Raw genomic sequence first — 56473 nt, 5'->3', positions numbered from 1 at the left:
CTTCTGCACGTTGGCCCACCAGGCTTCGACGTCGTCGACCAGCAGGTGCATGACGAAGTTGTCCGCCTGCTCCTTGACGTAGAAGTTCTGCAGCAGAAAGGCGTTGTGCTCGCCGTTGCTGAAGTAACTCATCTCGTCCGATTGCCAGCCGGGTTTGAAGCCCAGTGCGGTGTAGAAGGCCTGGCTGAGCGGGTAGTCCTTGGCCGGGATGAAGGTCTTGAGTTCGACGCTGGTCAGCATGGGGATCCTCCTGATCCGGGGTTATCGGTTTTTGGTTCGCAGCCAGCGGGCGATGCCCTGGCCGGCCACACGGCCACTGGCGAAGCACGCGGTGAGCAGGTAGCCGCCGGTGGGCGCCTCCCAGTCGAGCATTTCGCCCGCGCAGAACGTGCCGGGCAGTACGGTCAGCATCAACCCCTTGTCGAGGGCTTCGAAAGGCACGCCACCGGCGCTGCTGATCGCTTCCTCCAGGGGGCGCGGTTGGCGCAGTTCGATGGGCAGGGCCTTGATCGAGGCGGCCAGGCGCTGGGGATCGGCGTAGTGCTCGGCGGCGGTCAGCTCGCGCAGCAGCGCGGCCTTGACGCCATCCAGCCCGGCCTGACGATGCAGGTGCTTGGCCATGGAGTGCGAGCCACGGGGCTTGCTCAGGGCCTTGCTCAAGGCGTCTTCGCTGCGCTGTGGCAGCAGGTCGAGGTGCACCGTGCAGCTACCGTCGCGGGTGATGCGCTGGCGAATGCCGGCGGACAGGGCGTACACCAGGCTGCCCTCGATACCGGTGGCGGTGAGCACGAACTCACCCTGGCGCTGCGCCTCACCGCTCAGACCCAGGGCGACGTTCTTCAGCGGTGCCCCGGCGAATTTCTCGCGCAACAGCGGGCTCCAGGTGGCCACGTCGAAACCGCAGTTGCTCGGTTGCAGCGGGGCGATGGGCACGCCGGCCCGTTGCAGGTGGGCGACCCAGCTGCCGTCGGAGCCTAGCCGCGGCCAACTGCCGCCGCCCAGGGCCAGCAATACGGCATCGGCGTGGACCGCGCGCTCGCCTTCGGGGGTGCCCACGCGCAGGCTGCCGTCGTCATTCCAGCCCAGCCAGCGGTGCCGGGTGTGCAGGTGCACCCCGGCTTCGCGCAGGCGTTTGAGCCAGGCGCGCAGTAGCGGCGCTGCCTTCATGTCGGTGGGGAACACGCGGCCCGAGGTGCCGACGAAGGTGTCGATACCCAGGCCATGAATCCAGGCGCGCAGGGCATCGGCGTCGAAGCCTTGCAGCAGTTCGTCGACCTGCCCTTGGCGCTCGCCGTAACGGCTGACGAACGCCGGGTAGGCTTCGGAATGGGTGATGTTCATCCCGCCGACGCCGGCCAGGAGGAACTTGCGGCCCACGGAGGGCATGGCGTCGTAGAGGTCGACCCGCACGCCGGTGAGCGCCAGGGTTTCAGCGGCCATCAGGCCGGCGGGGCCGCCGCCGATGATGACGGCGGACAGGGAGTTCTGGGTCATAAGATTTGGCGAAGTTGGGCTGGCGCGCATTCTAACGCAGGCTCCGCCATCGGGCATGGGCGCCGCACAGGTCGGCGCCCGTGTTGCTTGCTACTGCTGACGCAATTGTGGCTCGGCCTGCTGTTGCATGCTGGCCTGGGCGGCTTTGGCCCGCTCAACATATTTCTGGTAGGCGGGGATGGCAATGGCAGAGAGGGTACCGATCATGACCAGTATGGCAAAGACGCCGGCGAGGCCCATCAGCCAGGCACTGCCCTTGGTGCGCCCGTACTTGGCGTTCCATTTCTGGTCACTGGTGCAGAAGAATACGATGGCCTCAATCAGCGAAATCAGGCTGGGAATGCCGGTGCCCCAGAACAGCAGATAGAACAGCCCCCACCACTGGCCCAGATAGAAACGGTGAAAACCGAGACCGCCAAGGAACAGCGCGAGCAGACCCGCGGTGATCTTGCTTCGAGGGTTGAGATTCTGGTTGGCGCTGCAGTGCGAGCAGGTCTGCGCAGTGGCAGTGATGGGCGAGCCGCAATTACGGCAGAACACGCTTTCTACTTCGAGATTGGCGCCGGGCGCCTGGTAGGCATGAGCTTGCATGGAAACATCCTTGTGAGAAAGGCGGCGACTCTAGCAGTGGGCAGAGGCGGGTGATAGCAGTTGGCCGTGATTCTGTGAGCTGGGTGCTTTCCTACGGGGGGCGGAGCTACCCGAGCCCTCGTTGCTGCCATACCCGCGCGGCGCTGTGATGGAGAATGCCATGGCGGCGGGCCAGGGCGTGGCGATCCTTGCTGTAGCCGCCACCGATCACGCCGACCACTGGAATGTCGCGGCCCAGGCAATGATGCAGCACGGCTTCGTCGCGGGCAGCCAGGCCGGCGTCGCTGAGTTGCAGATAGCCGAGGGCATCGTCGCGGTGCACGTCGACGCCGGCGTCATAGAGCACGATATCCGGCTGATAGAGGGGCAGCAGGTAGTCGAGGGTGTCGTCGACGACTTTCAGGTAGTCGCGGTCGCCCAGGCCACGAGGCAGTGGGATGTCCCAGTCGCTGCGGGCCTTGCGTGTCGGGTAGTTCTGCTCGCAGTGCAGCGACACGGTGACGGCGTTGTCCACGTGTTCGAGCAGCCGCGCGGTGCCGTCGCCCTGGTGGACGTCGCAATCGAAGATCAGTACGCGATGCGCCTGGCCGCTTTCCAGCAGGTAGCGGGCGATCACGGCCAGGTCGTTGAAGATGCAGAAGCCTGCCGGGTAATCGTAGTGGGCGTGGTGGGTGCCGCCCGCCAGGTGACAGGCCAGGCCATGTTGCAGCGCCTGCTCGGTTGCCAGTAGCGAGCCACCCACTGCCCGCACGGTGCGACGTGCCAGCGCCGGGCTCCACGGCAGCCCGAGACGGCGCTGATCTTCATGGCTCAGCTCGCCGCTCAGGTAACGCTCGATATAGGCGGGGCAATGGCAGAGGGCGAGGATGTCCGCGGGGCAGATTTGCGGACGCAGCAGGTCGGCATCCCGGGTCAGGCCGCTGTCCACCAGGTGGTCGCGCAGCAGACGGAATTTCTCCATCGGGAAGCGGTGGCCTTCCGGAAAGGGCGGGCTGTAGTCGTCGTGGTAGATCAGCGGCAGGGGCATACAATGGCGGCGTTTGGTGAACCCTGGGCAGTATGCACGAGAAGCGAAATGGATGTGATCGAGCTGCAAACGCCGCGCCTGTACCTGAGCGCCTGGCGTGATGACGACCTCGCCGACCTGGCGACCCTGTGCGCTGACGAGCAGGTGATGCGCCATTTTCCGGCGCCCTTGAGCCTTGAGCAGAGCCAGGCATTGCTGGCGCGCCTGCAGCAGCACTTCAGCCAGCATGGGTTTTGCTTCTGGGCGCTGCGGCATCGCCACGACGGGCGCTTCATTGGCATGACCGGGCTGGCCCATGTCGGCTTCGAGGCCGCCTTCACGCCGGCGGTGGAGATCGGTTGGCGATTGCTGCCGGAGCACTGGGGGCAGGGGTACGCTCAGGAGGCTGCTCGAGCGGCCCTGGACTGCGCCTTCGTGCGCCTTGAGCTGCCGCAAGTGGTGTCCTTCACGGCCGCCGTGAACGTGCCCTCGCAGCGGGTCATGCAGGCGCTCGGCATGCAGCCGGCTGGCGGCTTCGAGCATCCGGCACTGGCGCCCGGTCACCGGCTATACCAGCACCTGCTGTATCGGATCACGCGTGGCGAATGGCCGAAGCGGGGCTGAGCCTGTCGCCTCCGTCGCCATCCCGCGATTCCTGACAGGCGGCAAAGGCATTACCATTCACCGTCCGCGCACCCCGCGCGTGTCGCAGTATTGCCCTGGGTAGGGGCCGTGGAGAACCGTATGAGTCAAGTCCTGCAAGAATTGGTGGCGCTGCTGAGCCTCGAGGCCATCGAGGAAAACCTGTTCCGTGGCGTCAGCCAGGATCTCGGTTTTCGCCAACTCTTCGGCGGTCAGGTACTGGGCCAGTGCGTGTCGGCGGCCACCCAGACGGTCGAGGCCGATCGTCATGTGCACTCGCTGCATGGCTACTTCCTGCGCCCGGGCGATGCCGCATTGCCGGTGGTCTATCAGGTCGACCGCGTGCGTGACGGCGGCAGTTTCAGCACCCGCCGGGTAACGGCGGTGCAGAAGGGCAAGGCGATCTTCACCTGCAGCGCCTCGTTCCAGTACCTCGAAGAAGGGCTCCACCATCAGGCGCAGATGCCTGACGTCCCGGGCCCGGAAGGGCTGCGTTCGGAAACCGAACTGGCCAGCCTGGTAGCCGACTCGTTGCCGCCTCGGGTGCGCGAGCGTGTGCTGTTCGACAAGCCCATCGAGATTCGCCCGGTGACCGTCGATAATCCGTTCGCCCCCAAGGTCAGCGAGCCGGTCAAGTACGTGTGGTTCCGCGCTGACGGTGAGTTGCCGGACACACCTGCCATCCACAAGTACCTGCTTGGCTATGCCTCGGACTTCAATCTGCTGACCACCTCGATGCTGCCCCACGGCGTATCGGTGTGGCAGAAGTTCATGCAGGTGGCCAGCCTCGATCACTCCATCTGGTTCCACGGCAACCTGCGCATGGACGACTGGCTGCTCTACGCCATGGACAGCCCCTGGGCTGGCAATGCCCGCGGTTTTTCTCGCGGCAGCGTGTTCAACCGCCAGGGCCAACTGGTCGCCTCCGTGGCCCAGGAGGGCCTGATCCGACTGCGTGAAGACTGGCGCTGAAACGATAACCCGATGACGCCATCATCTTGACTTGTCAGACAGTTTTCCATGTCCGCTGATAGCGGGTGTCCTTTTGTTCTGTAGGACATCTGCCCCATGTCTGCCCGCTTATCTCCTACGTCAAAAAATATTCTTCATTTCAATCAATCTGTTGCGCATGGCATTGAGGGGTTGGTGAAAACATGCCTGATTCATTGACGCGTGCAATCGCCTGAACGTGGTCGACCCTTGTCCTGTCTCCCTCTCAATACCCGGATGTGACGATCCGGGTTTCTGAGCATGGGAGTTTCTCGAGTCTGCAGGAGACGGTTATGCGGCGTTCAGCGCTACTGGTTTCATCCCTTCTGGCGTTGGCCATTGGCTCAACGGCGAATGCAGCCGGTACCGTTACCGGTCAGCTTGGCATTCAACTGGTCATCACCGATGGCTGCACCGTGGGTAACGGCGGTTCTGCCGGCGGGACCTTCGGCAATATCGATTTCGGCAGCGTTGCCGCCATCACCGCGCCGCTGGAGGCGCAGTCCGTGGGTTCTGGCGGCGGTGGCTCGTTCAGCGTGACGTGCAACAACGGCACCGATTACAGCGTGACCCTCGACAGTGGCGGCAACCCCGCTGGCGGTCAGCGCAACATGAGCAACGGCACCGATCTGATCGCCTACAACCTGTTCCAGGATGCTGGCCGTACCACGCCCTGGGGCGACGGCAGCAATGGCGGCGATACCCTGGATTCGACCGGCAATGGCGAGGTCCAGGAGATCGTCGTGTATGGCCAGGTGCCGCCCCGTGCGGCCGTGCCGTCGGTGGGTACCTATACCGATACCGTACAGGTGACGGTGGCCTGGTAAACGCCAGCAGGCGGTTCGTCCGCTCGCCTGCCAACCCCCCGCTTTCTGTCAGGGAATTGCCATGTACGGCTACCGGCCCGTTCAATTCGTGGCGCTGCTTGCGCTTGCCCCCGGTTTGCTCAGCGCTGCCAGCAAGACCGCGACCATCGGCCTGTTCGCCGAGATACTGCCGGCCTGCAGCGCGGGCAGCACCGCAGCGAACGATCTTGGTCAGTTCGGCACCTTCGACCTCGGCACCCACTCCATTCTGCGCAGCCAGCTCGACGTGGTCGGCCAGCCCGGGAACGGCGCGCTGCGGGTCAATTGCCTGAGCAATACGCCCTATCAGGTGCTGATCAGCGCAGGTGGCAGTGGCAACGTCAATGCCCGGCGCCTGCAGGGGCCGAGTGCGCAGATCGCCTACAACCTCTACACCTCGGCGAGCTACCAGACCGTCTGGGACAACACGGTGGGCATCAGCCGCACCGGTACTGGCCAGGATCAATGGCTGCCGGTGTATGGCCGGGTTCCGGCGCAGCGTTCCCCGGCGGCGGGCATCTACCGCGATACGGTTACCGTCACGGTGAAATGGTGACGTCGCTGCGACGCGCCTGGCCGTTTGCGATGCTGCTCGCTGCACTGGATGCGCGCGCCGATACCGGAACCAACGAGCAACGCGTCGACCGGCAATTTCAGGTCCGCGCGGTGATCACCGCCGGTTGCCTGCTCGGTAGCGGCGGCAGCGATGTGGCCAGCTACGGCAACATCAACTTCGGGCCGCTCGGCAGCCTTGGCAGCCCGGTGAACCGCACCAGCACACCCGGCAGCGGCAGCATCGTGCTGCAGTGCACGCCGGGCATCGCGCTGACCATCGGCATTGGTGCCGGGGCCAACGCCAGCAGCGTGACAGACGGGCGTTTTCTGGCCAAAGGCGGCGAACGTCTGCGTTATCAACTATACAAGGACAGTGCCTTCAGCAATGTCTGGGGGGACGGCAACAATGGTGCCACGGCTCTCAGCGCGACGTTTCCCTCTGCTGGGGGTACTCAGAGTTATCCGGTCTATGCCCGGCTGTTCAGCGTTACGCCGATGCCCAGCGCAGGTGTTTACAGCGACGTGGTGACCGTTACCGTGAGTTATTGAACAGGGAGATCCACATGGCCCGCGCGGCATGGCAGCACCTCGATTTTCTTCATGCCAGGGCAGGGGCCTTAGTTCTACTACTGATGTTCGCGGGCCATGTGGGGGCAGCCAGTTCGGTGTTGATCTGGCCGATCAACCCGGTGATCGAGGCCGAGCAGAAAGCGGTGGCGTTGTGGCTGGAAAACCGCGGCCAGGCACCGGTCAATCTGCAGATACGGGTGATGGACTGGAAACAGTCGGACTTCGAGGATCGCCTCGACGCGCAGCGTGAGGTGGTCGGTAGCCCACCGGTGGTGACCATCGCTCCGGGCAAGCGGCAGATGATCCGCCTGATGGTCATGCAGGCGCCGCAGGTCGGGGTGCAGCGAGCCTACCGGGTGCTGATCGACGAGATGCTCGACAGCAATGCGGCTCCCGATCCGCAGCTGGGTGTGAAGTTTCAGATGCGCTATTCGATTCCCCTGTTCGTATTCGGCAGCGGCGCCGCGCCGGAGGGCGCCACCGAGCAGGCTGGCAAGAGCGTGCAGAGCCTGGCGCCCAAACTCAGGTACCGGATTCAGCAGCAAGGCGGCACACGCTTCCTGCAACTGCGCAACGACGGCACTGCCCATGCGCGATTGTCGGCGGTGAAGTTCGCTAGCGGTGGCAAGCAGCAGGTGGTGGCCGAGGGCCTGCTCGGCTACGTGTTGCCCGGCGCGCAGATGCGCTGGCCGTTGCCACCGGGGGTGGGCGCTGATGGCGCGGTGCTGGAGGCCATGGTCAATGAGCGCAAAGAGCCCCTGTCGATACCCGGGCAGTGAGCATGCGGTTCGGTGGTCGTTGAACGATGCCCTCAGGGATGCGCGCTGCCCTGGCTCATTGGCTCGGCGTCTTGCTGCTGCTGGCGGGGCAGGCGGGGCAGGCACAACAGATGCCCGATGAGTACGTTCTTTATCTGGAGCTGGTGGTCAATGAACTGTCGACCGAGCGGATCGTGCCGGTGACTTATCGCGCCGGCCGTTATCTGGTCGACAGCGACGAATTGCGCGCTGTCGGTGTGCCGTTGGCCGAGGACGCCAGCGGCTTGCAGGATCTGGCCGTTATCCCGGGCCTGCAGAGCGACTACCAGCAGGAATTCCAGCAGTTGAAACTGACCCTGCCCAGCGATTGGCTGCCCGACCAGACGGTGGGGCAGACCCAGGTTTATGAAGGGGTGGCGGCCCAGAGCTCGTTCGGAGCGCTGCTCAACTACGACTTCTATTACAGCGACAGTGACGAGGGCTCGCGCCTGCTCAACGGTTGGCTGGAACAGCGGGTGTTCGGCAGCATGGGGCGGCTCAGCAACAGCGGCGTATACCGGCATGCCTTCGCAGGCAACCGTGCCCAGGGTGATGGCTACATTCGCTACGACACCTTCTGGCGCTACAACGACCAGCAGCGGATGCTCAGCTACGAGGCCGGTGACCTGATCACCGGCGCGCTGACCTGGAATCGCGCGGTGCGCATCGGTGGGGTGCAGCTATCGCGCAACTTCGGTCTGCGCCCGGACCTGATCACCTACCCGTTGCCGAGTTTCAGCGGCGATGCCGCGGTACCGACCTCGGTGGATCTGCTGATCAACAACAGCCGGGTCAGCAGCGAAATGCTCAACCCCGGCCCCTTCACCATCAGCAGCGTGCCCTTCATCAGCGGCGCCGGCACCGCGACCGTGGTGGCCACCGATGCACTGGGGCGCCAGGTGGCCACCGACGTGCCGTTCTACGTGACCAATACCCTGCTGCAAAAGGGGCTCTACGATTACTCGCTGTCCGTCGGCAAGCTGCGCCAGGACTACGGTGTGGAGAACTTCGCCTACGGCAGCCAGGCCGCCAGTGGCACGTTCCGCTATGGCGTGGGCGATGGTTTCACTCTGGAAAGCCATGCTGAAAGCGCTGATGACCTGCGCCTGGGCGGTGTGGGCGGCACCTTCGCGGTAGGCACCTGGGGCACCCTGGGAACCTCGGTTTCCTACAGCGCGCACGATGGCCAGCGCGGCCAGCAACTGAGCTTGGGCTACAGCTATTACTCGCCGTTGTTCGGCCTTGCCATGCAGCGCGTGCAGCGCGACGAAGCCTATGCCGACCTCAGCGTGATCAGCGCGCTGCAGAGCAGCCGTGGGGTTTCGGGGCTGGCGAAGACCACCGACCAGGTGACCCTGTCGCTGAACCCCCGACGCATCGGCAATATCGGCATCGGCTATTTTGCCAGCCAGATGCATGACGGTACCCGCAGCCGCCTGGTCAACCTGTCCTGGTCGCGCGGGCTGCCTGGCAACAGCAACCTGTTCCTGTCGCTCAACCGTGAAATCGGTGAACCCGGCTATTCCGCGCTGCTGCAATGGATGATCCCCTTCGACCTGCGCTCGACCTTCAGCGTAGGCCTGGAGCGTGATCGCGAGGGTGGCTATCGGCAGCGCAGCAACTTCGGTCGCAGTGCACCCAGTGAAGGCGGGGTGGGCTACAACCTGGCCTATGCCGCTGGCAATGGCGACCGCTACGCTCAGGCCGACATGACCTGGCGTGCGCGGCATGCCCAGTACCAGGCAGGCGTCTACGACGATGGCGGGCGGCGCACCTACTGGGGCGATGTCAGCGGCTCGGTGGTGGCGATGAGCGGCGGGGTGTATGCCAGCAACCGCATCGACGACGCCTTCGTGCTGGTCAGCACCGATGGCTATGCCGGGGTGCCGGTGAGTTTCGAGCACCAGCTGCTCGGCGAAACCAATTCCCGGGGGCATCTGCTGGTGCCCTGGGTGCCTTCCTACTACCCGGGCCAGTACGCCATCGATTCACTGGGGCTGCCAGCCAATATCCGCACCCCGGAGGTCGAGCGCAGCATCGCGGTGCACGAGGGCAGTGGTGCGATGCTCGACTTCGAGCTGCGTCGGGTGGTGGCCGCCAGCATCGTGCTGATCGACAGCCGCGGTGAGGTGCTGCCCCGTGGCAGCCAGGTGACCCTGGAGGGGCGTGACCGACAGGCCACCGTTGGCTGGGATGGCCTGGTGTATTTCGAGGGGCTGCAGAAAAGCAATCGCCTGCAGGTGGCGCTGCCCGATGGCGGTCAGTGCGCCGCGGGGTTCGAACTGGCAAGCCTTGATGAGGAAATGTCCCTGGTGGGGCCACTGACATGTCGTTGAGGAACGAGCGATGAGCGCTATTCGTGCACTGCTACTTCTTGCTGCTCTGCTACCTGGGGCCGCCTGGGCGGTCTGCACCACGCCGGGTGCCGCGGTGAGCCTCGGCACGAGCAATTCGCTGAGCCTGATCAGCACGCCGCAGAGCTCGGCAGGTAGCGGCGGTGTGCAATGCACTGGAACGTTGACCCTGCTGGGTACCAACTTCATCCGCGTCACGCTGCTCAACAATCCCGTGCTGGTCAGTGGTTCGCAGCAGATCCCGTTGCAGGTGTTCACCGACATCGGCTACAGCAACAGGCTGCAGACCGGCCAGCAGGTTCAACTGACCAACGCCACGCTTCTGGGGTTGGGCGGCAGCACCGGGACGCTTCCTCTCTACTATCGCACCGCCACCGGTGCCAACGTGGCGGCAGGCACCTACACCGCGACGCTGAACCTGAACTGGCAGTACGCGGTGTGTACGGGCGTTTTCGTGGCGGGCATCTGCTCCAACTGGGCGCTCAGCCCAGGTGCCGCTAGGCCTTCCTGCGGCGTGCTGGCGTGCAACCCGCCAAGCCCCTGGGGCGCAGGTGCCAACGTATCGGTCACCGTGACCCTGGTGGTCACCAAGGCCTGCGTGATCAACAACAGCGAACTGGTGATGGATTTCGGTACCCAGGCGCTGGTCAGCCAGTTCGCGCCGGTGACGCGCAACATCGGTGTCACCTGCACCAATACCGAGGGCTATACCGTGGGTTTCGACAACGGCCAGAACTTTCAGGCTCCCTGGCGGCGCATGGCCAGCGGCAGCAATCGGCTCAACTACAACCTGTATTTCCCCAATACCACCACCGTCTGGACCACCACCCAGACGCAACCCATGGTCGGTAACGGCCTGCAGCAGAGCGTGCCGTTCCTGGGCATCATCGACCCTGCCCAGGCCAACGTACCGGTCGGCACCTACACGGATAACGTGACGGTGATCATCATGTACTGAGCAGGTATGCTGCGGTTTCGATTCTGCAGTTGCCGGAGGGGCGATGAGCCTGCAGCGCTACACCCATTGGGTTTTCGATATGGACGGCACCCTGACCATCGCCGTGCATGATTTCGCCGCCATCCGCGTGGCGCTGGATATCCCGGCCGAGGACGACATCCTGCATCACCTGGCCGCGCTTCCCCCGGATGTTTCGCGGGCCAAGCACGCCTGGCTGCTCGAGCACGAACGCGAGCTGGCCATCGCCGCACGGCCTGCGGCAGGGGCCGTGGCGCTGGTGCGCGGCCTGCACGCACGTGGGCTGCGCCTCGGCATCCTGACGCGCAACGCTCGCGAGCTGGCGCTGCTGACTTTGCAGGCCATCGGCGTGGACGACTGCTTCGCGCCGGCCGACATCCTCGGACGTGACGAGGCGCCGCCGAAACCCGACCCTGGCGGCCTGCTGCACCTGGCCGACCGCTGGCAGGTGGCGCCCCAGGACATGGTCATGGTCGGCGACCATCGCCATGATTTGGCCTGTGGCCGTGCCGCCGGTAGCGCTACCGTGCTGGTCAACCTGTCGACCAACCCCTGGCCGGAGTTGAGCGATCACTTCGTCGCCGATTGCACGGCGCTTCAGCGTCTGGCCTTGGGCAATCCGGCTGCCTGACAACAGCCGTTACCGGCCTGCAGATCATCGAGAATCGGGCAGTCGGGACGGTGGTCGCCCTGGCAGTGGTCGACCAGGGTCTGCAGGGTATCGCGCAGGGCTTCGAGCTCGGCGATCTTGCCGTTGAGCGCATCGATGTGCTCCACGGCCAGGGCTTTGACGTCGGCACTGGCCCGTTCACGGTCGTGCCACAGGGCCAGCAGCTTGCCCGACTCGGCCAACGAGAAGCCCAGGTCACGCGCCCGGCGTATGAAGCGCAGGCGCTGCAGATCCCCGTCGTCGTACTGGCGGTAGCCACTTTCGCTGCGCCCCGCACTGGGCAGCAGGCCGATGGCTTCGTAGTAACGGATCATCTTGGCGCTGAGCCCGGTGTGCTTGGCCGCCTGTCCGATATTCATCGCATTACTCCTCGAGGTGGTTGGGCCGCCAGGTTTTCAGCAGCAGGGCATTGCTCACGACGCTCACGCTCGACAGCGCCATGGCGGCGCCGGCGAGCATCGGGTCGAGCAACCCGAAGGCGGCCAGGGGAATGCCCACCAGGTTGTAGATGAAGGCCCAGAACAGATTCTGGCGGATCTTCGCGTAGGTGCGCCGGGCGATATCCAGGGCGGCGGGTACCAGCCGTGGGTCGCCGCGCATCAGGGTGATGCCGGCCGCCTGCATCGCCACATCGGTGCCGCCGCCCATGGCGATGCCGACATCCGCCGCAGCCAGGGCAGGAGCGTCGTTGATGCCGTCACCGACCATGGCCACGACACCAGCGGCTTTCAGCTCACTGACGATACGCGCCTTGTCCGCAGGCAGAACCTGAGCGTGAACCGAACCGATGCCCAATTGCCTGGCGACAGCCTGTGCACTGCCCTGATTGTCGCCGCTGATCAGGTGGCTGACGATATGCCGGCTGCCCAGCGCAGCGACCGCTTCACGGGCGCCTTCTTTCAAGGTGTCGCCGAAGGCGAACAGCGCCAGCACCCGCGCAGGAGAGCCCGGCTCGATCAGCCACGACAAGGTACGCCCCTCGACTTCCCAGGCCTGAGCCGCTTTGGCCAGATCGTCCGGCTCGCTGGCGCCGCTTTCCTGTAGCAGGCGACGATTGCCCAAGTGCAGCGATCGGCCCTCGACCAGGCCGGCAATGCCGCGACCGGCCAAGGCCTGGCTGGCGGCGACTGGTGCAAGGATGAGGGCAGCCTCCTGGCAGGCCTGCAACACCGCCCTGGCCAGAGGGTGCTCGCTGCCTTGCTGTAGCGCACCGGCCAGGCGCAGTGCCTGGTCGGCATCGATGTCGATGGTTTGCAGGTGGGCGATACGTGGTGCGCCGGAGGTCAGGGTGCCGGTCTTGTCGAACGCCACCACCTTCACGTCGTGGGCTATCTCCAGGGCTTCGGCATCCTTGATCAGGATGCCGTGCCGGGCCGCCACCCCGGTGCCGGCCATGATTGCCGTGGGCGTTGCCAGGCCGAGGGCGCAGGGGCAGGCGATCACCAGCACGGCCACGGCATTGAGCAGCGCGTTTTCCAGGCCTGCACCCAGGCTCAGCCAGACGATCAGGGTCAGCAGCGCGATCAACAGCACCACCGGCACGAAGACCTGGCTGACCCTGTCCACCAGTTTCTGGATCGGTGCCTTGGCGGCCTGGGCGTCCTCGACCAGGCGGATGATCCGCGACAGCACGGTTTCTGCCCCCAGGGCGGTGGTCTCGATCAGCAGACGGCCCTCGCCATTGATCGCGCCAGCGGTCACCGAGTCGCCCGGTGCCTTGGCTTGCGGCAGGCTTTCACCACTGATCAGTGCCTCGTCGGCGTGGCTGTCGCCCTCAAGCACCTTGCCGTCGACCGGAAAGCGCTCGCCCGGCCTGACCAGTACCCGGTCGCCCAGGCTCAGCGCACTGACGGCCACGCGTTGCTCGATGCCGCCCTGCAGGCGCGTGGCCTCATCGGGGCGCAACGCCTGCAGGGCCCGGATGGCGCTGGTGGTCTGACGCTTGGCGCGGCTTTCCAGGTATTTGCCGAGCAGGATCAAGGCGATGATCACCGCGGAGGCTTCGAAATACAGGTGTGGCGTGTGCCCCGCCGGGGTGATCGCCCATTGGTAGAGGCTCAGTCCGTAACCGGCGCTGGTGCCCAAGGCGACCAACTGATCCATATTGCCGGAGCCGCTGCGCAGGGCGCTCCACGCGGCTCGGTAGAAACGCGCGCCGAGGACGAACTGCACCGGTGTGGCCAACAGGAACTGTGCCCAGGCCGGCAGCATCAGGTGTACGCCGAAGGGCGCCAGCAGCATCGGCAGGACCAGCGGCGTGGCCAGCAGCAATGCCAGGGCCAGTCGCCAGCGCTCGGCCCGCAGGCGGCGATCGTTGGCGTCACCCGTCACTTGCGGTGCATCCATGGGGCTGGCCGAGTAGCCGGCAGTCGACACCGCAGCCAGCAGCGCCTGGGTATCGACCCCCGTGACCACCTGCACGCGGGCCTGATCGGTCGCCAGGTTGACGTTGACCGCCAGCACGCCAGGCTGTCTGCGCAGCACGCGCTCGACGCGGCCCGCGCAACTGGCACAGGTCATGCCGGAGATGGCCAGATCGAGGCTTTCACTGGGCACTTCGTAGCCCGCCTGGCGTACCGCCGCTATCAACGCCGGCAACTGCTCGACAGGCGCCTCGACACGAGCGCGCTCGCTGGCCAGGTTGACGCTGACTGCATCGACTTGCGGTGCCCCTCGCAGGGCGCGCTCGACCCGACCGACGCAGCTGGCACAGGTCATGCCGCTGATCGGCAGGTCGAGGGTGGGCGGCGTGGGCATGGTCATCTCCGGTTGATCCTAGTGGCAAGCCACAGGATCAACCTTGACCCATGGGTAAGGTCAAGTCCCGGAGCGATTAGGCGTCACTGGCTTGGCGGTGCAGGTGTCAGGTAGGGGCCGGATGGGCTGAGGCCGATGCGGTAGCGGCGAATTTCGCCGGCAGTCAGGTTCAGCCGCTGACTGTCGAGCGGGGTGATGCCCGCCTGGCAGCTTTCGGTGCCGATCATGCCCAGACGCACCGACACATCGCCGGGCGGCAGGTTGAAGGACACCGATTGGCCCTGGAACAGCCGTGCGGCCAGTTGGTCCTGCAGGTAGACGCCGAACTCGCACGGCGATGCCACTTCCAGGCGCTCGCGGGAGATGATCAGCACGGCGTAGCCATCGCCCATGGTGGTATGCGAGGGCAGTACCTGGGCGAGGGCGGGCAGGGGCAAAGCGAGAAACAGTGAGAAGAGTAGGCGGGACATGGTCAGACCAGATGGCTATGGAGTTTTGCTGAGCTTGGCCGAGGTTGGCGGGTTCAACAAGGTCGAGGGTTGACCTTGACCCTGTGGCAAGCTCGATACTTTTTTCAGCAATCCACAGATTGCCCAGGCGGGCAGAGGAGATGACGATGCAGATATTCAAGGTAGACGGCATGACATGCGCACATTGCGAGCGGGCCATCACCGGTGCCGTACAGGCGATCGATGCGTCGGCCCAGGTGCAGGTGGATCTGGCCGCAGGCGAGGTCAGGGTGCAGACCTCTCATCCGGTCGATCAGGTGCTCGAAGCGATCATCAATGAAGGCTACAAGGCAGAGGCGGTACCCGCGGCTAAGACCAGTCGCTGATCAGGCCGCGGAACAGTCCGTCGATCATCACCGGCCCGTCGTTCTGCGGGTCGAACAGGGTGTTGTCGCGCAGCCAGTCGCTGAGCATGCCGACGATCAGCGCGTGGATGGTGCGCGCCGCGAGGCGTGGGGTCATGCCGGGGCGCAGGCGAGGTTGCGCGGTCGGGTGAGCGAAGATCGCCTCGCAGAGGTCGATGAACTGGTTGATGAACGCTTCATGACGCTCTTCGGCCTCGCGCAGTTCTTCGGTGAACTCGCAGCGGTGCAGCAGTACCGTGAAGATGCGCCGCTTCTGCTCGTCCAGGGCTATACCGGCGATACCCGCCACGCAAAGCTCGCGCAGTGACTGCAGGCCGTCGCCCGACTGGCTCTCCTGCAGGTGCCTGGCCAGTTGCTCAGGGGGCAGGCGGACCTGGCTGAGCATGTCGTGAAACAGGTGGGCCTTGTTCTGGAAGTGCCAATACACCGCGCCACGGGTCACCCCCGCATGCTTGGCGATATGCTCCAGGCTGGTGTGGGCGACACCCTTTTCCAGAAACAGTATCTCGGCGGAGGCCAGGATGGTGGTGCGGGTCTGCTCTGCTTGTTCTTTGGTTCGACGCATACGACAGGAATCAAATCGGTTCGGGAATGGCGAGTGTAATTATTTTTTCGCCTTAAGGTTTGTTTTACAGACGAACTTGTATGTAATTGTCGGCATCCACTCTTTCAGGGGCCTCCAGCGCTCCGCCCGTTGATCCAGCCAAGGCTGGAGACACTCGTCGAGTACCGTGCACATGACGCTTCGCCTGTTACTGATTCTTGGGGCACTGAGTGCCTTCGGCCCGCTGGCCATCGACTTCTATCTGCCCAGTTTCCCCGCCCTGGCGCTGGCCTTCGATACCGACACCGAGCACGTCCAGCTCTCCCTGGCGTCCTACTTCGCCGGGCTGGCCATCGGGCAATTGCTCTATGGCCCGCTGGCCGACCGGTTCGGGCGACGCATTCCGCTGCTCGTCGGGGTGTCGCTGTTCACCCTGGCGTCGCTGGCCTGTGCCGTGGCGCCGAGCCTCGAGTGGCTGATCGTCGCGCGCTTCGTGCAGGCCTTGGGTGGTTGTGCCGGGATGGTGGTGTCGCGCGCCGTGGTGCGCGACCTGTGTGACCCGATCAGCTCGGCCAAGGTGTTCTCGCAACTGATGCTGGTGATGGGGCTGGCGCCGATCCTCGCGCCCGTGGCGGGTGGGCTGTTGCTCAACCTGTTCGGCTGGCCGTCGATATTCGTCTGCCTGACGCTGTTCAGCGCGGCTTGCCTGGTTGCCCTGTACCGCTGGCTGCCGGAAACCCTGAACCCCGACGTCGAGCCGGCTCCGCTGCGCGGGGCGATCGGTGAATATCGCCGGCTGTTCGCCGATCTGCCCTTTATCGGCCATGCCCTGACGGGAGGGCTGGCGATTGCGGGTATGTTCGCGTACATCGCCGGTTCGCCCTTCGTGTTCATCCAGCTGTATGGCATTGCGCCGGAACACTACGGTTGGTTGTTCGGCACCAACGCCGCTGGCTTCATCCTGGCGGCGCAGGTCAACGCGTGGCTGGTGTCACGCCAGGGGCCGGCCTACTGGGCCAGGCGCATCGTCTGGTTCTATTTGGGCTGCGGCATGCTGTTGCTGCTGTTGTCGTGGGTGCATACCCATTCGCTTTGGCCACTGATGGTGCCGTTGTTCGGCTGCATCGCGTCGCTGGGCATCCTGCTGCCGAACACCTCCGCCTGCGCCATGGCAGGGCAGGGGCGGCATGCAGGAAGCGCGTCGGCACTGATGGGCAGCCTGCAATTCACCATCGCGGCGACTGCCGCTTCCATGGTTGGCGTGCTGCATGACGGCAGCGCCGTACCGATGGCGCTGGTCATCTTCTCTTGCGGTGTGCTGGCGGTGCTGGCTTCGCGCTTCACCCGCTGGGCGGAGAAGCGCGCCGGGCACCCTCTCGGCTGACCCGAGGATCAGCCTGCCATGCGTTGCCTTTCCGGCAGCGCGTGGGGTGCCTGCACCCTGGCTTCGAGCGTTGCCACGAACTGGCGTGCCTCGGCTTCGCTGCGAAAACTCACCTGATGCCTGCCGAGACTCACTTGCCAGTGAATGCCGAGAGGGCCTTTCAGCGCACGTATCCGGATATCCATGAGGGTGACTCCCAGTGAGGTGCGGACAGTCTAGCCGCAACTGGGAGAACTGCTCTGATGCAGATCAACGAGGCGACGGACGTCCACTGCTCGGCGAGGGAGACGTGGCAGAAGCATTTCCTGCAGGCAAAAAAAGACCCGGCAAAGAGCCGGGTCAATAACCGTGATTAGCCTGATGAGGAGATAATCTGAAGAGTCCGACCTAAGGTCTCTTTAGGTTATCGGCTGATCTCGCGACCAGCTGATGCAAATAATAGCAATTCTCATTTCATAGTCAACAGCTATTTGGAAATTATTTTCATTCATCGCGGCCATAGCGTTCAGCTGCCCGTTGAAACGATGAACCCCGGCACATGGCCGGGGTCCGGTGGCGGCCTGTCGGCTCAACCAGGCTGACGCAGCCCGGTGACTTCCTTGTTGAGCAGGTCGATGCGCCGCGCCATGCTCTCCACCAGGCTGTGGGCGATACGCGGGTTGCTCTCCATCAGGTTGAGGAACTGATCCTTGGGGATCACCATCACCGTGCAGGCCTCGCTGGCCACCACGGTGGCGCTGCGTTTCTCATGGGTGAACACGGCCATGGCGCCGAAGATCTCGTCTTTCTGCACGTCGCCCACCTTCACGCCATCGACGAAGGCTTCGGCATGCCCTTCGATGATGATGAACACGTGATCGGCGTCGTCCCCCTGATGGATCAGCGAGTCGCCTTTGCTGAAGTGCTTGAAACCGGTGGCGGGGCGTACTTCCGGCTGCTTGATGCGTGCCAGGGCGTCGGAAAGCAGGGCGGTGTGGCCCACCAGGTACTGGATGAACAGTTCCTGACGAGATTCGCTGGCGTAGATGTGCTTGAACACCTCGCTACGCGAATAGGGAATCAGGGTGATCGGTTCATCGCTGGTGTAGCGGCATGTCGGCAGGTCGATGCCCTGGCGCAGGCCGACCAGATCGCCTTCTTGCAGATAGAACAGCGGGCGCTCGTCGACCAGCGCATGCAGCAGGCCGTTGTCGATGATGAACAGCTGATTGCCAGGCAATTGGGCGGCCAGGTTCTCGCTGCGCTCCACGTGCAGCGCAGCGCCGCATGGGCTGAGCCCATCGAGTAGTTGCCCGGGGATGCTCTGCAATCGGCTGATCAGTTGGTCGGCGTAGGCCGGTTGTTCCCCGAGTAGATACATGATGGTTCCTTGAGCTGCTCATGCCGAATGCGCACGAAAATCCCTGAAACGATAATCTCCGCCGCGCTCCAGGTAAATCGATCTCGCTGGAGGTTGTGAACCAAGGCGTGTTCTGCCTCCGGGCAATCGCGGCCGAGCCCCCGTTATCCGTGGTGTCAGGCGTTCTGTGACGGGTAATCCGTGTGGACTAGATCCGGTCGTCGTTGGCCGCTTCTTCGAGCTGCAGGTTGAGACTTTCCTTGCGCGTTGGCGGCAGCTCGCTCCAGTGAATGTCCAGCAGTGCACCCTCGATGGCGTAGAGCAGGACCTTGGAGGCCCTGAATCCCCGTGCCCGGACGGCCCGGTAGGCGTCGACCGCGCCGTGCCGGCGCAGGTCGCTGACGTTGTGGATGCCCACCGCGTGAAGCCACTGCGACGAGGTCTTGCCCAGATTCTTGAGGTGCTGCAATTCGTCGTTCATGGAATCTCCTTTTCGCGGCCGTTTTGCAGGTGGATGCTGGCTGGCCGCTGCATTGGGAGAAAGTGTAGCGGCCTTGAGCAGCGGCGCCCGGATGGAGCGTTACACACTGCTACAGGTGGTTGGGGTGGGTGCGATAGCGCAGGCGTGTACCGAAATTCATCGACATGAGGATTTCGTCAGCGCTCAGTTCGGCCGGGAAGTAGGCGCCGGATATCTGCGCATGGGCGATGCTGGCGCCCTCCAGCTGTGCGGTGCGCAAGTCGACCCCGCGCAGGTCGGCACCGCGAAAGTAGGCATCGCGGAAATCGATGCCTTCGGCGTCCAGGGTTCGCAGGTCGAGGCCGCGGAAGTCGCCGCCGCTCAGATCGATGCCGGCGCCTTGCGGACGCTGCGCATTGAACGCGGCGACATCATCGTTGTGCAACAGGCGGTAGAGCGGGGTGTCCAGCTGGCGTGGTTGGCTCATGATGGCAGTGATCCGGGAGGGGGCTCACTGCCAGTATAGAGCGGCCTGGCCGCCCTGCTTGCCCGCTTTACAGGTTTGGGAAGCGCTGGCGAATGGTACTGACCAGTTCGTTGAGGCTGGCGCTGTCGTGGGTATCCACACGCTTGCTATGCGTCAGCTCGCTTTCGTCGAGGGCGTCCTGCCCGGCGCGTTGTGCTTCGATCACCTGCAGCGTGGCGTCGGAAGGATCATCGCCCTGTTGCTGACGTTGCAGCAGCCAGCTGTTGATGACCGAATCGGGCGCCTGACAGTCGGCAATCAGGAAGGGGACCCCGGTCTCTTCGGCGATACCCTGGGCTGCCTGGCGCTGCGCACGCTTGAGGTAGGTGGCGTCGAGCACTACCGGATAACCCGCGTGCAGGGCCAGATCGGCCAGTTCATTCAGGCGCTCGTACACCGATTTGCTGGCATCGTCGCTATAGATGCCGGCATTCAACGGGTCGCCCGCATTCACCTGCTGTTCGCCCAGCAGGCGCTTGCGCTCGACGTCAGAACGGATGCGTATTGCGCCGAGTGCCTCGACCAGGCGCAGCGCAACCTGACTCTTGCCGACCGCGGAAACGCCGCGGGTGATGGCCAGGAAACGAACCGGAATGGCACTGTAGCTTTCCGCCAGGCTGGCGTAACCGCGGTACTGGCGCAGGATCACCGCCCGTTGCACGGCATCCTGTTCCTGGCCAAGGCGGAACAGCGCGACCTTGGCACGTACCAGGGCGCGGTGCGCCTTGTAGAGATTGAACACCTTCAGTGAGCCGTAATCGCCCGTGTGCTCCAGCCAGCCGTTGAGCAGGCGGCGTGCCAGGCACTTGAGGCCGCGATCCTCCAGGTCCATGACCAGGAAGGCGGTATCCAGGGCGATGTCGGTCAGGCGGAAGGGTTCGTTGAACTCGATGCAGTCGAACAGCGTGGCCTGGCCATCCAGCAAGGTGGCGTTACCGAGGTGGATGTCACCGTGGCATTCGCGGATGAAACCGTCTCGGGCTCTGGCTTCCAGATCCGGCCACAGTCGCTCGAGGCTGGTTTCAGCCCAGGCTTCCAGAGCGTCCAGCTGCTGCAGGTCTGCCTTGTCGCTGAGCATCGGGCGAATCTGCTCGAAGTTCTGGCGCAGAGGGGCGACGATGGCGGTGGCATTGCACAGCGAGTGATCGGACGCGACCGTTGGGGTGTGCAGATGGAAATCGGCGATCTGCTTGGCCAGGGCATCGATATGCGTTTCGTTCAGTTCGCCCCGTGCCTGCACCTGGGCCAGCAATTGTTCCTGGGGGAACTGGCGCATTTTCAGGGCGTATTCGATAGCCGAACCTTCGCCATCCAGGCGCGGAGCTTCGACACTGCCGCCGATCGGCAATACCTCCAGATACAAATCCCGGGTCAGGCGCTGATTGAGGCGCAGCTCTTCCTGGCAGAAGTGCTCGCGTGACGCCAGGGAGGTGAAGTCGAGAAAGCCGAAGTTCACTGGCTTCTTGATCTTGTAAGCATAGGGGCCGGTCAGCAGGACCCAGGAAATATGGGTCTCGATGACACTGAAACCGTCCACCGGATGCGGATAAAGGGCCGGGTTCTGCAAGGCGGTAATCAGGGCTTGGCTCACGGGTGATCCTTGGCGTGTATGGAAAGATGACAGGCGCGCATTATGACCCCTCTCCGCGGGGGTGCAAATCGCCAGGGGACAATCGCCTTTCAGCGCCGCCCACAGGGTTGTAGCGAAACGTGAACAGCCTCTCTGCAGTGCCTGCCGACGCTTCGCAAAGTGCGTATAATGCCGCGCCATGACTCGTACCCGATCTTCCCGCTCCCGTTCCAAACGCCGCCCCCGTGGCATGCGCCCCTTGCTGGGCTGGGCTGTAAAGCTTGGCCTGGTCGGCTTGGTGCTGTTCGCTGGTTTTGCGGTTTACCTCGATGCCATCGTCCAGGAGAAATTCTCCGGCAAGCGCTGGACCGTTCCGGCCAAGGTCTACGCCAGGCCGCTCGAACTGTTCGTCGGCCAGAAACTGGCCAAGGATGACCTTCTCAAGGAGATGGACGCCCTCGGCTACCGCCGCGAAAGCACGGCCAATGGTCCGGGTGCCGTTGCCGTGTCGGGTAACAACATCTCCCTGCACTCGCGCGGCTTCCAGTTCTACGAGAGCGTCGAGCAGGCGCAACAGGTCAACGTGCGCTTCTCGGGCGATTACGTCGCCTCGCTGACCAAGGCCGACGGCAAGGACCTGGCCGTGGCGCGTCTGGAGCCGATGCTGATCGGTGGCCTGTACCCGGCGCATCAGGAAGACCGCGTGCTGATCAAGCTCGATCAGGTGCCTGCCTATCTGGTGGAAACCCTGGTGGCTGTCGAGGACCGTGACTTCTTCGACCATTTCGGTGTATCGCCCAAGGGCATCGCCCGTGCGGTGTGGGTCAACGCATCCGCCGGCCAACTGCGCCAGGGTGGCAGTACCCTGACCCAGCAGTTGGTGAAGAACTTCTACCTGACCAACGAGCGCAGCCTGACCCGCAAGATCACCGAAGCCATGATGGCGGTGCTGCTGGAGCTGCATTACGACAAGCGCGAGATTCTCGAGGCCTACCTCAACGAGGTGTTCCTCGGCCAGGACGGCCAGCGTGCCGTGCACGGTTTCGGGCTGGCCAGCCAGTATTTCTTCAGCCAGCCGCTGTCCGAACTCAAGCTCGACCAGGTCGCGCTGCTGGTGGGCATGGTCAAGGGGCCTACCTTCTATAACCCGCGCCGCAACCCCGAGCGGGCGCTGGCGCGTCGTAACATGATTCTCGACCTGCTGGCCGAGCAGGGTGTGGTGTCACCGGAAGAAGCCGCTGCCGCCAAGGAGCGTCCGCTTGGCGTCACCCAGCGTGGCAGCATGGCCAATGGTTCGTTCCCGGCCTTCCTCGACCTGGTCAAGCGCCAGCTGCGTCAGGATTACCACGACGAGGATTTGACCGAAGAAGGCCTGCGCATCTTCACCAGTTTCGACCCGATCCTGCAGCTAAAGGCCGAGGAGGCCCTGGCTGAAACCTTCAAACGCCAGGCCGGGCGCAAGGGGTCCGATCAGGTCGAGGCGGGCATGGTGGTCACCAATCCGGAAACCGGGGAAATTCAGGCGCTGATCGGCAGCCGCCAGCCGCGCTTCGCCGGCTTCAACCGTGCGCTGGATGCGGTGCGTCCTATTGGCTCGCTGATCAAACCGGCCATCTACCTGACCGCCCTCGAGCGCCCCAGCCAGTACACCCTGACCAGTCGGGTGCTGGATGAGCCGTTCTCGGTGAAGGGCCAGGATGGTCAGGTATGGAAACCGCAGAACTACGACCGCAAGGCCCACGGCAGCATTTACCTGTATCAGGGGCTGGCCCACTCCTACAACCTGTCCACCGCCAAATTAGGCTTGGAACTGGGTGTGCCGAACGTGCTCAAAACCCTTGAGCGCCTGGGGGTGTCGCGACAGTGGCCAGCTTACCCGTCGATGTTGCTGGGGGCCGGTGCGCTGACGCCCATGGAAGTGACGGGCATGTACCAGACCCTCGCCAGTGGTGGCTTCAATACGCCGTTGCGCGGTATCCGCAGCGTGCTGACCGCCGAAGGCGAGCCGCTCAAACGCTACCCGTATCAGATTCAGCAGCGGTTCGACGCCGGTTCCATCTACCTGCTGCAGAACGCCATGCAGCGCACCATGCGTGAAGGTACCGGTCGCTCGGTATACAGCCAGTTGCCGAGTTCGCTGACGCTGGCCGGCAAGACCGGTACCAGTAACGATTCACGGGACAGCTGGTTCGCCGGTTTCAGTCAGGATCTGCTGGCCGTGGTGTGGATGGGCCGTGACGACAACGGGCCGACTCCGTTTACCGGTGCGACCGGTGCGTTGCAGGCCTGGACCGGCTTCATGCGCCGGGCCGATCCGCTGCCGCTGGACATGCCGATGCCGGACAACGTGGTGCAGGCATGGGTGGATGCGGCGACCGGGCAGGGCTCGGCAGAGAATTGTCCGGGTGCCGTACAGATGCCGTATATTCGCGGCAGCGAGCCGGCTCCCGGGCCAGGTTGTGGTATCCAGGCCCCCGTCGACTCGGTGATGGACTGGGTAAAAGGCTGGTTGGAATAAGAGAGGTTTGACGTGAGTAAGTGGTTGATTCCCGTTTTGACTGCCTCGGTAGTGCTGGGAGGTTGTGCCAGCGTACCGCGTGGTTCCATTCCGGTCGTGGATTCCGGTACGTCTGCCTACGAGCAGGAAGACCGCCCGGGCAATGGCTATAGCAATGCGCCTGTGCAGCCGCAGCAACAGGCTCAGCCGTCGTCGGATGATTCCGGTGTGGTGGTCATGGTGCCAGGCGGCGGCAATCCGTCGGCGCCAATCGATACCTATGCCGCACCAGCGGGGGCGCCCGCCAGTGGTGGCGGCCTGACCTTCGACGAGCCGCCGCTGAGCAGCGAACCGCTGGGCTCGCCAGGCTACGGCAGTGCACCGCAGTCCCAGCCTCAGCAGCCTTCGATTCCCAGTGGCATTCCGCGAGGCAACAGTGGCGGTCTGGCTGCCGATGAGCAACTCGATGGTCCGGTGCTGGCGCTGCTGACCAGCGCCCAGCAGCAGCAGACTGGCGGCGACCTCAACGGCGCGGCTTCCAGCCTCGAGCGTGCACAGCGCATCGCCCCGCGCGAACCGCAGGTGCTCTATCGTCTGGCGGAGGTTCGTCTGGCCCAGGGCGATGCTGCCCAGGCCGAGCAGTTCGCCCGTCGTGGTCTGAGCTACTCCAGTGGTCGTCCGGCTCTGCAGGCCAGCCTGTGGGATCTGATCGCCAAGTCTCGTGAGCAGCAGGGTGACGCAGCAGGTGCGGCACAGGCTCGTGAGCGAGCGCGGGTCAATCTGTGACGGCTGCCCCGATAACCCAAATCGCCGACCAGCTGTTGCTGGTCGAGCGCGCGTTGCGGTTACAGGGCTGGTGGGACGCAACGCCGCCGAGTGAGGAGGCACTCGCCAGTCAGGAGCCGTTCTGCGTGGACACGCTGGACTTCGCTCAGTGGCTGCAATGGATCTTCCTGCCACGCATGAAGGCCATCATCGAAGCCGGTGCCGATCTGCCCGCCGTGTCTGGCATTCTGCCCATGGCCGAGCACGTCTACGGCGCGAACAATCGCGCGGCGGCCGAATTGCTCCAGGCACTGGGCGACTTCGACCGGTTGATCACTGCGGGCTGAAGCCCGCAGCCTTTCTCGTTACTTGCAATTCTCGGCGATCGCCTTCTTGCTGTCGGCAATACGCTTCTGACGCTCGTCTTCGCCGAGACGGCGCACTTCTCCACCATCTTCCACACGCACCCGCGGGTTGTTCTCCAGCTGCGCGAGGTTGTTGCGCTGGGTCTCGCAGTACTTGCGCAGTTGCACTTGCTGTTCGGCCACTTCCTTCTTGACCTTGGCGTCGGCGGCTGCCTGTTCCGGGTCGGCGATGTCCTTGAAGGTCGGCGCTGGCTTCGACTCCGTGGACGGTGGTGGCGGTGCGGCCTTGTTGACGGTGGTAGCTTGTTGGTCCTGCGGCGGTTGTTCACTGAAATGGGTGACGCCCTGGGCGTCGACCCACTTGTATACCTGGCCGGCCATGGCGGTTGTGCTCAGGGCGAGCGCCAGGCTGGTGGTGAGGATCATGCGGCGCATGGGAATTCCTTTTAGGGCAGTTTTGCCGAACCTTGCAGGGCCGGAACGGGATTTCAGGGTCAGTGTGCACGCTCTTGGCGACAGCGCGGAGTCTCTGCCGATTACTATAACCAAATCGGTTGCCCGTTCATCCTGCGCCGCTTCACATCGGCACGGGTTTTTCACGGCACAGGGCGCTGTATTTCTCCGTCGAGGGTGGATATGCCTGCCAAATGCATATTCCATCACGGACCACTTGACTTGCCGTCTTCGAATAACAACAATCGAATGCTCTCTGTAGTGGGGTAAGCCGCAAGCTTGCTTCAGCTCAGTAGACATGAGGTGCTACCCGCGCCGACCTTTCGTTACACCCGCAACGCGTTACCTCGCGCTGGGTGGGAAATCCCGAAGCACACCAGGGATGTTCCCAATACTTGCTCAGTTGTAGCTGACGTAGTCGGCGACCACAGTCGCTCATGCTCTGCTGGCAGTAAACCTACTCGGGCCGTACCTGCAAAAGGGCGGTTTTCTGGCGTTATAGAGGTGAACAACGTGGAGCTTTTATCCGGCGCTGAAATGGTCGTCCGCTCGTTGCGTGACGAAGGCGTGAAGTACATCTATGGGTATCCGGGTGGTGCCCTCCTGCACATCTACGATGCCTTGTTCAAAGAACCGGAAGTGACCCACATCCTGGTTCGCCACGAGCAGGCGGCGACCCATATGGCGGACGGCTATGCCCGCGCCACCGGCAAGGCCGGTGTCGTGCTGGTGACCTCCGGCCCTGGTGCGACCAATGCCGTTACCGGTATCGCCACCGCCTACATGGACTCGATCCCGATGGTGATCATTTCCGGTCAGGTGGCCAGTACCGTGGTTGGCACCGATGCCTTCCAGGAAGTCGACATGGTCGGCATCTCCCGCCCGATCGTGAAGCACAGCTTCATCATCAAGCATCCTTCGGAAATCCCCGAAGTGATCAAGAAGGCGTTCTACCTCGCCGAATCCGGTCGTCCGGGCCCTGTGGTCGTGGACATTCCCAAGGACATGGGCGATCCGACCCAGAAGTTCGAATACAGCTACCCGAAGAAGGTCAAGCTGCGTTCCTACAGCCCGGCGGTTCGTGGCCACTCGGGGCAGATCCGCAAAGCGGCGGAAATGCTCATCGCGGCCAAGCGCCCGATCATCTATTCCGGTGGCGGCGTAATCCTCGGTGGTGCTTCGGCACAACTGACCGAACTGGCCCGCGCGCTGAACGTTCCGGTTACCAACACCCTGATGGGCCTTGGTGCCTACCCGGGCGACGACCGTCAGTTCGTCGGCATGCTGGGCATGCACGGCAGCTACACCGCCAACCTGGCCATGCACCACGCCGATGTCATCCTGGCAGTCGGTGCGCGCTTCGATGACCGGGTCATCAACGGTGAAACCGCCGCCAAGTTCTGCCCGAACGCCAAGATCATTCATATCGACATCGACCCGGCGTCGATCTCCAAGACGGTCAAGGCCGATATTCCGATCGTTGGCCCGGTCGACAGCGTGCTGAGCGAGATGGTCGCCGCACTCAAGGAAATCGAGCAGCGTCCGGACGGCGAATCGCAAGCCACCTGGTGGAAGCAGATCGAAGAATGGCGCGGCGGTGGTCGCCTGTTCCCTTACAACGAGGGTGACGGCAGCATCATCAAGCCGCAGACCGTGATCGAGACCCTGTGCGAAGTCACCAGAGGTGATGCTTTCGTCAGCTCCGATGTCGGCCAGCACCAGATGTTCGCCGCTCAGTACTACCGCTTCAACAAGCCGAACCGCTGGATCAACTCCGGCGGCCTGGGCACCATGGGCTTCGGCTTCCCGGCGGCCATGGGCGTCAAGCTGAACTTCCCGGACAGCGACGTGGCCTGCGTCACCGGTGAGGGCAGCATCCAGATGAACATTCAGGAGCTGTCGACCTGCCTGCAGTACGACCTGCCGGTGAAGATCGTCAACCTCAACAATGGCGCGCTGGGCATGGTTCGCCAATGGCAGGACATGCAGTACAGCAGCCGTTACTCGCACTCCTACATGGAATCGCTACCTGACTTCGTCAAGCTGGCCGAGTCCTACGGGCACGTGGGCATCCGCATCACCGACCTGAAAGACCTCAAACCGAAGATGGAAGAGGCCTTTGCGATGAAGGACCGTCTGGTGTTCCTCGACATCGCCGTGGATACCAGCGAGCACGTCTATCCGATGCAGATTCGGGGTGGGGCGATGCGCGACATGTGGCTGAGCAAGACGGAGCGTACCTGACATGCGTCATATCATTTCCCTGCTGCTGGAAAACGAACCGGGAGCGCTGTCGCGTGTGGTCGGCCTGTTCTCCCAACGCAACTACAACATCGAAAGCCTGACCGTGGCACCGACCGAAGACCCGACCCTGTCGCGTCTGACGTTGACCACCATTGGCCATGATGACGTGATCGAGCAGATCACCAAGAACCTCAACAAGCTGATCGAAGTGGTCAAGCTGGTGGACCTGTCGGAAAACGCTCACATCGAGCGCGAACTGATGCTGGTCAAGGTCAAGGCCACTGGCGCCCAGCGCGCCGAGGTGAAACGCACCACCGACATCTTCCGTGGGCAGATCGTCGATGTGACACCGAGCGTCTATACCATCCAGCTCGCCGGTACCAGCGACAAGCTGGACAGCTTCATCCAGGCCATCGGCACCGCGCTGATCCTGGAGACAGTGCGCAGCGGCGTCACCGGTATCGCCCGTGGCGACAAGGTACTGAGCATCTGATCGCAGCATTGAAAATGCCCCGCCACGTGCGGGGTTTTTTTTGCCTGGAATTTACCGTTGGCGGTTCCAGAAGGCGGCGATCAGCGGATCCTTGAGGCGCTTTTCCAGCGCGAACAGGCCGATGTCGTAAGCGGTCAGCGGGGGCTGAATATCGTAGATGCGGATGCGTGCGGCCAATGGGCTGTTGTCCAGCACGATCTGCGGGACCACGCCGATGCCGAAGCCCAGGCTCACCATGCTGACGATGGCTTCGTTGCCGCTGACCTGGGCATAGATCCGCGGCTTGATGTTGTGGCTCTTCAACCACCTGTCGGTGCGGGTGCGGGCAAGGCCTTCTTCCGAGAGAATCATTGGCACGTCTTCCCAGCTTTGCGCACCGGGTCGTCTCAGTTGCTCTTCGCTCAACAGTTGAGGGGACTGCGGACCGATGAAGCGCAACTCCGAGCGGGTAATCGACTGGAACACGATGCCGGCTGGCACGCTGTCGGGGAGGGCGCCGATGGCAAGGTCTTCCAGCCCCAGTTGCACGCGCTCGACGGCCTTGGCCGGGTCGCCGGTGTGCAGCTTCATCTCGATGCGCGGGTAGGCCTGGCGGAAGCTGCTCAGGATGTCGTAGAGAAAACTGTAGCTCGCCGTCACCGAGCAATACAGGGACAGCTCCCCATGCAGGACCAGCTGATCCTGCTTTAAGGTCTGACGAATGGCCTGCCAGCCGTTCATCACATCGCTGGCGTACTCGCGGAACTGCTGCCCCTCGCGGGTCAGTCGAACCGAGCGGTTGTCGCGCACGAACAGAGGGGCGCCGAGTTCCTCCTCGAGTTGCTTGATGCTGCGGCTTAGCGCGGAGGCGCTGACGTGCTGCTCGCGGCTGGTTTTGCCGAAGTGCAGGTTGTCTGCCAGAGAGAGAAAGAGCTTGAGTGCGTGGCTATCCATTGATGTTTCATATATCGGCATGTTGTGTTGCAAATATATCATTTTACGCAATGGGGCGGATCACTTAAGGTGGCTCCGTCGCGGTGCTAGCACCCCATCCCTTTCGATTCAAAAGAGCCAAGAACATGAAAGTTTATTACGACAAAGATTGTGACCTCTCCATCATCCAGGGCAAGAAAGTCGCCATCATCGGTTACGGCTCCCAGGGCCACGCTCAGGCGTGCAACCTGAAGGACTCCGGTGTGGACGTCACTGTCGGTCTGCGTAAAGGCTCGGCCACCGTTGCCAAGGCTGAGGCCCATGGCCTGAAAGTGACCGACGTTGCTGCCGCCGTTGCCGGCGCCGACCTGGTCATGATCCTGACTCCGGACGAGTTCCAGTCCCAGCTGTACAAGAACGAAATCGAGCCGAACATCAAGAAAGGCGCCACGCTGGCCTTCTCCCACGGCTTCGCTATCCACTACAACCAGGTCGTTCCGCGCGCTGACCTCGACGTGATCATGATCGCGCCGAAAGCGCCGGGTCATACCGTGCGTACCGAGTTCGTCAAGGGCGGCGGTATCCCTGACCTGATCGCTGTTTACCAGGACGCTTCCGGCAACGCCAAGAACGTCGCCCTGTCCTACGCTTCGGGCGTTGGCGGTGGTCGTACCGGCATCATCGAAACCACCTTCAAGGACGAGACCGAAACCGACCTGTTCGGCGAGCAGGCCGTTCTGTGTGGCGGCACCGTCGAGCTGGTCAAGGCCGGTTTCGAAACGCTGGTCGAAGCTGGCTACGCGCCGGAAATGGCCTACTTCGAGTGCCTGCACGAACTGAAACTGATCGTTGACCTCATGTACGAAGGCGGTATCGCCAACATGAACTACTCGATCTCCAACAACGCCGAGTACGGCGAGTATGTGACCGGCCCTGAAGTCATCAACGCCGAATCCCGTCAGGCCATGCGCAATGCACTCAAGCGCATTCAGGACGGCGAGTACGCCAAGATGTTCATCAGCGAGGGCGCCACCAACTACCCATCGATGACCGCCAAGCGCCGTAACAACGCTGCCCACGGTATCGAAATCATCGGTGAGCAACTGCGCTCGATGATGCCGTGGATCGGTGCCAACAAGATCGTCGACAAGTCCAAGAACTGAGTCGGATTCGATCAAGAAAGAACGCGGCCCTGGCCGCGTTTTTTCGTTATGGGGCAGGCTTCTGGTATAAAGCCCGGACGCCAATGCCGACGTTAGGGCGAACGCTTGCCCGGCGACTCGGTCGAAAATTCAAATCCGCGACAAGGTGTTGTTCATGAGCGAGCGTCCGCAAGAGCCAAAATCGTCCAAGGACGATGAAAGCTTACTGCCCATCGACGAACATATTGAGGAAGGGCACGACGACGAGGGGCGCAAGGTTCGCCACCGCGGCATCTACCTGTTGCCCAATCTGTTCACGACCGCGAACCTGTTCGCCGGCTTCTACGCCATCATCAACGCGATGAACGGCAACTTCTACGTGGCCGCCGCCGCGGTGTTCGTGGCCATGGTGCTGGACGGTCTCGACGGTCGCGTCGCGCGTCTGACCAATACCCAGAGCGCCTTCGGTGCCGAATACGACTCGCTGTCCGACATGGTCGCCTTCGGTGTGGCACCGGCGTTGCTGGCTTTCGAGTGGGCACTTGGCAGCATGGGCAAGGTCGGCTGGATGGTCGCCTTCATCTATGTAGCGGGCGCTGCGTTGCGTCTGGCGCGCTTCAATACCCAGATAGGCAGCGTCGACAAACGCTACTTCATCGGTCTTGCCAGCCCGGCCGCTGCCGGCGTGGTGGCTGGTACGGTGTGGGCGTTCAGTGACTTCGGCATCAAGGGCTCCAACATGTCCTTCGTGGTGGCGATCCTGGTTGCCGCGGCCGGCATGCTGATGGTCAGCAATATCAAGTACAACAGCTTCAAGAACCTCGACCTGAAAGGCCGTGTGCCGTTCGTGGCGATTCTTGCCGTGGTACTGGTGTTCGCCGTGGTGTTCAGCGATCCACCGCGCATCCTGCTGCTGATCTTCCTCGCCTACGCGGCTTCGGGGCCGATCCAGTACCTGCTGCGTCTGCGTCGTCGCCAGACCAACGAGTGATGTAATTTCCTGCAGACTCCGTAGTCTATTGGGCAAGCCTGTCCCGATACTGCGGAGTCACCATGCTGATCAAGCTCCCCCCGTCATCCGAATGCAAAGAGTCGGATGTCACTCCCGAGTCCATCTACCTCTCCCGTCGTACCTTCATGTCCGCTGCCGCCGCCGGTGTGGCGCTGGGCAGTGTGCCTGCGTGGGCACAGGCATCGGTTGCCGAGCGCTACGCGGATGTCGAGGTCGGGCAGGCGCCGGCCTGGCTGAGCGAGCGCATCGCTGCCACCAAGTGGGAGGCGGTGACCGTCAAGGACGAAGCGCTGACACCCTTTCGGGATGCCACCCACTACAACAACTTCTATGAGTTCGGCCCCGACAAGTCGGACCCCGCCGCGAATGCTGGCAGCCTGAAAACCGAACCCTGGTCCGTGGTGATCGACGGTGAAGTCGGCAAGCCGGGTCGCTATGCGCTGGAAGACTTCATCAAGCCCTATCAGTTGGAGGAGCGCATCTATCGCCTGCGCTGTGTGGAGGCCTGGTCGATGGTGATTCCCTGGATCGGTTTCCCCATCTCCGCGTTGCTCGATAAGGTGGAGCCTACCTCCGCCGCGAAATTCATTCGCTTCGAAACCCTCGAGGATCCCGACAGCATGCCGGGGCAGCGCTCGCGTTTCGGCCTGATCGACTGGCCCTACGTGGAAGGGTTGCGGCTTGATGAAGCGATGCATCCGCTGGCCATTCTTGCCGTGGGTATGTACGGCCGCGAACTACCCAACCAGAACGGCGCTCCGTTGCGGTTGGTGGTGCCATGGAAGTATGGCTTCAAGAGTATCAAGTCCATCGTGCGCATCAGCCTGGTCAGCGAGCAGCCGCAGACCACCTGGCAAAGCATCGCTGCACAGGAGTATGGCTTCTACGCCAACGTCAACCCGACCGTCGACCATCCTCGCTGGACCCAGGCCCGTGAGCGACGGCTGCCCAGTGGGCTGTTCAGTCCCAACGTTCGCGAGACTCAGATGTTCAACGGTTACTCCGATGAAGTCGCCAGCCTTTATAGCAACCTCGATCTACGGAAGAATTATTGATGCGGCATCCGGTATGGCGGCTTTGCGTGTTCCTGTTGGTTGCGGTCTGGCCGCTCTATTGGTTGTACCAGGCCTGGCTCTTCGCCTTGGGGCCGGATCCTGGCAAGGTGCTGGTCGAACGCTTGGGGTTGGGAACGCTGATCCTGTTGCTCATTACATTGAGCATGACGCCGCTGCAGAAACTCAGCGGCTGGTCCGGGTGGATGGCCGTGCGTCGTCAGCTCGGTCTCTGGTGCTTCGCCTATGGCGTGCTGCACCTGATTGCGTACGCGGTTTTCATCCTCGGCCTGGACTGGTCGCAACTGGCTGTCGAGTTGCGCAAGCGGCCCTATATCATCGTCGGCGCTATCGCCCTGTTCGGGCTGCTGCTATTGGCGGTCACCTCCAATCGCTACAGCCAGCGGCGCCTCGGCAAATCCTGGAAGAAGCTGCATCGCCTCATCTACCTGATTCTGCCGCTCGGCTTGCTGCATATGTTGTGGGTCGTGCGGGCCGACCTCGAAGAATGGGCGGTTTATGCCGTCATGGGCGGGTTGCTGCTGATGCTGCGGATCCCGCCGGTAATGCGCCGAATTCCGCGCCTGGCGGGGAGAAGGGCGGAAACTTCGAATAAACCTGAAATAAGCCCTTGACCTGATTTCGTGGGGGCCTATAATGCGCACCACTTCCGGCGCGGCCTGATCTGAAAACTCCTTATTAAACAATAAGTTAGACGAAAATAAAGGTTGCACGGACGGCGAATTCGAGTAGAATGCGCCGGCATCGACAGGGTGGTTTGAGTGGTTCTGTTGATGGTTCGATCAGGTTTGATCGAAGGCGGTAAAGAGGGTGTTGACAGCGGTTTGTAACGCTGTAGAATGCGCCTCCCGCTGGAGAGAAGATGATCTGGTGGGGCGCTGCAAGGTGTTGAGAAGAAAGAAAAAGTTCTTCAAAAACAGCTTGACAGGAAATGAGGCTGCTGTAAGATGCGCGCCTCGGTTGAGACGAAAGACTTAACCAAACGTTCTTTAACAACTGAATCAAGCAATTCGTGTGGGTGCTTGTGGGTTAAGACTGAGTGATCGCAAGATTATCAGCATCACAAGTAAACACTCGTTAATTCGAGAGTTAACTCTCTAGCGATAGAGAGGTTTGCGATTGCTGAGCCAAGTTTAGGGTTTTATCAAAACCCAATGCAGTATTGAACTGAAGAGTTTGATCATGGCTCAGATTGAACGCTGGCGGCAGGCCTAACACATGCAAGTCGAGCGGTTGACGGGAGCTTGCTCCCTGATTCAGCGGCGGACGGGTGAGTAATGCCTAGGAATCTGCCTATTAGTGGGGGACAACGTTTCGAAAGGAACGCTAATACCGCATACGTCCTACGGGAGAAAGCAGGGGACCTTCGGGCCTTGCGCTAATAGATGAGCCTAGGTCGGATTAGCTAGTTGGTGGGGTAAAGGCTCACCAAGGCGACGATCCGTAACTGGTCTGAGAGGATGATCAGTCACACTGGAACTGAGACACGGTCCAGACTCCTACGGGAGGCAGCAGTGGGGAATATTGGACAATGGGCGAAAGCCTGATCCAGCCATGCCGCGTGTGTGAAGAAGGTCTTCGGATTGTAAAGCACTTTAAGTTGGGAGGAAGGGCAGTAAATTAATACTTTGCTGTTTTGACGTTACCGACAGAATAAGCACCGGCTAACTCTGTGCCAGCAGCCGCGGTAATACAGAGGGTGCAAGCGTTAATCGGAATTACTGGGCGTAAAGCGCGCGTAGGTGGTTTGTTAAGTTGGATGTGAAAGCCCCGGGCTCAACCTGGGAACTGCATCCAAAACTGGCAAGCTAGAGTACGGTAGAGGGTGGTGGAATTTCCTGTGTAGCGGTGAAATGCGTAGATATAGGAAGGAACACCAGTGGCGAAGGCGACCACCTGGACTGATACTGACACTGAGGTGCGAAAGCGTGGGGAGCAAACAGGATTAGATACCCTGGTAGTCCACGCCGTAAACGATGTCAACTAGCCGTTGGAATCCTTGAGATTTTAGTGGCGCAGCTAACGCATTAAGTTGACCGCCTGGGGAGTACGGCCGCAAGGTTAAAACTCAAATGAATTGACGGGGGCCCGCACAAGCGGTGGAGCATGTGGTTTAATTCGAAGCAACGCGAAGAACCTTACCTGGCCTTGACATGCTGAGAACTTTCCAGAGATGGATTGGTGCCTTCGGGAACTCAGACACAGGTGCTGCATGGCTGTCGTCAGCTCGTGTCGTGAGATGTTGGGTTAAGTCCCGTAACGAGCGCAACCCTTGTCCTTAGTTACCAGCACGTTATGGTGGGAACTCTAAGGAGACTGCCGGTGACAAACCGGAGGAAGGTGGGGATGACGTCAAGTCATCATGGCCCTTACGGCCAGGGCTACACACGTGCTACAATGGTCGGTACAAAGGGTTGCCAAGCCGCGAGGTGGAGCTAATCCCATAAAACCGATCGTAGTCCGGATCGCAGTCTGCAACTCGACTGCGTGAAGTCGGAATCGCTAGTAATCGTGAATCAGAATGTCACGGTGAATACGTTCCCGGGCCTTGTACACACCGCCCGTCACACCATGGGAGTGGGTTGCACCAGAAGTAGCTAGTCTAACCTTCGGGAGGACGGTTACCACGGTGTGATTCATGACTGGGGTGAAGTCGTAACAAGGTAGCCGTAGGGGAACCTGCGGCTGGATCACCTCCTTAATCGAAGATCCCAGCTTCTCATAAGTACCCACACGAATTGCTTGATTCATTGCGAAAGACGATTGGGTCTGTAGCTCAGTTGGTTAGAGCGCACCCCTGATAAGGGTGAGGTCGGCAGTTCGAATCTGCCCAGACCCACCAATTGTTGAGGGTGCAGGCCTTGGAAGTATTTGGGGCCATAGCTCAGCTGGGAGAGCGCCTGCCTTGCACGCAGGAGGTCAGCGGTTCGATCCCGCTTGGCTCCACCACTTACAGCCGTTGTTGATGTGAATTAGAGTTCAGAAATGAGCATTCCTGTTTAGGCAGAAGAGTGTTGATTTCTGGTCTTTGACCAGTCAGAAAAATCGTTCTTTAAAAATTTGGGTATGTGATAGAAGTGACTGATTGATTACTTTCACTGGTAATTGATCTGGTCAAGGTAAAATTTGCGTTGTTCTCAAGTGCAAATTTTCGGCGAATGTCGTCTTCACGTTATAGACAGTAACCAGATTGCTTGGGGTTATATGGTCAAGTGAAGAAGCGCATACGGTGGATGCCTTGGCAGTCAGAGGCGATGAAAGACGTTGTAGCCTGCGATAAGCTTTGGGGAGTCGGCAAACAGACTGTGATCCAGAGATCTCTGAATGGGGGAACCCACCTAGCATAAGCTGGGTATCATGCACTGAATACATAGGTGCATGAGGCGAACCAGGGGAACTGAAACATCTAAGTACCCTGAGGAAAAGAAATCAACCGAGATTCCCTTAGTAGTGGCGAGCGAACGGGGACTAGCCCTTAAGTTGATTTGAGATTAGTGGAAGGCTCTGGAAAGTGCCGCCGTAGTGGGTGATAGCCCCGTACACGAAAATCTCTTTTCAATGAAATCGAGTAGGACGGAGCACGAGAAACTTTGTCTGAATATGGGGGGACCATCCTCCAAGGCTAAATACTACTGACTGACCGATAGTGAACTAGTACCGTGAGGGAAAGGCGAAAAGAACCCCGGAGAGGGGAGTGAAATAGATCCTGAAACCGTATGCGTACAAGCAGTGGGAGCAGACTTGTTCTGTGACTGCGTACCTTTTGTATAATGGGTCAGCGACTTATATTCAGTGGCGAGCTTAACCGAATAGGGGAGGCGTAGCGAAAGCGAGTCTTAATAGGGCGTTTAGTCGCTGGGTATAGACCCGAAACCGGGCGATCTATCCATGGGCAGGTTGAAGGTTGGGTAACACTAACTGGAGGACCGAACCGACTACCGTTGAAAAGTTAGCGGATGACCTGTGGATCGGAGTGAAAGGCTAATCAAGCTCGGAGATAGCTGGTTCTCCTCGAAAGCTATTTAGGTAGCGCCTCGTGTATCACTGCTGGGGGTAGAGCACTGTTTCGGCTAGGGGGTCATCCCGACTTACCAAACCGATGCAAACTCCGAATACCAGCAAGTGTCAGCACGGGAGACACACGGCGGGTGCTAACGTCCGTCGTGAAAAGGGAAACAACCCAGACCGTCAGCTAAGGTCCCAAAGTTATGGTTAAGTGGGAAACGATGTGGGAAGGCTTAGACAGCTAGGAGGTTGGCTTAGAAGCAGCCACCCTTTAAAGAAAGCGTAATAGCTCACTAGTCGAGTCGGCCTGCGCGGAAGATGTAACGGGGCTCAAACCATACACCGAAGCTACGGGTTCATCTTAGGATGAGCGGTAGAGGAGCGTTCTGTAAGCCTGTGAAGGTGAGTTGAGAAGCTTGCTGGAGGTATCAGAAGTGCGAATGCTGACATGAGTAACGACAATGGGAGTGAAAAACTCCCACGCCGAAAGACCAAGGTTTCCTGCGCAACGTTAATCGACGCAGGGTGAGTCGGCCCCTAAGGCGAGGCAGAAATGCGTAGTCGATGGGAAACGGGTTAATATTCCCGTACTTCTAATTACTGCGATGGAGGGACGGAGAAGGCTAGGCCAGCACGGCGTTGGTTGTCCGTGTTTAAGGTGGTAGGCTGAATGCTTAGGTAAATCCGGGCGTTCAAGGCCGAGAGCTGATGACGAGTTGTCCTTTAGGACGATGAAGTGGTTGATGCCATGCTTCCAGGAAAAGCTTCTAAGCTTCAGGTAATTAGGAACCGTACCCCAAACCGACACAGGTGGTTAGGTAGAGAATACCAAGGCGCTTGAGAGAACTCGGGTGAAGGAACTAGGCAAAATGGCACCGTAACTTCGGGAGAAGGTGCGCCGGTGAGTGTGAAGGGTTTACCCCGTAAGCACATGCCGGTCGAAGATACCAGGCCGCTGCGACTGTTTATTAAAAACACAGCACTCTGCAAACACGAAAGTGGACGTATAGGGTGTGACGCCTGCCCGGTGCCGGAAGGTTAATTGATGGGGTTAGCTAACGCGAAGCTCTTGATCGAAGCCCCGGTAAACGGCGGCCGTAACTATAACGGTCCTAAGGTAGCGAAATTCCTTGTCGGGTAAGTTCCGACCTGCACGAATGGCGTAACGATGGCGGCGCTGTCTCCACCCGAGACTCAGTGAAATTGAAATCGCTGTGAAGATGCAGTGTATCCGCGGCTAGACGGAAAGACCCCGTGAACCTTTACTATAGCTTTGCACTGGACTTTGAGCTTGCTTGTGTAGGATAGGTGGGAGGCTTTGAAGTGGGGACGCCAGTTCTCATGGAGCCAACCTTGAAATACCACCCTGGCAACCTTGAGGTTCTAACTCTGGTCCGTTATCCGGATCGAGGACAGTGTATGGTGGGTAGTTTGACTGGGGCGGTCTCCTCCTAAAGAGTAACGGAGGAGTACGAAGGTGCGCTCAGACCGGTCGGAAATCGGTCGTAGAGTATAAAGGCAAAAGCGCGCTTGACTGCGAGACAGACACGTCGAGCAGGTACGAAAGTAGGTCTTAGTGATCCGGTGGTTCTGTATGGAAGGGCCATCGCTCAACGGATAAAAGGTACTCCGGGGATAACAGGCTGATACCGCCCAAGAGTTCATATCGACGGCGGTGTTTGGCACCTCGATGTCGGCTCATCACATCCTGGGGCTGAAGCCGGTCCCAAGGGTATGGCTGTTCGCCATTTAAAGTGGTACGCGAGCTGGGTTTAGAACGTCGTGAGACAGTTCGGTCCCTATCTGCCGTGGACGTTTGAGATTTGAGAGGGGCTGCTCCTAGTACGAGAGGACCGGAGTGGACGAACCTCTGGTGTTCCGGTTGTCACGCCAGTGGCATTGCCGGGTAGCTATGTTCGGGAAAGATAACCGCTGAAAGCATCTAAGCGGGAAACTTGCCTCAAGATGAGATCTCACTGGAACCTTGAGTTCCCTAAAGGGCCGTCGAAGACTACGACGTTGATAGGCTGGGTGTGTAAGCGTTGTGAGGCGTTGAGCTAACCAGTACTAATTGCCCGTGAGGCTTGACCATATAACACCCAAACAATTTGGCTGTTAGACGGTAGAAGTCGACAGTAATGCCGAAAATTTGCAAGAACACGCAATACCAACCGATATCACATACCCAATTCGGGGAAGCGACCTAAACATCGACTCCCCAACCGGATTGCTTGACGACCATAGAGCGTTGGAACCACCTGATCCCATCCCGAACTCAGTAGTGAAACGATGCATCGCCGATGGTAGTGTGGGGTCTCCCCATGTGAGAGTAGGTCATCGTCAAGCTTCTACCAGAAACCCCAGATCTCGACAGAGGTCTGGGGTTTCGTCTTTTCGGCGCCAGAAAAGGCTGTGGCTGCCCGCACGTAGGCGCAAGCTTGCTGGCGAGCCGCGGTTAAGAGCATCGCCAGCAAGCTGGCTCCTACAGCAGGCTGTCCTGCGCGCGGGGCGTGGTGGAAGGGTGAAGCGTCTTCCACCCTACGGATCGCGCCCCAGGTTTCGCGTCGCCAGCCCAGGCTACGGAGCACGTGTAGGAGCCAGCTTGCTGGCGAGCTGCGATCAAGAGCATCGCCGGCAAGCCGGCTCCTACAGCAGGTCGTCCTGCTCGTGGGGCAGTGGTGCAAGGGTGAAGCGTCTTCTGCCCTGCGGGGCTTTGAGGTGGCTCTGTAGCCTGGGTTGACCGGGGCAGGCATGGGGTCACTGGGGCGCTCAAATACCTTCCGCCTACGCACAATGGACGTAACCGACGCCAGCCCCGGTACCCCGGGAAATGTTTGCAAGCGGAAATTATCGGCACAACTGTGCGCCGCCGACGGGGTCTCGTTTAGAATGGTTCGATCCCTTCGAGAATTCCATCCATGCCCCAGTCGGCCGAGCAGCAGTCGTTAGCTGAAGTACCTCTGACGGAGCTGGTCGCATGCCATGAATGCGATCTGCTCATGCGCAAGCCGCACATCGGAGATGGTGAGAGCGTCGAATGCCCGCGTTGTGGCTATGAGCTCTACAACCACCGTCACCAGGTGGTGCGCCGTAGCCTCGCTCTGGTACTCGCGGCGCTTCTGCTGTATGTCCCCGCGAACTTCTTGCCGATCATGCATCTGACCCTGTTGGGGCAAACCGCCAACGATACGGTGTGGAGCGGAGTGCTGGGCCTTTATAACAGCGGTATGCAGAGCATCGCCGTGGTGGTGTTCCTGTGCAGCATGGCGGTGCCCCTGCTCAAGCTGCTCTGCCAACTGCTGGTGTTGCTGAGCATCAGCCTGAAGATCGGTCGTGGTTACGGGCTGCTGCTTTACCGTATTTATCACCACATGCGCGAGTGGGGCATGCTCGAGGTCTACCTGATGGGCATTCTGGTTTCCATCGTCAAACTGGCCGATATCGCCGCCTTGTCGCTGGGCTTCGGCTTGTTCTGTTTCATTGCGCTGCTGTTGGTGCAGGTCTGGCTGGAGGTGACCATGTCGCCCCACCAGATCTGGGAAGCTCTGGCAGGGGAGGATATCAGTGCGCGCCATTGATGCCGGGTTGCTGATCTGCCACGAATGCCACCAGCTCAACCGTCACGAGCCCGAGCTGAAGCGCCAGTTCTGTTCGCGCTGTGGAGGGCGGGTTCATCCGCGCCAGCCCAATAGCCTGGTACGTACCTGGGCATTGCTGATCACGGCAGCCATTCTCTACATTCCCGCGAACCTGCTGCCGATCATGACGGTCAATTCCCTCGGCAAGGGGCAGCCGGACACCATCATGTCGGGTGTCATCACCCTCTTCGAACATGGCATGCTGCCGATTGCTGCGGTGGTCTTCATCGCCAGCATCCTGGTGCCGACCTTCAAGCTGGTCGGGATCGGCCTGCTGCTCTACTCGGTGCAGCGCCATCAGCCGATGTCGGCGCGCCAACGGATTTTGATGTACCGCTTCATCGAATGGATCGGGCGCTGGTCGATGCTGGATATCTTCGTCATTGCCATTCTGGTGGCGGTGGTCAGATTCGGCAGTCTGGCGAGCGTCGAGCCAGGGATGGGAGCGGTGGCTTTCGCCAGCGTGGTGATTCTGACCATGCTGGCAGCACTGACCTTCGACCCTCGATTGATTTGGGATAATACGGAATCGGATGACGACCATGAATGATCTGCCCACGGCCAGGACGCGTCCGGCCTCCAACTGGTCCGCGATATGGGTGCTGCCACTGATCGCCTTGCTGATTGGCGGCTGGCTGGGCTGGCGTGCCTACAGTGAAGCAGGCATCGAGATCCAGGTGGTGTTCGCCAGCGGCGAGGGCATCGAGGCAGGCAAGACCGAGGTCGTCTACAAGGGCATGTCGATCGGCAAGGTAACGAGCCTGACCCTGGACCAGAGCGAGAAGCAGCGTGGGGTGATCGCCACGCTGGAGATGAGCAAGGACGTCGAGTACCAACTGCGTGCCGGCACGCGCTTCTGGCTGGTCAAGCCGAGTGTGAGCCTGGCCGGTATCACCGGTCTGGAAACGCTGGTCTCCGGCAACTACATCGCCGTCAGTCCTGGCAACGGTGAACCGACCTACGATTTCCAGGCGCTGCCGCAGGCGCCGCCGCTTTCGGATGAACAACCCGGCCTGCACCTGACCCTCAAGGCCGAGCGACTGGGTTCGCTGAACCGCGACAGCCCGGTGTTCTACAAGCAGATTCAGGTCGGGCGGGTGAAAAGCTACGAGCTCGCCAATGACCAGACCTCGGTCGATGTGAAGGTATTCATCGAGCCGGCCTATGCCGATCTCGTGCGCAAACATACGCGTTTCTGGAATGCCAGCGGCATCAGCGTCGATGCCAACTTCTCCGGCGTGAAATTCCGCAGCGAGTCTCTGGCCAGCATCGTCGCGGGAGGCATCGCCTTCGCCACACCTGAGCACCGCAAGGACAGCCCGCCTACCGACCCGAGCAAACCCTTTCGCCTCTACGAGGACTTCGATGCCGCCCAGGCGGGTATCAAGGCGGTGGTCAAACTCACCGACTTCGAGGGGCTCCAGGCTGGGCGTACGCCAGTCATGTACAAGGGGATCCAGGCGGGCACGCTGAAAAACCTCAAGGTCGATCCGGATTTGAAAAGTGCCACCGCCGAACTGGCGATGGATCCTCTAGCCGAAGATTATCTGGTCGAGGGCAGCCAGTTCTGGGTGGTCAAGCCATCGATCTCCCTGGCTGGCATCACGGGGCTCGAGGCGCTGGTAAAGGGCAACTACATCGCCATTCGCCCCGGTGAGCTGGGCGGTGCGCCGCGTCGGGACTTCGTCGCCCGGGCCAAGGCACCCCCACTGGATCTAGGTGCCGAAGGCCTGCACCTGGTGCTGTTCAGCGATACGCTCGGCTCGGTGGATGTGGGCAGCCCCATCCTTTACCGGCAGATGAAAGTGGGTACGGTGCAGAGCTTTCAGTTGGCCAGAGACAACAAGCAGGTGGTAGTTGGCGTGCACATCGAGCCGGAATATGCCGGGCTGGTAAACGTCACCACGCGCTTCTGGAACGTCAGCGGGATAACGCTCAAGGGCGGCTTGTCCGGTATCGAAGTGAAGAGCGAATCCCTGCAGACCCTGATGGCAGGCGGTATTTCGTTCGAGACCGATGACCTGAGCGCACCGGCCGATGCCAAGCGCGTGCAGCGCTTCAACCTGTACGCCGACCGCGATGCCGCGATGCAGCACGGTGATGCGCTGAGCATTCGCGTTGCACGGGGTGACGGCCTTTCACCTGGCACCGAGATCCGCTTCAAGGGGCTGCAGATCGGCAAGATCGAGCGTGTCGAGCTGACCGACGATCTGCAGGCAGTCATGCTGCATGGTCGGATCACCACGGCAGCCAAACAGGTGCTGCGGCCCGGCTCGCGCTTCTGGGTGGTCAAGCCTCAACTGAGCCTTGCCGGTGCCGCCAACCTCGACACGCTGATCGGTGGCCAGTACATCGACGTGCTGCCGTCGGCGCAGAGCAACGGTCGGCAGAGCGAGTTCGTCGCTCTGGAGCAGCCACCGGAGCAAGTCGCCGAAGAGCCCGGCCTGCGCCTGGTGCTGAGTGCCGCGCGACGCGGCTCGCTGAAGGCCGGTGCGCCGGTCACCTACCGGGAAATTCAGGTCGGCAAGGTAACGGGTTACGAATTGGGGGCAACGGCGGATCGGGTACTGATCGAGGTGCTCATCGAGCCGCGTTATGCCGGGTTGGTGAAAACCGGCAGCCGTTTCTGGAACAGCTCGGGTTTCGGTATCGATGTCGGCTTGTTCAAGGGCATGACGGTCCGCACCGAGTCCCTGGAAACCCTGGTTGCCGGCGGTGTTGCCTTTGCCACCCCGGAGGGTGACAGCAATACGGCCAGAGCCGGGCAGACGTTCGCATTGTTCGATGAGTCGCAGCCGGAGTGGCTGCAGTGGGCGCCGAAAATCGCCCTGCCCAAGTGACTTGCCCGTAAACGAAAAGGCCCGCGTGAAAACGCGGGCCTTTTACGTTGTACAGCGCTATCAGGCCGGCTCGGCCGCATCCTGTTCGCTGCTTGCCGGTGCTTCGGCTTGCTCGCGGCGTTTGATGTACTTCCAGTCGGCTTCGTCGATGTAGATGCCGTTCGGCCCGCTACCACCTTCCAGATCGATGGCCACGGTGGCCGAGACCTGAGGTTTAACCGAGGCCAGAATCGGCACGAAACCGAGTTGCAGGCTGGTCTCGATCAGCGCCTGCTGGTTGCGCTCGTCGATGTCCGCCGCCTCGTCGAGGTAGTAGGGCAGGCGTACGCGGCCAGCCTGATCGCGATCCATCAGGTGCAGCAGCAGGTACATGTTGGTCAGCGCCTTGATGGTCATCGTGGTGCCGTTGCTTGCTGCGCCATCGATGTCGGTGTGGATCACCGGCTGGCCGTGTACCTTGGTGATTTCGAAGGCCAGTTCGAAGAGATCCTTCAGGCCCAGCTGGTTGCCGTTGGCAGCGACCAGGCGTGACAGGTAGTCCTTGGCCTCTTCGTTCTTGGCATCCTGTTCGCTGGACTGGTTGAGGTCGAATACCGACAGGGTTTCGCCCTCTTCGTACTGACCGGCGCTGTGGATGATCTGATCGATATGCCGCAGGGCATCCTTGTTTGGCGCCAGGACGATGCGGAAGCTCTGCAGGTTGGAAACCTGACGCTTGTTGATCTCGCGGTTGAACAGTGCCAACTGGTGCTCGAGGTTGTCGTAGTCGCTGCGGATATTGCGCAGCGTGCGGGCTATGTCGGTCACCGCGGCACGACGTGCCTTGGCCAGGGTCAGGGCTTCGTCCTGGCGGTGGGCATAGGCGTTGACCAGCAGCTTCAGGCGGCGCTCCATGTCATCTTCGCTGTCGAACTTGGCGACCCCCTTGAGGCGGACCTGGGCGTACAGCGCCTCGATCTGCCCGTCGATGCGCTGCAGGCCCTGCCAGGTGTCCTGGTAGTCGTTGAGCAGCGGCAGCAGGTTGTCCAGTGAGTCGTCGACCGGCTCCATGTAGGGCGTGCCGAAGGGCAGGTCGGCGGGCAGCAATTGGCGACGGCGCAGGGCATCTTCCAGGGTGCGCTCCTTGGCCTCCAGATCGGCGATCTGCCGGCCGACCAGTTGCAGTTTGGCGGAGAGCTGCTGGACGCGCTCGGTGAAGGCATCACTGGCACGCTTGAGTTCGTCCTGAGCGCCTTCCAACTGGGCGAGCTTTTCCAGCTTGCCGTCTTCTTCGGCGGTCAGTGTCTGGCTGCGACGGAAGTCTTCCAGCGCCTTCTGAGCGTCGAGTACGGCCTGGTACAGCTGCTCGGCCTGGGCCTTGCTGGCGGCACGGTCGGCTGCCACCGATTGCTGGGTCTTGAGCTGCTTGTACTCGCGGTCGAGGCGATCCTTCTGGTCACGCAGTGCGGCGCGATCGGCCAGGGCCTGCAGGGCAGGCGGCTCGATGTTCGAGAGGTCGATGTCCAGACCGGGCACCTGGAAGTGTTCGCCCTTGAAGCTGTCGAGAATCGCTTCCAGGGATTTGACCCACACATCGCCGTCGTCGAGCTGAATGCCTTTCTCGCCCAGTGGCAGGCTGAATAGCTGGCCGTTGAACAGGCGCATCAGGCGATCAACGTCGGCCTGGGAGAACTCTTCGCGCAGGCGCGAGTAACTGTTGTTGTCGGCGTGGTCGAGCTGCTGCTTGACCGACTTGAGACGTTTCTCCAGATCGCGCAGGCGTTCGTCCAGGTCTTCGCTGGAGAACTGGCGGGACTGCGCCAGGGCCCCGGCCAGTTCGTCGTGGGCATCCTTGGCGGCCAGCAACTGGGCTTCCAGTACCTTGACGTCGTCGACCAGGGCGAAGCGGTTCTTCAGCACCGCCAGCTCGCCGAGCCAGCGCTGGATCTCGCTGATCTCGCGCTCCATGCGCATCAGTTCCTGAGTGCCGCCGCGCTGATCGTTCTGCAGGCCATCCTGCTCGTTGCGGTAGTGCTCGGCCTGGATCACCAGCTCTTCCTTGCGGGCATCGGCATAGTCGTGCCAGGTGCCGAGCAGCGAGTCGAGCAGCGGCGACAGGCGATGCAGCTTGCCGCGTAGCTGTTCGCGCTGGGTCACGCCGGACGCCAGTGCCTCGATCAGCGGGCCAGCGGTGACCAGCGCCTGGTAGTCCTGCTCCATGCGGCGCACGTCGCGGAAGGCCTCTTCGGTGGCGGCGATGTAGTCGACGCTGCCAGAGCGCAGGCTGTGCTCGAAAGCGTCGAGGAACAGCTGCTTGAGCTTGGCAGCGGTGATTTCGCGCATGTGCAGCAGGTTGATGAACAACGCGCGGAAGGTCTTCAGGCTCTGCTCGCTGGTGGAGCGCAACGGAATCAGGGTCAGATCCAGCGGGATGCTGGTGTGCCCGCCGACCAGCAGTCGGCGCAGTTCGTCGGGCTTGAGCTCATAGGCGGTGATGCCGGCCTGGCCGAGGTTCTTGAACAGCTCGCGCTGACGCAGGCAGGTGCCACCCTGCTGGTAGTGATCCAGATCCAGTTCGCCCGCGTAGGCGAAAAACTGATGGCCGAAGCCGCCGCCGGGGCCACGCCCCGCCACACCGATCACGTGCGGACCATGGGGCAGGGCGACTTCGACGAGGATGTAGCTGGTGTCGGTGGCGAAGTAGAACTTGCGCGACTGCTCCAGGCTGTACTTGCCGAAGCTCATGTCCGACATGCGCGCCAGGATCGGGAACTGCAGGGCGTTGATCGACGCCGATTTGCCGAGGTTGTTGGCACCATAGACCGACAGCGGGTTTTCCAGTGGAAACAGGCCGAGGCTGTAGCCGGCGGTGTTCAGCAGAGCGAAGCGGCGGATGCCGTAGCGTTCCTGGGTCATGCGTCTTGCTCCTGTGCAGCGCGCTCTTCGGCCAGGGCGCGGGCCATGGCTTGTTCCTCGGTTTCTTCGACGGCATCGTCGAGGGTGATGATCGGGTCACCACTGTCATCGTCGATCAGCACCGGCGCCGGCAGCGACAGTTCCGAGCTGTGCAGGCTGGCTGCCAGATCACGGTCGTGCTGCACCGCCAGGCAGACGTCGAGGAAACGATGCATCGGCGGCAGGAAGCGGTACACGCCGTTGCTGTCCTCGGCGAAACCGAGCTGGGTCAGGCGGCGAATGACCTTGTCTTCGAGCTCTTCATGGGTGGTCACTTCGGCCTGCAGGAACAGGTCGCGGTACTTGTCGAGCAGGGCCGGCAACTCGTCACGGCCGATGCTGCCGCCGTCGAGCACCGACAGCGGGTCGCGACCCTGATCGGCCAGGTGCTCGACCAGGATGAATGTGAACAGCGCCAGGCGCTGGGCGGTCTTGTTGACCTGCGGCGCGGCCTGCTCCGGCACGAAGTAGTAGAAGCCGCGCGGGTCGCACACCAGCTCGAAGCCCAGGGCGCGGAACAGCGCGCGATACTGGTCCTGCATGCTGGACAGCTGGGCGTAGCACTCGGGCTCGCTGCGCGAGATGTGGTAGCCCTTGAACAGGTCGCGGAACGCGGCTGCGAGCTGGGTCATTTCTTTCAAATCAATGTTCATGCGTCATGCTCACGGGCAGTCGTAGGGTGGACGGCGCTTTATCCGTCCACCGCATGGCAATCAATAAGGTGGACAAAAGACGGCGTTGCCTGCGCGCCCCGGTCCACCCTACGTAAAAATCAGGCACTGGGCCGGCCCACCAGGGCGAAGGACGCGAGGCTGATCTCGTGCTCGCGGGTCAGGTAGACCTGGCGCTCCAGGCGATCGCGCTGGAAGCGGCCTTCGCGCGACAGGCGCGAGAACCAGTAGAGCAGTTCGTCGGTGGCGCCCTCGGGCTCCTGTTCCAGCAGCCAGGTCATCAGGTCCGGCAGCGGCAGCGACTGCTCGCAGCGGTCGATCATTTCCCGTGCGGTTTTCGGTGCCCGTGGGCTGTCGCCCTTGCGCTTGCCGCTGGCCTTCGGGAAATGATTGGGCTTGGCCTCGAAGCGAGCCAGTGCATACACATAGGCCTCGACCTGGGACGCGCTGCCGAGGAAGTTGCTCTGCGGGCGGGTGAACATCGGCATCGCAGCCTGCGGCACCGCCTCGATGCCCTTCTTGCGGATCACCGACAGCGCCAGCGCCGCACCGCGGGTCACGGCGTTGTGCCGGCGTGCCTCTTCGCGCAGCGGCAGCAGCAGCTCGCGGGCCTTGCGCAGGGTCAACTGGGCGGTGGTCTGCATTTCCAGAATACGGGCATGGGTACGCAGCAGCAGGTCATCATCGACCAGTTGGCCGAGGCGCTGCTGTTCGCCGAGCAGCTTGAGCAGCACCTGCTCGACACGGCGCACACCCTGCTCGAAGGCGCCGTCGGCGGCGACCAACTGGATCATCGGCTCGACGTACTCGTCCCAGGTGGCCAGCACTTCGGCGTAGCGCTGGCGCAGGGGGATCTGCCGGTCGCTGGTCTTGGCCCGTTCGGCCACGCCCATCAGCGCCTGTTCATCGTTGCCCAGCTTCTTCAGAACGTCTCGCACGCGCATGTCGAGCAGGCGCAACTGGCGGGCCAGATCGTTGCCGTCGCGTATCTCGAAGGCGTCCTGGATGTAGCCGGCCAGGCGCTCGAGGTGGCGCAGGTAGGCTTCGATTTCCAGGCACAGGCCGAGGCGGTGCTCGCGGCGCAGGTAGGCGAGAAAGTCGTGAATCTGCGCGTTGAGCTCGAAACGGTTGGGGCTCTTGGCCACTGGTACCAGAATATCCAGACGGATCCACTGGTCGAGCAGGGCAGTGACGTCCACCGCGGTACTTTGCGGCGGCAACTGGGCGGTAAGCTGCTTGCGCAGCTCGACCAGGCTCAGGGTGCCGCTATCGAAGCTTTCACAGAGCGGTTCGAGCAGCGCCCAGTGCTCGGCTAGGGCGCGCAATACGCGTTTGGGGTCGATCATCGCGGGGCGGTCGCTCGATTTCGAAAAAACGCCAATTGTACGGGAAAGCGGCATGCCGCTGCATTGTCACGCGGTCGTCATCGCCGATGGGCATGCTCGGCGGCGAATAGCGCGTTGGACGCTGATCGGTTCGCGGCCTGAAATATCCGCAAATGGACAAAATATGCTCAGCGGCCTTTCGATCTGTGGCGGTTGTCGGCACAATTCGCGTCCGCTTTTTTCAGGAGGCTGGCGGGCTCCTGTTGGCCGACCTTTATTACGGACTGCGCAATGATCAAAACGCCGTACTACCTCATCGACAAACAGAAGCTGCTGGGCAACATGGAGAAGATCGCCTACGTGCGTGAACACTCCGGTGCCAAGGCGCTGCTGGCGCTCAAGTGCTTCGCCACCTGGTCGGTCTTCGACCTGATGCAGCAGTACATGGACGGCACCACATCAAGCTCGCTCTACGAGCTCAAGCTCGGTCGCCAGAAGTTCGCCGGCGAGACCCACGCCTACAGCGTGGCCTGGGCCGACGACGAGATCGAGGAGATGCTGGCCAACTGCGACAAGATCATCTTCAACTCCATCGGCCAGCTCGAGCGCTTCGCCGAACAGTCCGAAGGCAAGGTGCGTGGCCTGCGCGTGAACCCGCAGGTGAGCAGCTCGGATTATCTGCTGGCCGACCCGGCGCGCCCGTTCAGCCGCCTGGGCGAGTGGGATCCGGCGAAGATCGAAGCGGTGATCGATCGGATCTCCGGCTTCATGTTCCACAACAACTGCGAGAACGGCGACTTCGGCCTGTTCGACACGATGCTTTCGCACATCGAAGAGCGCTTCGGCCACCTGCTGCACAAGGTCGAGTGGGTCAGCCTCGGTGGCGGCATTCATTTCACCGGCGAAGGTTATGCGCTGGACGCCTTCTGCGCGCGCCTCAAGGCGTTCTCCGAGAAGTATGGCGTGCAGGTCTATCTGGAACCAGGCGAAGCGGCCATCACCGGCAGCGCATCGCTGGAAGTCAGCGTGCTCGACACGCTCTACAACGGCAAGCACCTGGCCGTGGTCGACAGCTCCATCGAAGCGCACATGCTCGACCTGCTGATCTATCGCCTCAACGCCAAACTGGCGCCCAGCGAGGGTGAGCACACCTACATGGTGTGCGGTAAATCCTGCCTGGCCGGCGATATCTTCGGCGAGTACCAGTTCGCCAAGCCCCTGCAGATCGGCGATCGCCTGTCGTTCGTCGACGCGGCGGGTTACACCATGGTCAAGAAGAACTGGTTCAACGGCCTGAAGATGCCGGCCATCGTGGTGAAGCAGCTCGACGGCAGTGTCGAGGTGGTGCGCGAGTTCGGTTTCGACGACTACCTGTCGAGCCTTTCATAGCAGCCGCAATGTGGGCGTAGGGGGGCCGGGGCGCGTGGTCAGCGCTCTTTTGGACACCGTGTTTGGTGGACGGATGAAGCGACGTCCACCCTACGAGTCACCTGTAGTGATACCGCGATGTGCGGGGTAGGGTGGGCTTCAGCCCACCGGATCGAATGGCTTTCAGCGCCGTACTCAGGCGTGAGTTGGCTTGTGATAGCGCAGTAACTTTCTCAACACATGCAGTATCTGGAGGTGAAACAATTGAAGAAGAACGTTCTTATCATTGGTGCAGGAGGTGTCGCCAAGGTGGTGGCCCACAAGTGCGCGCAGCACAACGACGAACTCGGTCGTATTGCCATCGCGTCACGGAACATCTCCAAATGCCAGGCCATCATCGACAGCGTGCATGCCAAGGGCAGCCTGAAACAGGCGGCCGAGATCAAGGCATTCGCGCTTGACGCATTGGACATCGAGGCGACCAAGACGCTGATCCGCGAGACCGAATCGCAGATCGTCATCAACGTCGGTTCCGCCTTCCTCAACATGTCGGTGCTGCGTGCCTGCATCGATACCGGCGTTGCCTATCTGGACACCGCCATTCACGAAGAACCGGGCAAGATCTGCGAAACTCCGCCCTGGTATGGCAACTACGAGTGGAAACACCTCGAGGAATGCCAGCAGAAGAACGTCACCGCCATTCTCGGCGTGGGCTTCGACCCGGGTGTGGTCAACGCCTATGCGGCACTGGCCCAGCAAGAGCATTTCGACAAGATCGAGTCGATCGACATCCTCGACGTCAATGCTGGCTCCCACGGCAAGTACTTCGCCACCAATTTCGACCCGGAAATCAATTTCCGCGAATTCACCGGACAGGTCTACAGCTGGCAGAACAGCCAGTGGACGACCAACACCATGTTCGAGGTCAAGCGTACCGATGACCTGCCCGTTGTCGGCGAGCAGAACCTGTACCTGACCGGTCACGATGAAGTGCACTCGATCTCCAAGAACCTGAACGTGCCCAACGTGCGTTTCTGGATGAGCTTCGGCGAGCACTACATCAACGTATTCACCGTACTGAAGAACCTTGGCCTGCTCTCCGAGCAACCGGTAACCACGGCAGAAGGCCTGCAAGTCGTGCCGCTGAAAGTGGTCAAGGCCGTGCTGCCAGATCCCGCCTCGCTGGCGCCGGGCTACACCGGCAAGACCTGCATCGGTGATCTGGTGAAAGGCACCAAGGATGGCAAGCCGCGCGAAGTGTTCATCTACAACGTGGCCGACCACGAAGAAGCCTATGCCGAGACCGACAGCCAGGGCATCTCCTACACCGCAGGTGTACCACCGGTGGCGGCAGCCCTGCTGGTTGCCCGTGGCGAGTGGGACGTGCATCGCATGGTCAACGTCGAAGAGCTTCCAGCCCAGCCGTTCCTCAAGGCGCTGGACGTGATGGGCCTGCCGACGCGCATCAAGGATGAGCACGGCGACCGCCCGTGGGATCAGTCCCTGTAAGACGTGTTTGCACACTCGCTGCAAAAAAGGATCGCCTCGGCGGTCCTTTTTCATTTCCATGCGGGTGAGAACTCGCATGCCGGCGAATGGTGGCCATGGCGCAACTACCGGCAAATCCCGCCATCGCATCGCCCGCAAGCGGGCTCCTACGCATAGCAAGATCACCGTGATCTGTAGGAGCCGGCTTGCCGGCGAATGGTGGCCATGGCGCGGATACCGGCAAAGGCCGCCATCGCATCGCCCGCAAGCGGGCTCCTACGCGTAGCAAGATCACCGTGATCCTGTAGGCGCCGGCTTGCCGGCGAATGGTGGCCATGGCGCAACTACCGGCAAATCCCGCCATCGCATCGCCCGCAAGCGGGCTCCTACGCGTAGCAAGATCACCGTGATCTGTAGGCGCCGGCTTGCCGGCGAATGGTGGCCATGGCGCAACTACCGGCAAATCCCGCCATCGCATCGCCCGCAAGCGGGCTCCTACGCGTAGCAAGATCACCGTGATCTGTAGGAGCCGGCTTGCCGGCGAATGGTGGCCATGGCGCGGATACCGGCAATGCTCGCCATCGCATCGCCCGCAAGCGGGCTCCTACGAGTAGCACGATCACCGTGATCTGTAGGAGCCGGCTTGCCGGCGAATGGTGGCCATGGCGCGGATACCGGCAATGCCCGCCATCGCATCGCCCGCAAGCGGGCTCCTACGCGTAGCAAGATCACCTTGATCTGTAGGAGCCGGCTTGCCGGCGAATAGCGGCCATGGCGCAGATACCGGCAATGCCCGCCATCGCATCGCCCGCAAGCGGGCTCCTACGCGTAGCAAGATCACCGTGATCCGTAGGAGCCGGCTTGCCGGCGAATGGCGGCCATGGCGCAGATACCGGCAATGCCCGCCATCGCATCGCCCGCAAGCGGGCTCCTACGCGTAGCAAGATCACCGTGATCCGTAGGAGCCGGCTTGCCGGCGAATGGCGGCCATGGCGCAGATACCGGCAATGCCCGCCATCGCATCGCCCGCAAGCGGGCTCCTACGCTTGGCACGATCACCGTGATCCTGTAGGAGCCGGCTTGCCGGCGAATGGTGGCCATGGCGCAGATAAAGGCAATGCCCGCCATCGCACCGCCTGCAAGCGGGCGTCTACGGCTTCGCGCGGGCTCGCTCAGACCGTCACCACCCCCAGCAGCACCGCCGAGGCCAGCATGATCAGGCTGATGCCCCAGGCCCACAGCACGGTGTAACGGATGTGCTTGTACAGCTCGACACCGGCCAGGCCGATGGCCAGGTACACGCTGGGTACCACCGGGCTGACGCCGAAGCCGGTGTTTTCGCCGATCAGCATGGCACTGGCCACGGCGGCCGGGTCGACGCCAGCCGCTACCGCGACATCACGAATCACGGGCAGCAGTGCGAAGTAGTAAGCATCCGGCGAGAACAGCATGCCCAGCGGCACGCCGAAAGCGCCGATGATCACGTGAATCCAGTTGGCCGAGCCTTCGGGCAGCACGTTGATCATCCAGTGGGCCATGCCGTCGGACATGCCGGCACCGGCCAGTACCCCGAGCAGGATGCCGGCAGCGAGCATCACCAGGGCCATTTGCATGGCATCGGTGGCGTGTGCGCGCAGGGCGCGGTTCTGTTCGTCCAGGCTTGGATAGTTGAGCAGTAACGCCACCCCCAGGCCGACCATGAAACAGGCGAACAGCGGGAAAGCACCGGTGAACAGGCAGGCCAGGATGCCCGCGGTCAGCGCCAGATTGGCCCAATAGAGCCAGGTATTGGGGGGCAGCATCTGCGAGGTGTCGGGCAGCGGCGCGTCGGCCGGTTCGCTGTCATCGATCACACCACCGCTGGCGGCGAAGCTGCGTTGCGCGCGCAGGCCGAGAAATACCGCCAGCGACATCACCAGAGCAAGGCCGATGGCCTGGATCGGGATCAGCGATATCCACAGCTGCGAGGCATCCAGCCCGGACACCGCGGCAGCGCGCGTGGTGGTGCCGCCCCAGGGCACCATGTTCATCACCCCGGCGCTGAGCACCACCAGGCAGAGCAGCATCTGCCGGCTCATGCCCAGGCGCAGGTACAGCGGCAGCAAGGCGGGAATCACCAGCAGAAAGGTGGCGGCGCCGATGCCGTCCAGATGAGTGACCGCCGTCACCGCGACGGTAACGATGGCGACCGCCAGCGGACGACCCTTGGTGCTTTTGAGCAGGAAACGCACCAGCGGGTCGAACAGACCACGATCACGCATGATGCCGAAATACAGAATGGCGAAGATGAACAGCGTGGCTGTAGGCGCCACGGTCTTCAGCCCTTCGGTGATGAACGTGCCGATTTGCGCGGGCGCGAAACCGGCCAGCAGGCAAGCGATGACCGGCAGTGTGACGAAGGCCACCAGCGGGGTGATGCGGCGCATCAGAATCAGGATGACGATGGCGAACATCAGGGTGAAACCGAGTGCGGTGATCATGACGATCTCTCCGGTTTTATTATTGTTGGAGTCGCGGGTCTGGCGTTGGGTGAGCTCAGGAGGGCGTGGGAAGCCTCAGGTCAAGCAGGGCATAGCTGAGGCTCTTGCCATGCCGGTCGATGCCGGGGCTGGCGTTGACGCCGCCCTCCAGGGCGTTTTCCACCACGAAGTTGAGGCCGCCCAGGTTCGGCAGCTCATAACGGCGTACGCTGCCGATCCGCCGGTGGGCCAGGCAGCCCGCCACGCGTTCGCTGGTCAGCTCGGCGACCAGCCAGGCGTAATGCGCCGGGTCATAGGCGAACACTGCCACGCTGAGGATGTTGCCCTTGTCGCCTGCGCGAGCGTGGGCGTAATCGCATAGCAATACCGTATCGCTCATCAGAACCACTCCACCTGTTGCTGCACCGCGGTGCGTGGGATTAAGAAACTCGCCGTGCCCAGGGATTCGCTCAGATGCCGGCGCACACCGCCGCCGCCCGCCGGGCCGTTGGTGTAGAGCGACTCGGCGTCGAGCAGAAGGTTTTCCAGCAGTGCCCTGTCGTGGTCGACGAAGCTGATGCGCAGGCGCACATCCTGCGGGTCCGCTGCGTTGGCCAGGCGCTGCTGCAGCCACTCGCCTCGCGCGTCGTTGAACAGGCTGGCGACCCCAATCAGATCGATCCAGGGCGTGAGCCGCGGCGCCAGGCGGGCGCAGCGCTGCAGCAGAATGTCCCGGGCCAGGGCGGCGCGGGCGAGGGCGCCGGGCCCTGCGTAAGAGATTTCCGCCTCGGCGAACCAGTTGCCACGCAGACCGACCAGCCCTTTCAGTTCGGCGGGGCGTGGATGACCGCGTATGCCTTCTACCTCTACACGATCAGGACCGACCTGCCGAACTGTTGCCTGGCTCAGGTCGAGAGTCACGTCCGGGGTCAGGTAGGCAGCGGGGTCATGGACTTCATAGAGCAACTGCTCCTTGACCGTGCGTTCGCTGACGCAGCCACCGGTGCCGGCGGCTTTGCCGATGGTCACACGGCCGTCGGCCTGGACGCTGGCGATCGGGCAACCGACGTTGGCCAGATCCGGCACATCCTTGAGGCCCGGATGGGCGAAGTAGCCACCGCTGACCTGGGTGCAGCATTCCAGCAAATGGCCAACCGCAGTGGCCAGGGCAATGCGGTCCCAATCCTCGGCCTGCCAGCCGAAGGCATGGCGTAGCGGGCCAACCGCCAGGCTTGGGTCGGCCACGCGCCCGCAAAGGACGATGTCGGCACCTTCGTCGAGGGCCTGGGCGATGCCATCGGCACCGGTGTAGACGTTGACCGACACCACCTCGCCGTCGAGTGTCTCTGGCAGCCAGCGTCGTAGCACCTCGCCCGACCCGAGCAGATCGTCACCCAGTACGCAGGCAATTCGCGCCGCTGCGAAGCGGCCAGCCTGCAGTTGCTTGCGCAGGCGCCGGGCCGCAGCGCTGGGATTGGCCGCGCCGCCATTGGTGATGATCGGGATGCCGGCAGCCAGGCAGATATCCAGCACAGGCTCGAGAAAGTCGAATAGGCGGGTGGCGTAGCCGCTTTCCGCGTCAGCCAGGCGACGAAGCTGCGCCTCGGCCAGGGTGCGTTCGGCGAGCAGTTCGAAGAACAGGAAGCGGCGGCCGTCACGAGCGGCCAGATCGCTCGCCAGCGCCAGGGCGGCATCGGGTCTATCGTTGGCGAAGCCTGCCCCGCAACCGATATGGACTGTTGTCATCATTATTGATCCAGGTCGAGGTCGGGTGTCAGCCTGCAGCGTCTGGATTTAGTTGTGAATTCGAAATGTGATATCAATTGATAAGTTAATTTTATAAAAGCAGTGGCCATGGATATCAGCTTTCGCCAGCTTCAAGCCTTCGTGCTGATCGCCGAGCAGCGCAGCTTCAGTCGCGCTGCCGAGCAGATCCATCTGTCGCAACCGGCTCTGAGCTACAGCCTGCGCAAGCTCGAGGAGGCGCTGGGGCTGTCGCTGTTCGCGCGCAACACCCGCAGCGTGGAGCTGACCGAGGCCGGGGTGCGTTTTCTCGAACAGGCCCGCCGCTTGCTGCGCGACATGCACAACGCGGTGCACGACGCCCACGAACAGTTGCATTTGCAGAGCGGTTCGCTGCGTATCGCGGTGTTGCCCTCGGTCGCCATCGAGCCGCTGCCCCGGGTGCTGGTCGACTATCGCCAGCGCTATCCCGGGATCGAGATCAGCCTGCGCGATGGCCGCGCCGGGGAAATCCGTCAGTGGGTGAGCAACGCCGAAGTGGACTTCGCCATCACCTCGGTGGCGGACGAGCCCGGTGTGCTGGATTTTCAGCCCCTCTACGACGACAGCCTGGTGCTGCTGGTGCGAGGCCTGGCCAGGCTGCGTGGCGCAAAGTTGGTGGCCGCCCTGCAGGCTCTCGATTACGTGGCCACTACCCGGGATACCAGCCTGCGCACCATGGCCGACCAGACCCTCGAACGCATGGGCCTGCTGCGCGAGCCGGCGTGGGAGGTCGCCTACATGAGCAGCGCAGCCGCATTGGCGCGGGCAGGGCTGGGCTATGCGTTGCTGCCGGCGAGCGTGGCCGACACCTTCAATGCCGATGGCAGCCTGTCCGTCCATCCGCTGCCGGCTGCACCGGCCCGCGGCATTGGCGTGCTGCAACGCAAACCCTGCTACCTGAGCCCACCGGCCCAGGCTTTCGTCAGCCTGCTCAAGCAGCAGGCGGGTGCGACCGCTTGATCGAAGCCTGCCCTGAATGAAAAAAGGATCGCCGCGGCGATCCTTTTCTCTGACTCAGGTTTTGCTCAGACGCTGAAGCGCCCGACCAGGCGGCTGAGGTCCGCCGCCAGGCGGGACAGCTCATGGCTGGATGCGCTGGTCTGGTGGGCGCCCGTGGCGGACTGTACCGACAGGTCTCGGATGTTCACCAGGTTGCGGTCGACTTCGCGGGCCACCTGAGCTTGCTCCTCCGCCGCGCTGGCGATCACCAGGTTGCGTTCGTACATCTCGCTGATCCCGTTGGTGATGTCGTTCAACGCCGTGCCGGCGCTCTGTGCCAGCTCACGGGTCTCGCGAGCCCTGCTGGTGCTGGACTGCATGGAGGTAAGCGCCTGGCTGGCGCCGGTACGCATGCTGGAAACCATCTGCTCGATTTCCTGGGTGGAGTTTTGCGTACGGTGGGCCAGCGCCCGTACTTCATCGGCCACTACCGCGAAGCCGCGCCCGGACTCACCGGCACGTGCCGCTTCGATGGCGGCATTGAGCGCCAGCAGGTTGGTCTGCTCGGCGATGGCGCGAATCACGTCCAGCACCTTGCCGATTTCCTGGGATTGCTCGGCTACGCGCTGCACCAGTGTGGAGGTGCCTTCCACTTCCCCGGACAGGCCGCTGATGGCCGCGATGGTTTCCGATACCCGGGTCTGGCCGACCTGGGCCGACTGGTTGGACGCCTTCGAGGCCTCCGAGGTCGATACCGCGTTGCGTGCGACTTCATCCACCGCCGCGCTCATCTCATTGACGGCGGTGGCGGCCTGTTCGATCTCGTCGTTCTGCTGCTGCAGCCCGCGACCGGCTTCCTCGGTCACCATGTTGAGCTCTTCGGCAGCCGCTGCCAGCTGAGTCGAGGAGCCGGAAATCTCTGCCAGGGTCTCGCGCAAGCGCTGTTGCATCTGCGCCAGCGAGGTCTGCAACTGGCTGACTTCGTCACGGCCGTCGACTTCGATGCGCTTGGTCAGGTCGCCGTCGGCCACGTGCTGCGCCGCCTGTACGGCGTTCTTCAGCGGCCCGACGATGCTGCGCGTCAGCAACCAGGCCAGCAGTACGGTCACCAGAGCGGCGAG

General features: G+C 62.1%; 48 protein-coding genes, 2 tRNA genes and 3 rRNA genes (2 of these 53 running past the window's edge). 31 read left to right on the top strand and 22 right to left on the bottom strand.

Annotated features, from left to right (window positions below):
* From FHR27_RS16150 to FHR27_RS16135, 4 genes are all read right to left on the bottom strand, one after another.
* A protein-coding gene (locus FHR27_RS16150; protein ID WP_179539051.1) for a VOC family protein crosses the window boundary here: on the bottom strand, positions 1-240 show its 5' portion. It extends 123 nt beyond the left edge of the window; 240 of the gene's 363 nt are visible here — the first part of the coding sequence; its start codon is at positions 238-240; the stop codon falls past the left edge of the window.
* A gap of 21 nt (positions 241-261) precedes the next feature.
* Positions 262-1494: a TIGR03862 family flavoprotein gene (locus tag FHR27_RS16145; RefSeq protein WP_179539050.1), complete on the bottom strand. Its 1233-nt coding sequence runs from the start codon at positions 1492-1494 to the stop codon at positions 262-264.
* A 90-nt stretch (positions 1495-1584) separates the two neighbouring features.
* Entirely contained in the window at positions 1585-2085 is a 501-nt protein-coding gene (locus FHR27_RS16140; protein ID WP_082045744.1) for an NINE protein, read from the bottom strand.
* Positions 2086-2191: 106 nt separating this feature from the next.
* Positions 2192-3112, bottom strand: a complete 921-nt coding sequence (locus FHR27_RS16135; RefSeq protein ID WP_179539049.1) for a histone deacetylase family protein — start codon at positions 3110-3112, stop codon at positions 2192-2194.
* Positions 3113-3160: 48 nt separating this feature from the next.
* Between FHR27_RS16135 and FHR27_RS16130 the strand changes: the two genes are divergently transcribed.
* The 9 genes from FHR27_RS16130 to FHR27_RS16090 all read left to right on the top strand — a co-directional run bounded on the left by FHR27_RS16130 (position 3161) and on the right by FHR27_RS16090 (position 11451).
* The gene (locus FHR27_RS16130) at positions 3161-3715 is read left to right on the top strand and encodes a GNAT family N-acetyltransferase (protein WP_179539048.1); all 555 of its coding nucleotides are present in this window, start codon (positions 3161-3163) and stop codon (positions 3713-3715) included.
* A gap of 120 nt (positions 3716-3835) precedes the next feature.
* Complete coding sequence (gene tesB, locus FHR27_RS16125; RefSeq protein ID WP_042553013.1) at positions 3836-4705, top strand: acyl-CoA thioesterase II; 870 nt, start codon at positions 3836-3838, stop codon at positions 4703-4705.
* Between the two features lie 311 nt (positions 4706-5016).
* Entirely contained in the window at positions 5017-5550 is a 534-nt protein-coding gene (locus FHR27_RS16120) for a Csu type fimbrial protein (RefSeq protein ID WP_042553014.1), read from the top strand.
* A gap of 61 nt (positions 5551-5611) precedes the next feature.
* Positions 5612-6124 (top strand): Csu type fimbrial protein, encoded by a 513-nt coding sequence (locus FHR27_RS16115; protein ID WP_052493762.1) that lies wholly within the window; start codon positions 5612-5614, stop codon positions 6122-6124.
* On the top strand, positions 6118-6672 hold the full coding sequence (locus tag FHR27_RS16110; RefSeq protein WP_179539047.1) for a Csu type fimbrial protein: 555 nt from the start codon (positions 6118-6120) through the stop codon (positions 6670-6672). The genes FHR27_RS16115 and FHR27_RS16110 overlap by 7 nt, the downstream gene beginning before the upstream one ends.
* A gap of 14 nt (positions 6673-6686) precedes the next feature.
* A complete protein-coding gene (locus tag FHR27_RS16105; protein ID WP_179539046.1) occupies positions 6687-7472 on the top strand; it encodes a fimbrial biogenesis chaperone in 786 nt (261 codons plus the stop codon).
* Between the two features lie 38 nt (positions 7473-7510).
* Positions 7511-9826: a fimbria/pilus outer membrane usher protein gene (locus FHR27_RS16100; RefSeq protein ID WP_257026919.1), complete on the top strand. Its 2316-nt coding sequence runs from the start codon at positions 7511-7513 to the stop codon at positions 9824-9826.
* A gap of 10 nt (positions 9827-9836) precedes the next feature.
* Positions 9837-10802, top strand: coding sequence for a Csu type fimbrial protein (locus FHR27_RS16095; protein WP_042553016.1), 966 nt, complete (start codon positions 9837-9839; stop codon positions 10800-10802).
* Positions 10803-10845: 43 nt separating this feature from the next.
* The gene (locus FHR27_RS16090; protein ID WP_179539045.1) at positions 10846-11451 is read left to right on the top strand and encodes an HAD family hydrolase; all 606 of its coding nucleotides are present in this window, start codon (positions 10846-10848) and stop codon (positions 11449-11451) included.
* On the opposite strand, the gene cueR is transcribed toward FHR27_RS16090, so the two are convergent.
* From cueR to FHR27_RS16075, 3 genes are all read right to left on the bottom strand, one after another.
* Entirely contained in the window at positions 11418-11849 is a 432-nt protein-coding gene (gene cueR / locus FHR27_RS16085; RefSeq protein WP_042553018.1) for a Cu(I)-responsive transcriptional regulator, read from the bottom strand. The two genes, FHR27_RS16090 and cueR, sit on opposite strands and share 34 nt — an antisense overlap.
* A 4-nt stretch (positions 11850-11853) precedes the next feature.
* Positions 11854-14247: a heavy metal translocating P-type ATPase gene (locus tag FHR27_RS16080; protein ID WP_179539044.1), complete on the bottom strand. Its 2394-nt coding sequence runs from the start codon at positions 14245-14247 to the stop codon at positions 11854-11856.
* Positions 14248-14330: 83 nt separating this feature from the next.
* Positions 14331-14717 (bottom strand): hypothetical protein, encoded by a 387-nt coding sequence (locus FHR27_RS16075; RefSeq protein ID WP_042553019.1) that lies wholly within the window; start codon positions 14715-14717, stop codon positions 14331-14333.
* Positions 14718-14863: 146 nt separating this feature from the next.
* Between FHR27_RS16075 and FHR27_RS16070 the strand changes: the two genes are divergently transcribed.
* Positions 14864-15082, top strand: coding sequence for a heavy-metal-associated domain-containing protein (locus FHR27_RS16070; RefSeq protein ID WP_179539043.1), 219 nt, complete (start codon positions 14864-14866; stop codon positions 15080-15082).
* On the opposite strand, the gene FHR27_RS16065 is transcribed toward FHR27_RS16070, so the two are convergent.
* Positions 15066-15686, bottom strand: coding sequence for a TetR family transcriptional regulator (locus tag FHR27_RS16065; RefSeq protein WP_179539042.1), 621 nt, complete (start codon positions 15684-15686; stop codon positions 15066-15068). The two genes, FHR27_RS16070 and FHR27_RS16065, sit on opposite strands and share 17 nt — an antisense overlap.
* 172 nt (positions 15687-15858) lie before the next feature.
* On the opposite strand from FHR27_RS16065, the gene FHR27_RS16060 reads away from it, so the two are divergent.
* A complete protein-coding gene (locus FHR27_RS16060) occupies positions 15859-17049 on the top strand; it encodes a multidrug effflux MFS transporter (RefSeq protein WP_179539041.1) in 1191 nt (396 codons plus the stop codon).
* A gap of 8 nt (positions 17050-17057) precedes the next feature.
* Here FHR27_RS16060 and FHR27_RS16055 read toward each other — a convergent pair whose 3' ends face one another.
* From FHR27_RS16055 to FHR27_RS16035, 5 genes are all read right to left on the bottom strand, one after another.
* A complete protein-coding gene (locus tag FHR27_RS16055) occupies positions 17058-17234 on the bottom strand; it encodes a hypothetical protein (protein WP_179539040.1) in 177 nt (58 codons plus the stop codon).
* Positions 17235-17617: 383 nt separating this feature from the next.
* Positions 17618-18409 carry a Crp/Fnr family transcriptional regulator gene (locus tag FHR27_RS16050; protein WP_042553023.1) on the bottom strand — a complete coding sequence of 264 codons (792 nt, stop codon included), beginning with the start codon at positions 18407-18409 and terminating at the stop codon, positions 17618-17620.
* A 187-nt stretch (positions 18410-18596) separates the two neighbouring features.
* The gene (locus FHR27_RS16045; protein ID WP_042553024.1) at positions 18597-18869 is read right to left on the bottom strand and encodes a TfoX/Sxy family protein; all 273 of its coding nucleotides are present in this window, start codon (positions 18867-18869) and stop codon (positions 18597-18599) included.
* Positions 18870-18978: 109 nt separating this feature from the next.
* Entirely contained in the window at positions 18979-19335 is a 357-nt protein-coding gene (locus FHR27_RS16040) for a pentapeptide repeat-containing protein (RefSeq protein ID WP_042553025.1), read from the bottom strand.
* Positions 19336-19402: 67 nt separating this feature from the next.
* Entirely contained in the window at positions 19403-20965 is a 1563-nt protein-coding gene (locus FHR27_RS16035; RefSeq protein ID WP_179539039.1) for a bifunctional aminoglycoside phosphotransferase/ATP-binding protein, read from the bottom strand.
* A 178-nt stretch (positions 20966-21143) separates the two neighbouring features.
* Here FHR27_RS16035 and mrcB point away from each other — a divergent pair, with 178 nt between their 5' ends.
* Genes mrcB through FHR27_RS16020 form a run of 3 tightly spaced genes read left to right on the top strand, consistent with a single transcriptional unit; the run spans position 21144 to position 24553 of the window.
* Positions 21144-23462 (top strand): penicillin-binding protein 1B, encoded by a 2319-nt coding sequence (gene mrcB / locus FHR27_RS16030; RefSeq protein WP_156152675.1) that lies wholly within the window; start codon positions 21144-21146, stop codon positions 23460-23462.
* Between the two features lie 12 nt (positions 23463-23474).
* Positions 23475-24227, top strand: coding sequence for a tetratricopeptide repeat protein (locus FHR27_RS16025; protein ID WP_179539038.1), 753 nt, complete (start codon positions 23475-23477; stop codon positions 24225-24227).
* Positions 24224-24553: a YqcC family protein gene (locus tag FHR27_RS16020; RefSeq protein WP_042553029.1), complete on the top strand. Its 330-nt coding sequence runs from the start codon at positions 24224-24226 to the stop codon at positions 24551-24553. Before FHR27_RS16025 ends, FHR27_RS16020 begins: the two co-directional genes overlap by 4 nt.
* Before the next feature lie 18 nt (positions 24554-24571).
* Here FHR27_RS16020 and FHR27_RS16015 read toward each other — a convergent pair whose 3' ends face one another.
* The gene (locus tag FHR27_RS16015) at positions 24572-25006 is read right to left on the bottom strand and encodes a DUF4124 domain-containing protein (protein WP_042553030.1); all 435 of its coding nucleotides are present in this window, start codon (positions 25004-25006) and stop codon (positions 24572-24574) included.
* A 531-nt stretch (positions 25007-25537) separates the two neighbouring features.
* Here FHR27_RS16015 and FHR27_RS16010 point away from each other — a divergent pair.
* Entirely contained in the window at positions 25538-27268 is a 1731-nt protein-coding gene (locus FHR27_RS16010; protein ID WP_042553045.1) for an acetolactate synthase 3 large subunit, read from the top strand.
* 1 nt (position 27269) lies between these two features.
* Complete coding sequence (gene ilvN / locus FHR27_RS16005) at positions 27270-27761, top strand: acetolactate synthase small subunit (protein ID WP_042553031.1); 492 nt, start codon at positions 27270-27272, stop codon at positions 27759-27761.
* A gap of 51 nt (positions 27762-27812) precedes the next feature.
* On the opposite strand, the gene ilvY is transcribed toward ilvN, so the two are convergent.
* Positions 27813-28694, bottom strand: a complete 882-nt coding sequence (ilvY, locus tag FHR27_RS16000; RefSeq protein WP_179539037.1) for an HTH-type transcriptional activator IlvY — start codon at positions 28692-28694, stop codon at positions 27813-27815.
* A gap of 125 nt (positions 28695-28819) precedes the next feature.
* On the opposite strand from ilvY, the gene ilvC reads away from it, so the two are divergent.
* From ilvC to FHR27_RS15940, 12 genes are all read left to right on the top strand, one after another.
* Positions 28820-29836: a ketol-acid reductoisomerase gene (ilvC, locus tag FHR27_RS15995; protein ID WP_042553033.1), complete on the top strand. Its 1017-nt coding sequence runs from the start codon at positions 28820-28822 to the stop codon at positions 29834-29836.
* Positions 29837-29990: 154 nt separating this feature from the next.
* Positions 29991-30806 carry a CDP-diacylglycerol--serine O-phosphatidyltransferase gene (pssA, locus tag FHR27_RS15990; protein WP_042553034.1) on the top strand — a complete coding sequence of 272 codons (816 nt, stop codon included), beginning with the start codon at positions 29991-29993 and terminating at the stop codon, positions 30804-30806.
* Positions 30807-30868: 62 nt separating this feature from the next.
* On the top strand, positions 30869-31882 hold the full coding sequence (gene msrP, locus FHR27_RS15985; protein WP_042553035.1) for a protein-methionine-sulfoxide reductase catalytic subunit MsrP: 1014 nt from the start codon (positions 30869-30871) through the stop codon (positions 31880-31882).
* Complete coding sequence (gene msrQ, locus FHR27_RS15980) at positions 31882-32514, top strand: protein-methionine-sulfoxide reductase heme-binding subunit MsrQ (protein WP_042553036.1); 633 nt, start codon at positions 31882-31884, stop codon at positions 32512-32514. The genes msrP and msrQ overlap by 1 nt, the downstream gene beginning before the upstream one ends.
* A gap of 550 nt (positions 32515-33064) precedes the next feature.
* A 16S ribosomal RNA gene (locus tag FHR27_RS15975) occupies positions 33065-34601 on the top strand.
* Positions 34602-34665: 64 nt separating this feature from the next.
* Positions 34666-34742, top strand: a tRNA-Ile gene (locus tag FHR27_RS15970).
* Between the two features lie 31 nt (positions 34743-34773).
* A tRNA-Ala gene (locus FHR27_RS15965) sits at positions 34774-34849 on the top strand.
* 257 nt (positions 34850-35106) lie between these two features.
* Positions 35107-37997: ribosomal RNA gene (locus FHR27_RS15960) — 23S ribosomal RNA — on the top strand.
* Positions 37998-38135: 138 nt separating this feature from the next.
* Positions 38136-38251, top strand: a 5S ribosomal RNA gene (rrf, locus tag FHR27_RS15955).
* Together the 16S, 23S and 5S rRNA genes with 2 tRNA genes alongside form the textbook arrangement of a ribosomal RNA operon.
* A gap of 572 nt (positions 38252-38823) precedes the next feature.
* Positions 38824-39483 carry a paraquat-inducible protein A gene (locus FHR27_RS15950; RefSeq protein ID WP_042556170.1) on the top strand — a complete coding sequence of 220 codons (660 nt, stop codon included), beginning with the start codon at positions 38824-38826 and terminating at the stop codon, positions 39481-39483.
* Positions 39470-40093, top strand: coding sequence for a paraquat-inducible protein A (locus tag FHR27_RS15945; RefSeq protein ID WP_042556171.1), 624 nt, complete (start codon positions 39470-39472; stop codon positions 40091-40093). Before FHR27_RS15950 ends, FHR27_RS15945 begins: the two co-directional genes overlap by 14 nt.
* Entirely contained in the window at positions 40086-42383 is a 2298-nt protein-coding gene (locus FHR27_RS15940; protein WP_179539036.1) for a PqiB family protein, read from the top strand. Before FHR27_RS15945 ends, FHR27_RS15940 begins: the two co-directional genes overlap by 8 nt.
* Before the next feature lie 60 nt (positions 42384-42443).
* Here FHR27_RS15940 and mksF read toward each other — a convergent pair whose 3' ends face one another.
* The 3 genes from mksF to mksB form a co-directional block, all read right to left on the bottom strand.
* On the bottom strand, positions 42444-45278 hold the full coding sequence (gene mksF / locus FHR27_RS15935; RefSeq protein WP_179539035.1) for an Mks condensin complex protein MksF: 2835 nt from the start codon (positions 45276-45278) through the stop codon (positions 42444-42446).
* Positions 45275-45970 carry an Mks condensin complex protein MksE gene (mksE, locus tag FHR27_RS15930; protein ID WP_042556174.1) on the bottom strand — a complete coding sequence of 232 codons (696 nt, stop codon included), beginning with the start codon at positions 45968-45970 and terminating at the stop codon, positions 45275-45277. The genes mksF and mksE overlap by 4 nt, the downstream gene beginning before the upstream one ends.
* A gap of 119 nt (positions 45971-46089) precedes the next feature.
* Complete coding sequence (gene mksB / locus FHR27_RS15925; RefSeq protein WP_042556175.1) at positions 46090-47334, bottom strand: Mks condensin complex protein MksB; 1245 nt, start codon at positions 47332-47334, stop codon at positions 46090-46092.
* A gap of 270 nt (positions 47335-47604) precedes the next feature.
* Here mksB and FHR27_RS15920 point away from each other — a divergent pair, with 270 nt between their 5' ends.
* On the top strand, positions 47605-48702 hold the full coding sequence (locus FHR27_RS15920; RefSeq protein WP_042556176.1) for a carboxynorspermidine decarboxylase: 1098 nt from the start codon (positions 47605-47607) through the stop codon (positions 48700-48702).
* A 243-nt stretch (positions 48703-48945) separates the two neighbouring features.
* Positions 48946-50190, top strand: a complete 1245-nt coding sequence (locus FHR27_RS15915) for a saccharopine dehydrogenase family protein (RefSeq protein WP_179539034.1) — start codon at positions 48946-48948, stop codon at positions 50188-50190.
* 1151 nt (positions 50191-51341) lie between these two features.
* Here FHR27_RS15915 and FHR27_RS15910 read toward each other — a convergent pair.
* Genes FHR27_RS15910 through FHR27_RS15900 form a run of 3 tightly spaced genes read right to left on the bottom strand, consistent with a single transcriptional unit; the run spans position 51342 to position 54377 of the window.
* A complete protein-coding gene (locus tag FHR27_RS15910) occupies positions 51342-52649 on the bottom strand; it encodes a CitMHS family transporter (protein WP_042556177.1) in 1308 nt (435 codons plus the stop codon).
* 55 nt (positions 52650-52704) lie between these two features.
* Complete coding sequence (locus tag FHR27_RS15905; RefSeq protein ID WP_042556178.1) at positions 52705-53028, bottom strand: AtuA-related protein; 324 nt, start codon at positions 53026-53028, stop codon at positions 52705-52707.
* Positions 53028-54377: an acyclic terpene utilization AtuA family protein gene (locus tag FHR27_RS15900; protein WP_082045896.1), complete on the bottom strand. Its 1350-nt coding sequence runs from the start codon at positions 54375-54377 to the stop codon at positions 53028-53030. The genes FHR27_RS15905 and FHR27_RS15900 overlap by 1 nt, the downstream gene beginning before the upstream one ends.
* Positions 54378-54482: 105 nt before the next feature.
* Here FHR27_RS15900 and FHR27_RS15895 point away from each other — a divergent pair, with 105 nt between their 5' ends.
* Positions 54483-55373, top strand: a complete 891-nt coding sequence (locus FHR27_RS15895; RefSeq protein ID WP_179539033.1) for a LysR family transcriptional regulator — start codon at positions 54483-54485, stop codon at positions 55371-55373.
* Positions 55374-55438: 65 nt separating this feature from the next.
* Here FHR27_RS15895 and FHR27_RS15890 read toward each other — a convergent pair whose 3' ends face one another.
* Positions 55439-56473, bottom strand: the 3' portion of a protein-coding gene (locus tag FHR27_RS15890; RefSeq protein WP_042556180.1) for a methyl-accepting chemotaxis protein. It continues 591 nt past the right edge of the window; only the last 1035 of its 1626 coding nucleotides appear in the window; the start codon falls outside the window, past its right edge — the gene reads right to left on this strand; it ends in the stop codon at positions 55439-55441.

It is taken from the genome of Pseudomonas flavescens (assembly GCF_013408425.1).
GTDB classification, from domain to species: Bacteria; Pseudomonadota; Gammaproteobacteria; order Pseudomonadales; family Pseudomonadaceae; genus Aquipseudomonas; species Aquipseudomonas fulva_A.
Note: the sequence above shows the minus strand (reverse complement) of the source record. Positions and strands in the feature narration are given on the sequence as shown.

Excerpts from the sequence above, each read along its gene's own strand:
- FHR27_RS16090 (WP_179539045.1), top strand. The coding sequence starts at position 10,846 with ATGAGCCTGCAGCGCTACACCCATTGGGTTTTCGATATGGACGGCACC.
- FHR27_RS16100 (WP_257026919.1), top strand. The coding sequence starts at position 7,511 with ATGCGCGCTGCCCTGGCTCATTGGCTCGGCGTCTTGCTGCTGCTGGCG.
- FHR27_RS16110 (WP_179539047.1), top strand. The coding sequence starts at position 6,118 with ATGGTGACGTCGCTGCGACGCGCCTGGCCGTTTGCGATGCTGCTCGCT.
- FHR27_RS16075 (WP_042553019.1), bottom strand. The coding sequence starts at position 14,717 with ATGTCCCGCCTACTCTTCTCACTGTTTCTCGCTTTGCCCCTGCCCGCC.
- FHR27_RS16095 (WP_042553016.1), top strand. The coding sequence starts at position 9,837 with ATGAGCGCTATTCGTGCACTGCTACTTCTTGCTGCTCTGCTACCTGGG.
- FHR27_RS15910 (WP_042556177.1), bottom strand. The coding sequence starts at position 52,649 with ATGATCACCGCACTCGGTTTCACCCTGATGTTCGCCATCGTCATCCTG.
- FHR27_RS16060 (WP_179539041.1), top strand. The coding sequence starts at position 15,859 with ATGACGCTTCGCCTGTTACTGATTCTTGGGGCACTGAGTGCCTTCGGC.
- FHR27_RS16045 (WP_042553024.1), bottom strand. The coding sequence starts at position 18,869 with ATGAACGACGAATTGCAGCACCTCAAGAATCTGGGCAAGACCTCGTCG.
- FHR27_RS15895 (WP_179539033.1), top strand. The coding sequence starts at position 54,483 with ATGGATATCAGCTTTCGCCAGCTTCAAGCCTTCGTGCTGATCGCCGAG.
- msrP (WP_042553035.1), top strand. The coding sequence starts at position 30,869 with ATGCTGATCAAGCTCCCCCCGTCATCCGAATGCAAAGAGTCGGATGTC.
- FHR27_RS16115 (WP_052493762.1), top strand. The coding sequence starts at position 5,612 with ATGTACGGCTACCGGCCCGTTCAATTCGTGGCGCTGCTTGCGCTTGCC.
- ilvY (WP_179539037.1), bottom strand. The coding sequence starts at position 28,694 with ATGGATAGCCACGCACTCAAGCTCTTTCTCTCTCTGGCAGACAACCTG.
- FHR27_RS16105 (WP_179539046.1), top strand. The coding sequence starts at position 6,687 with ATGGCCCGCGCGGCATGGCAGCACCTCGATTTTCTTCATGCCAGGGCA.
- pssA (WP_042553034.1), top strand. The coding sequence starts at position 29,991 with ATGAGCGAGCGTCCGCAAGAGCCAAAATCGTCCAAGGACGATGAAAGC.
- mrcB (WP_156152675.1), top strand. The coding sequence starts at position 21,144 with ATGACTCGTACCCGATCTTCCCGCTCCCGTTCCAAACGCCGCCCCCGT.
- FHR27_RS16050 (WP_042553023.1), bottom strand. The coding sequence starts at position 18,409 with ATGTATCTACTCGGGGAACAACCGGCCTACGCCGACCAACTGATCAGC.
- FHR27_RS16040 (WP_042553025.1), bottom strand. The coding sequence starts at position 19,335 with ATGAGCCAACCACGCCAGCTGGACACCCCGCTCTACCGCCTGTTGCAC.
- FHR27_RS15905 (WP_042556178.1), bottom strand. The coding sequence starts at position 53,028 with ATGAGCGATACGGTATTGCTATGCGATTACGCCCACGCTCGCGCAGGC.
- FHR27_RS16065 (WP_179539042.1), bottom strand. The coding sequence starts at position 15,686 with ATGCGTCGAACCAAAGAACAAGCAGAGCAGACCCGCACCACCATCCTG.
- ilvC (WP_042553033.1), top strand. The coding sequence starts at position 28,820 with ATGAAAGTTTATTACGACAAAGATTGTGACCTCTCCATCATCCAGGGC.
- FHR27_RS15940 (WP_179539036.1), top strand. The coding sequence starts at position 40,086 with ATGAATGATCTGCCCACGGCCAGGACGCGTCCGGCCTCCAACTGGTCC.
- FHR27_RS15900 (WP_082045896.1), bottom strand. The coding sequence starts at position 54,377 with ATGATGACAACAGTCCATATCGGTTGCGGGGCAGGCTTCGCCAACGAT.
- msrQ (WP_042553036.1), top strand. The coding sequence starts at position 31,882 with ATGCGGCATCCGGTATGGCGGCTTTGCGTGTTCCTGTTGGTTGCGGTC.
- FHR27_RS16015 (WP_042553030.1), bottom strand. The coding sequence starts at position 25,006 with ATGCGCCGCATGATCCTCACCACCAGCCTGGCGCTCGCCCTGAGCACA.
- FHR27_RS15950 (WP_042556170.1), top strand. The coding sequence starts at position 38,824 with ATGCCCCAGTCGGCCGAGCAGCAGTCGTTAGCTGAAGTACCTCTGACG.
- FHR27_RS16140 (WP_082045744.1), bottom strand. The coding sequence starts at position 2,085 with ATGCAAGCTCATGCCTACCAGGCGCCCGGCGCCAATCTCGAAGTAGAA.
- mksB (WP_042556175.1), bottom strand. The coding sequence starts at position 47,334 with ATGATCGACCCCAAACGCGTATTGCGCGCCCTAGCCGAGCACTGGGCG.
- FHR27_RS16080 (WP_179539044.1), bottom strand. The coding sequence starts at position 14,247 with ATGCCCACGCCGCCCACCCTCGACCTGCCGATCAGCGGCATGACCTGT.
- mksE (WP_042556174.1), bottom strand. The coding sequence starts at position 45,970 with ATGAACATTGATTTGAAAGAAATGACCCAGCTCGCAGCCGCGTTCCGC.
- ilvN (WP_042553031.1), top strand. The coding sequence starts at position 27,270 with ATGCGTCATATCATTTCCCTGCTGCTGGAAAACGAACCGGGAGCGCTG.
- FHR27_RS16120 (WP_042553014.1), top strand. The coding sequence starts at position 5,017 with ATGCGGCGTTCAGCGCTACTGGTTTCATCCCTTCTGGCGTTGGCCATT.
- mksF (WP_179539035.1), bottom strand. The coding sequence starts at position 45,278 with ATGACCCAGGAACGCTACGGCATCCGCCGCTTCGCTCTGCTGAACACC.
- FHR27_RS15920 (WP_042556176.1), top strand. The coding sequence starts at position 47,605 with ATGATCAAAACGCCGTACTACCTCATCGACAAACAGAAGCTGCTGGGC.
- FHR27_RS16135 (WP_179539049.1), bottom strand. The coding sequence starts at position 3,112 with ATGCCCCTGCCGCTGATCTACCACGACGACTACAGCCCGCCCTTTCCG.
- tesB (WP_042553013.1), top strand. The coding sequence starts at position 3,836 with ATGAGTCAAGTCCTGCAAGAATTGGTGGCGCTGCTGAGCCTCGAGGCC.
- cueR (WP_042553018.1), bottom strand. The coding sequence starts at position 11,849 with ATGAATATCGGACAGGCGGCCAAGCACACCGGGCTCAGCGCCAAGATG.
- FHR27_RS16145 (WP_179539050.1), bottom strand. The coding sequence starts at position 1,494 with ATGACCCAGAACTCCCTGTCCGCCGTCATCATCGGCGGCGGCCCCGCC.
- FHR27_RS16130 (WP_179539048.1), top strand. The coding sequence starts at position 3,161 with ATGGATGTGATCGAGCTGCAAACGCCGCGCCTGTACCTGAGCGCCTGG.
- FHR27_RS16070 (WP_179539043.1), top strand. The coding sequence starts at position 14,864 with ATGCAGATATTCAAGGTAGACGGCATGACATGCGCACATTGCGAGCGG.
- FHR27_RS16055 (WP_179539040.1), bottom strand. The coding sequence starts at position 17,234 with ATGGATATCCGGATACGTGCGCTGAAAGGCCCTCTCGGCATTCACTGG.